Source organism: Streptomyces sp. NPDC017529 (genome assembly GCF_044329785.1).
In the GTDB taxonomy this organism is placed as follows: Bacteria; Actinomycetota; Actinomycetes; order Streptomycetales; family Streptomycetaceae; genus Streptomyces.
Map to the genome: position 1 here is coordinate 269822 of NZ_JBIRJY010000002.1, position 57671 is coordinate 327492.

The 57671-nt window shown below is 70.4% G+C and carries 52 protein-coding genes, 1 tRNA gene and 1 pseudogene (2 of these 54 running past the window's edge); 42 read left to right on the top strand and 12 right to left on the bottom strand.

Features of this window, described 5'->3' with window-relative positions; genetic code table 11:
* The 11 genes from sbnA to ACH4K4_RS04945 all read left to right on the top strand — a co-directional run.
* A protein-coding gene (gene sbnA / locus ACH4K4_RS04895; RefSeq protein ID WP_398164862.1) for a 2,3-diaminopropionate biosynthesis protein SbnA crosses the window boundary here: on the top strand, positions 1-1007 show its 3' portion. Its footprint begins 4 nt before the window's first position; the window shows 1007 of its 1011 coding nt (coding positions 5-1011); the start codon falls outside the window, past its left edge; its stop codon occupies positions 1005-1007.
* Between the two features lies 1 nt (position 1008).
* A complete protein-coding gene (locus ACH4K4_RS04900; RefSeq protein ID WP_398164863.1) occupies positions 1009-2067 on the top strand; it encodes an iron-containing redox enzyme family protein in 1059 nt (352 codons plus the stop codon).
* Positions 2068-2090: 23 nt separating this feature from the next.
* Entirely contained in the window at positions 2091-3104 is a 1014-nt protein-coding gene (locus ACH4K4_RS04905) for an ROK family protein (RefSeq protein ID WP_398164864.1), read from the top strand.
* Positions 3105-3368: 264 nt separating this feature from the next.
* The gene (locus ACH4K4_RS04910; protein WP_398164865.1) at positions 3369-4814 is read left to right on the top strand and encodes a purine-cytosine permease family protein; all 1446 of its coding nucleotides are present in this window, start codon (positions 3369-3371) and stop codon (positions 4812-4814) included.
* 3 nt (positions 4815-4817) lie between these two features.
* Complete coding sequence (locus ACH4K4_RS04915; protein ID WP_398164867.1) at positions 4818-5342, top strand: pyridoxamine 5'-phosphate oxidase family protein; 525 nt, start codon at positions 4818-4820, stop codon at positions 5340-5342.
* 205 nt (positions 5343-5547) lie between these two features.
* Complete coding sequence (locus tag ACH4K4_RS04920; RefSeq protein ID WP_398164869.1) at positions 5548-6321, top strand: AfsA-related hotdog domain-containing protein; 774 nt, start codon at positions 5548-5550, stop codon at positions 6319-6321.
* A gap of 37 nt (positions 6322-6358) precedes the next feature.
* A complete protein-coding gene (locus ACH4K4_RS04925; RefSeq protein WP_398164870.1) occupies positions 6359-7003 on the top strand; it encodes a methyltransferase family protein in 645 nt (214 codons plus the stop codon).
* Positions 7004-7053: 50 nt separating this feature from the next.
* On the top strand, positions 7054-9720 hold the full coding sequence (locus tag ACH4K4_RS04930; protein WP_398164872.1) for a PEP/pyruvate-binding domain-containing protein: 2667 nt from the start codon (positions 7054-7056) through the stop codon (positions 9718-9720).
* The gene (locus ACH4K4_RS04935; protein ID WP_398164873.1) at positions 9717-10697 is read left to right on the top strand and encodes a hypothetical protein; all 981 of its coding nucleotides are present in this window, start codon (positions 9717-9719) and stop codon (positions 10695-10697) included. The genes ACH4K4_RS04930 and ACH4K4_RS04935 overlap by 4 nt, the downstream gene beginning before the upstream one ends.
* Positions 10698-10702: 5 nt before the next feature.
* Positions 10703-11710: an MDR family NADP-dependent oxidoreductase gene (locus ACH4K4_RS04940; protein WP_398164875.1), complete on the top strand. Its 1008-nt coding sequence runs from the start codon at positions 10703-10705 to the stop codon at positions 11708-11710.
* Positions 11711-11744: 34 nt separating this feature from the next.
* The gene (locus ACH4K4_RS04945; protein ID WP_398164876.1) at positions 11745-12302 is read left to right on the top strand and encodes an NUDIX domain-containing protein; all 558 of its coding nucleotides are present in this window, start codon (positions 11745-11747) and stop codon (positions 12300-12302) included.
* Positions 12303-12313: 11 nt separating this feature from the next.
* Here the strand turns inward: ACH4K4_RS04945 and ACH4K4_RS04950 are convergent, their stop codons facing one another.
* Both ACH4K4_RS04950 and ACH4K4_RS04955 read right to left on the bottom strand, forming a co-directional pair.
* Positions 12314-12541: a hypothetical protein gene (locus ACH4K4_RS04950; protein ID WP_398164877.1), complete on the bottom strand. Its 228-nt coding sequence runs from the start codon at positions 12539-12541 to the stop codon at positions 12314-12316.
* A gap of 40 nt (positions 12542-12581) precedes the next feature.
* On the bottom strand, positions 12582-13559 hold the full coding sequence (locus tag ACH4K4_RS04955; RefSeq protein WP_398164879.1) for an aminoglycoside phosphotransferase family protein: 978 nt from the start codon (positions 13557-13559) through the stop codon (positions 12582-12584).
* A gap of 169 nt (positions 13560-13728) precedes the next feature.
* Between ACH4K4_RS04955 and ACH4K4_RS04960 the strand changes: the two genes are divergently transcribed.
* From ACH4K4_RS04960 to ACH4K4_RS04995, 8 genes are all read left to right on the top strand, one after another.
* A complete protein-coding gene (locus ACH4K4_RS04960) occupies positions 13729-14505 on the top strand; it encodes a hypothetical protein (protein WP_398164880.1) in 777 nt (258 codons plus the stop codon).
* Positions 14506-14549: 44 nt separating this feature from the next.
* Positions 14550-15923 (top strand): hypothetical protein, encoded by a 1374-nt coding sequence (locus ACH4K4_RS04965; RefSeq protein WP_398164881.1) that lies wholly within the window; start codon positions 14550-14552, stop codon positions 15921-15923.
* A 91-nt stretch (positions 15924-16014) separates the two neighbouring features.
* A complete protein-coding gene (rpmF, locus tag ACH4K4_RS04970) occupies positions 16015-16185 on the top strand; it encodes a 50S ribosomal protein L32 (RefSeq protein WP_360125038.1) in 171 nt (56 codons plus the stop codon).
* 6 nt (positions 16186-16191) lie between these two features.
* Positions 16192-17355 (top strand): GTP-binding protein, encoded by a 1164-nt coding sequence (locus tag ACH4K4_RS04975; protein WP_398164883.1) that lies wholly within the window; start codon positions 16192-16194, stop codon positions 17353-17355.
* On the top strand, positions 17340-17735 hold the full coding sequence (locus tag ACH4K4_RS04980) for a Fur family transcriptional regulator (RefSeq protein ID WP_398164884.1): 396 nt from the start codon (positions 17340-17342) through the stop codon (positions 17733-17735). Before ACH4K4_RS04975 ends, ACH4K4_RS04980 begins: the two co-directional genes overlap by 16 nt.
* A 111-nt stretch (positions 17736-17846) precedes the next feature.
* Positions 17847-18023 carry a hypothetical protein gene (locus ACH4K4_RS04985; RefSeq protein ID WP_398164886.1) on the top strand — a complete coding sequence of 59 codons (177 nt, stop codon included), beginning with the start codon at positions 17847-17849 and terminating at the stop codon, positions 18021-18023.
* 272 nt (positions 18024-18295) lie between these two features.
* A complete protein-coding gene (locus ACH4K4_RS04990) occupies positions 18296-18592 on the top strand; it encodes a type II toxin-antitoxin system VapB family antitoxin (protein ID WP_003986294.1) in 297 nt (98 codons plus the stop codon).
* Positions 18593-18725: 133 nt separating this feature from the next.
* Positions 18726-19370: a LytR C-terminal domain-containing protein gene (locus ACH4K4_RS04995; RefSeq protein ID WP_398164888.1), complete on the top strand. Its 645-nt coding sequence runs from the start codon at positions 18726-18728 to the stop codon at positions 19368-19370.
* An 81-nt stretch (positions 19371-19451) separates the two neighbouring features.
* Here the strand turns inward: ACH4K4_RS04995 and upp are convergent, their stop codons facing one another.
* The gene (gene upp / locus ACH4K4_RS05000; RefSeq protein ID WP_003986292.1) at positions 19452-20087 is read right to left on the bottom strand and encodes a uracil phosphoribosyltransferase; all 636 of its coding nucleotides are present in this window, start codon (positions 20085-20087) and stop codon (positions 19452-19454) included.
* Between the two features lie 538 nt (positions 20088-20625).
* Here upp and ACH4K4_RS05005 point away from each other — a divergent pair.
* The 4 genes from ACH4K4_RS05005 to ACH4K4_RS05020 all read left to right on the top strand — a co-directional run bounded on the left by ACH4K4_RS05005 (position 20626) and on the right by ACH4K4_RS05020 (position 22239).
* Entirely contained in the window at positions 20626-20817 is a 192-nt protein-coding gene (locus tag ACH4K4_RS05005) for a hypothetical protein (protein WP_398165405.1), read from the top strand.
* Positions 20818-21016: 199 nt separating this feature from the next.
* The gene (locus ACH4K4_RS05010; protein ID WP_398165407.1) at positions 21017-21559 is read left to right on the top strand and encodes a hypothetical protein; all 543 of its coding nucleotides are present in this window, start codon (positions 21017-21019) and stop codon (positions 21557-21559) included.
* 24 nt (positions 21560-21583) lie between these two features.
* Complete coding sequence (tadA, locus tag ACH4K4_RS05015; RefSeq protein ID WP_398164890.1) at positions 21584-22084, top strand: tRNA adenosine(34) deaminase TadA; 501 nt, start codon at positions 21584-21586, stop codon at positions 22082-22084.
* A gap of 68 nt (positions 22085-22152) precedes the next feature.
* Positions 22153-22239, top strand: a tRNA-Ser gene (locus ACH4K4_RS05020).
* Between the two features lie 889 nt (positions 22240-23128).
* Here the strand turns inward: ACH4K4_RS05020 and ACH4K4_RS05025 are convergent.
* Positions 23129-23654 (bottom strand): annotated as a pseudogene (locus ACH4K4_RS05025) (restriction endonuclease); the annotation flags it as partial.
* Positions 23655-23935: 281 nt separating this feature from the next.
* Here ACH4K4_RS05025 and ACH4K4_RS05030 point away from each other — a divergent pair.
* The 6 genes from ACH4K4_RS05030 (at position 23936) to ACH4K4_RS05055 (ending at position 36866) form a co-directional block, all read left to right on the top strand.
* Positions 23936-27382: a helicase-related protein gene (locus ACH4K4_RS05030; protein WP_398164891.1), complete on the top strand. Its 3447-nt coding sequence runs from the start codon at positions 23936-23938 to the stop codon at positions 27380-27382.
* Positions 27379-30120 (top strand): DUF1156 domain-containing protein, encoded by a 2742-nt coding sequence (locus tag ACH4K4_RS05035; RefSeq protein ID WP_398164892.1) that lies wholly within the window; start codon positions 27379-27381, stop codon positions 30118-30120. Before ACH4K4_RS05030 ends, ACH4K4_RS05035 begins: the two co-directional genes overlap by 4 nt.
* A gap of 33 nt (positions 30121-30153) precedes the next feature.
* A complete protein-coding gene (locus ACH4K4_RS05040; RefSeq protein ID WP_398164894.1) occupies positions 30154-33639 on the top strand; it encodes a DUF499 domain-containing protein in 3486 nt (1161 codons plus the stop codon).
* A 132-nt stretch (positions 33640-33771) separates the two neighbouring features.
* Complete coding sequence (locus tag ACH4K4_RS05045) at positions 33772-34737, top strand: hypothetical protein (protein ID WP_398164895.1); 966 nt, start codon at positions 33772-33774, stop codon at positions 34735-34737.
* A 135-nt stretch (positions 34738-34872) separates the two neighbouring features.
* Entirely contained in the window at positions 34873-35331 is a 459-nt protein-coding gene (locus ACH4K4_RS05050; protein ID WP_398164896.1) for a hypothetical protein, read from the top strand.
* A gap of 983 nt (positions 35332-36314) precedes the next feature.
* Positions 36315-36866, top strand: a complete 552-nt coding sequence (locus ACH4K4_RS05055) for a hypothetical protein (RefSeq protein ID WP_398164898.1) — start codon at positions 36315-36317, stop codon at positions 36864-36866.
* Positions 36867-37168: 302 nt separating this feature from the next.
* Here the strand turns inward: ACH4K4_RS05055 and map are convergent, their stop codons facing one another.
* Positions 37169-37942, bottom strand: coding sequence for a type I methionyl aminopeptidase (gene map, locus ACH4K4_RS05060; protein WP_398164900.1), 774 nt, complete (start codon positions 37940-37942; stop codon positions 37169-37171).
* A 63-nt stretch (positions 37943-38005) separates the two neighbouring features.
* Here map and ACH4K4_RS05065 point away from each other — a divergent pair, with 63 nt between their 5' ends.
* Complete coding sequence (locus tag ACH4K4_RS05065) at positions 38006-38335, top strand: helix-turn-helix domain-containing protein (RefSeq protein WP_398164901.1); 330 nt, start codon at positions 38006-38008, stop codon at positions 38333-38335.
* Between the two features lie 142 nt (positions 38336-38477).
* Here ACH4K4_RS05065 and ACH4K4_RS05070 read toward each other — a convergent pair whose 3' ends face one another.
* Positions 38478-39194 (bottom strand): DUF4232 domain-containing protein, encoded by a 717-nt coding sequence (locus ACH4K4_RS05070; protein WP_398164902.1) that lies wholly within the window; start codon positions 39192-39194, stop codon positions 38478-38480.
* A gap of 291 nt (positions 39195-39485) precedes the next feature.
* Between ACH4K4_RS05070 and ACH4K4_RS05075 the strand changes: the two genes are divergently transcribed.
* The 4 genes from ACH4K4_RS05075 (at position 39486) to ACH4K4_RS05090 (ending at position 44002) form a co-directional block, all read left to right on the top strand.
* Complete coding sequence (locus tag ACH4K4_RS05075) at positions 39486-40340, top strand: FG-GAP repeat domain-containing protein (protein WP_398164903.1); 855 nt, start codon at positions 39486-39488, stop codon at positions 40338-40340.
* A 248-nt stretch (positions 40341-40588) separates the two neighbouring features.
* Positions 40589-41293, top strand: a complete 705-nt coding sequence (locus tag ACH4K4_RS05080) for a DUF2470 domain-containing protein (protein WP_398164905.1) — start codon at positions 40589-40591, stop codon at positions 41291-41293.
* A 474-nt stretch (positions 41294-41767) separates the two neighbouring features.
* Positions 41768-42952 carry an acyltransferase family protein gene (locus ACH4K4_RS05085; RefSeq protein WP_398164907.1) on the top strand — a complete coding sequence of 395 codons (1185 nt, stop codon included), beginning with the start codon at positions 41768-41770 and terminating at the stop codon, positions 42950-42952.
* 72 nt (positions 42953-43024) lie between these two features.
* Positions 43025-44002 (top strand): pirin family protein, encoded by a 978-nt coding sequence (locus ACH4K4_RS05090; RefSeq protein ID WP_398164909.1) that lies wholly within the window; start codon positions 43025-43027, stop codon positions 44000-44002.
* Between the two features lie 71 nt (positions 44003-44073).
* Here the strand turns inward: ACH4K4_RS05090 and ACH4K4_RS05095 are convergent, their stop codons facing one another.
* Entirely contained in the window at positions 44074-44487 is a 414-nt protein-coding gene (locus tag ACH4K4_RS05095) for a hypothetical protein (RefSeq protein ID WP_398164911.1), read from the bottom strand.
* 107 nt (positions 44488-44594) lie between these two features.
* Positions 44595-44840 (bottom strand): Sec-independent protein translocase subunit TatA, encoded by a 246-nt coding sequence (tatA, locus tag ACH4K4_RS05100; RefSeq protein WP_398164912.1) that lies wholly within the window; start codon positions 44838-44840, stop codon positions 44595-44597.
* Between the two features lie 90 nt (positions 44841-44930).
* Between tatA and ACH4K4_RS05105 the strand changes: the two genes are divergently transcribed.
* Positions 44931-46484: an LCP family protein gene (locus ACH4K4_RS05105; RefSeq protein WP_398164913.1), complete on the top strand. Its 1554-nt coding sequence runs from the start codon at positions 44931-44933 to the stop codon at positions 46482-46484.
* Here ACH4K4_RS05105 and mgtA read toward each other — a convergent pair.
* Both mgtA and ACH4K4_RS05115 read right to left on the bottom strand, forming a co-directional pair.
* Positions 46475-49429, bottom strand: coding sequence for a magnesium-translocating P-type ATPase (mgtA, locus tag ACH4K4_RS05110; RefSeq protein ID WP_398164914.1), 2955 nt, complete (start codon positions 49427-49429; stop codon positions 46475-46477). The two genes, ACH4K4_RS05105 and mgtA, sit on opposite strands and share 10 nt — an antisense overlap.
* Positions 49413-49772 carry an ArsR/SmtB family transcription factor gene (locus ACH4K4_RS05115; protein WP_398164915.1) on the bottom strand — a complete coding sequence of 120 codons (360 nt, stop codon included), beginning with the start codon at positions 49770-49772 and terminating at the stop codon, positions 49413-49415. Before ACH4K4_RS05115 ends, mgtA begins: the two co-directional genes overlap by 17 nt.
* A 604-nt stretch (positions 49773-50376) precedes the next feature.
* Here ACH4K4_RS05115 and ACH4K4_RS05120 point away from each other — a divergent pair.
* The 6 genes from ACH4K4_RS05120 to ACH4K4_RS05145 all read left to right on the top strand — a co-directional run bounded on the left by ACH4K4_RS05120 (position 50377) and on the right by ACH4K4_RS05145 (position 55195).
* The gene (locus ACH4K4_RS05120) at positions 50377-50541 is read left to right on the top strand and encodes a hypothetical protein (RefSeq protein ID WP_398164916.1); all 165 of its coding nucleotides are present in this window, start codon (positions 50377-50379) and stop codon (positions 50539-50541) included.
* A 97-nt stretch (positions 50542-50638) separates the two neighbouring features.
* On the top strand, positions 50639-50932 hold the full coding sequence (locus tag ACH4K4_RS05125) for a Dabb family protein (protein WP_398164918.1): 294 nt from the start codon (positions 50639-50641) through the stop codon (positions 50930-50932).
* Positions 50933-51202: 270 nt separating this feature from the next.
* Positions 51203-52012: an RNA polymerase sigma factor SigF gene (locus ACH4K4_RS05130; RefSeq protein ID WP_398164919.1), complete on the top strand. Its 810-nt coding sequence runs from the start codon at positions 51203-51205 to the stop codon at positions 52010-52012.
* A 190-nt stretch (positions 52013-52202) separates the two neighbouring features.
* Positions 52203-53039 (top strand): RNA polymerase sigma factor SigF, encoded by an 837-nt coding sequence (locus tag ACH4K4_RS05135; RefSeq protein WP_360125082.1) that lies wholly within the window; start codon positions 52203-52205, stop codon positions 53037-53039.
* Positions 53040-53727: 688 nt separating this feature from the next.
* Positions 53728-53934 carry a hypothetical protein gene (locus tag ACH4K4_RS05140; protein WP_398164920.1) on the top strand — a complete coding sequence of 69 codons (207 nt, stop codon included), beginning with the start codon at positions 53728-53730 and terminating at the stop codon, positions 53932-53934.
* A 34-nt stretch (positions 53935-53968) separates the two neighbouring features.
* Positions 53969-55195: a methyltransferase domain-containing protein gene (locus ACH4K4_RS05145; protein WP_398164921.1), complete on the top strand. Its 1227-nt coding sequence runs from the start codon at positions 53969-53971 to the stop codon at positions 55193-55195.
* Positions 55196-55317: 122 nt separating this feature from the next.
* Here ACH4K4_RS05145 and ACH4K4_RS05150 read toward each other — a convergent pair whose 3' ends face one another.
* Both ACH4K4_RS05150 and ACH4K4_RS05155 read right to left on the bottom strand, forming a co-directional pair.
* On the bottom strand, positions 55318-55965 hold the full coding sequence (locus tag ACH4K4_RS05150) for a CatB-related O-acetyltransferase (protein WP_398164922.1): 648 nt from the start codon (positions 55963-55965) through the stop codon (positions 55318-55320).
* Between the two features lie 445 nt (positions 55966-56410).
* Positions 56411-56815 carry a MerR family transcriptional regulator gene (locus ACH4K4_RS05155; protein WP_398164923.1) on the bottom strand — a complete coding sequence of 135 codons (405 nt, stop codon included), beginning with the start codon at positions 56813-56815 and terminating at the stop codon, positions 56411-56413.
* A gap of 59 nt (positions 56816-56874) precedes the next feature.
* Here ACH4K4_RS05155 and ACH4K4_RS05160 point away from each other — a divergent pair, with 59 nt between their 5' ends.
* A protein-coding gene (locus ACH4K4_RS05160) for an NAD(P)-dependent oxidoreductase (RefSeq protein ID WP_398164924.1) crosses the window boundary here: on the top strand, positions 56875-57671 show its 5' portion. The gene runs 139 nt beyond the window's last position; only the first 797 of its 936 coding nucleotides appear in the window; the start codon lies at positions 56875-56877; the stop codon falls past the right edge of the window.

The window sequence follows — 57671 nt, forward strand, 5'->3', positions numbered from 1 at the left end:
TCGCCGATCACGCCTACGACCTGGTCACCGACGACGTCTTCCTGCGGCTGGACGGCCTGCTGCCGCACGGCGAGCTGTTCCTCAAGCTGGAAGGGCTCAACCCGGCCGGCTCCGTCAAGCTCAAGACCGCCACCGGGCTGGTCGAGGACGCCGAACGCCGCGGCCTGCTGCGCCCCGGCGGCTCCCTGATCGAGTCCTCCTCCGGCAACCTCGGCATCGCCCTGAGCATGGTCTGCGCGGCCAAGGGCTACACCTTCACCTGCGTCACCGACCCGCACGTACCGGCGCAGAGCGTCGCGCTGATGCACGCGTACGGCGCCCACGTCTGCGTCGTGGACACCCCCGACGGCAACGGCGGTTACCTCGGCAGCCGGATCGCCCTGATCCGCAGCGCCCTCGACCTCGACCCCTCGCTGACCTGGCTCAACCAGTACGCCAACGCCGCCAACCCGGCCGTGCACGCGGCCCGCACCGCGGCCGCCGTACTGCGCGAGATCCGCCGTGTCGACTACCTCTTCGTCGGCGCCGGCACCACGGGCACCGTCATGGGCTGCGCCGCCCACTTCCGCCGCCGCTCGCCGCACACCACCGTCGTCGCCGTCGACGCGGAGGGCTCGGTGACCTTCGGCGGGCCGCCGGGGCCCCGGTTCGTGCCCGGCCTGGGCACCAGCAGGGCGCCGGAGATCTGCCGCCCGCGCGACGTGCACCACGTGGTGTCCGTACCCGAACGGGACGCCGTCCTGATGTGCCGCGGGATCGCCCGCAGCCACGGCCTGGCCGTCGGCGGCTCCACGGGTTCCGTGCTCTGCGCCGTGCTGCGGCTGCGGTCCCGCATCCCGGCGGGCGCCCGCGTGGTGGCGCTCTCCGCCGACCTCGGCGACCGCTACCTGGGCACCGTGTACGACGACGCCTGGGTCACCGAGCACTTCGGCACTCCCGCGGCCGGGCCGCCCGGCCGCTCCCGGCTCCCCGGCGCCGCGCCGGCGCCCACCGAGGAGGTGCGTTGAATTGACCCCGCCCGCCGGCGGCCTCCAGGACCTGTACTGGCCGCCCGTCCACCCCTTCGACACCCTGGACCCCGGCCTCGTCCGCTTCCTGGCGGCGCCGCCGCCCGCCCAGGCCACGCTGCTCGCCCGGCTGCGCACCGACCCCGAGGCGCACGGCCGCTTCCTCCACAACCACCTGGCCACCCTCTACGCCCAGTCCTTCGGCTACCGCGACGGCCCGGCCGCGCACGCCACCGACGACGACCTGGAGATCGCCCTGTACGCCGCACGGACGCGGCTGGAGCACGAGTTCCTGACGTACGGGACCTCCCCGGCGCCGGTACCGGACCTGCGCGGGCAGGAGGCGGCGGCCGACCACCTGGAAGCGCTGGCGGCCGACAACCCCGGCGCCTCCCACCCCCTCTTCCGCTTCCTCGCCACCGAGGCCACCCGCGAGCAGATCGAGTACTTCCTGCGCTGCGAACTGATTCGCAACGAAGTCGTGGACGACGAGGTCGCCCTGCTCGTCGTCGGCCTCCAGGGCCGGCAGAAGGCCGTCGCCGCCGCCAACCTCTGGGACGAGTGCGGCCGCGGACGGCTGGAGAACTTCCACACGTACTGGCTGCGCCGCCAGCTCGGCTCGTACGCGGGCTGGGAAGCGCTGGCCCGCTATCGCCGCGACCACCCCTGGTTCGCCAAGCCGACGTCCAACCTGTTCACCGCGCTGCTGCTGCGCCCCGCACGCGTCCAGGCCGCGTACGGCTGCTTCCTCGTCTTCGAAAGCTGGGTCGAACCGCACTTCACCCTCCTCCTGGAGGGCATGACGCGGGCGGGCATCCACGACGACGACATGCGCGTCTACTACACCGCCCACACCCGCATCGACCCCCGCCACAGCCGCGAACTGTGCGAAGGCCTGCGCGACCAGCGCCCCCGGCTGACTCCCCCGCAGGTGCGCGCCGCGCTGTACGGGGCGCACCTCGCGGTCGACACGGGGGTGCGGCAGTACGACCGCATCCGGCGTCACTTGGAGACCATGGGCCCGCGGGGTGTACCCGCCCCGCGGCCCCAGGACCACTGAGGCCGGCCGCGATCGGAGGAACCATGACGGACCTGGACCGGGCAGCGCACCAGCAAGCGGGAGCGGCCGACACCGTACCGACCCTGCGCGACGGGCCCGGCGGCCTGGTCCTCGGGCTCGACATCGGCGGCACCATCGTCAAGTCCGCGCTGGTCGCCCCCGACGGCACGGTCACCTCGGAGAGCCGCTGCGCCACCCGCCCCCAGGACGGCCCGAGCGCCGTGCTGCGCACCGTCCTCGACCACGCGGCGGGCGCCCTGGCCGCGGCCCGCGCCGCGGGCGAGGACGTGCGCGCGGTGGGCGTCGCCTCGTGCGGGCTGGTGGACGAGAACGCGGGCACCGTCGTGTTCTCGTCCAGCATCCAGTGGCGCGACCTGCCGCTGCGGCGGCTGGTCTCCGAGCACCTGGGCCTGCCGGCGGCGCTCGGGCACGACGTGCGCTCCGGCGGCCTCGCCGAAGCACGCCTGGGCGCGGGCCGCGGGCACCGGGTCGTCTTCTTCGTCCCCGTCGGCACGGGCGTGGGCGGTGCGCTGCTGCTGGACGGGAAGCCGTACCCGGGCAGCCACTGGCGCTCCGCGGAGATCGGGCACGTCGTCACACAGGTGGACGGCGAGGCGTGCCCGTGTGGGCAGCGCGGCTGCCTGGACACCATCGCGGGCGGCGCCGCCGTCGCGCGCCGCTACAACGAGCGGTGCGGCGCGCGGCCGCCCGTGCCCGGCGCCGAGGAGGTGGCGCGCCGTGCGGCGGCCGGGGACCCGGTGGCCGTGCGGGTGTGGGACGAGGCGGCCGACGCGATGGCGCAGACGCTCCTGGCGGGCATCACGCTCTTCGATCCGGCCGTCCTGGTGCTGGGCGGCGGCCTCAGCCAGGCGGGCGAGCAGCTGCGCGTACCGCTGCGGCGCGGCCTCGAACGGCGGGCCGCCTTCCAGGCTCTGCCCGACCTCGTCTTCGCCCGGCTGGGCGAGCGGGCCGGGCGGATCGGCGCCGGGCTGCTGGCCTGGGACCTGCTGCATGCCCGAGCGGGCGAGCGGTCATGAGTGCGCACGTACGGGCAGGAACGGTCGCCGACCCGCCCGTACGCGGACACGACCCGCCCCAGCCGCACACCCTGACCGGCTGCCGACCCGGCTCTGACCGGCCGCTCGGCCACCGCTGACCGGGTCTGCCCGCGGAGCGGCGGGGGCGGGGGAAACGGGCATGTACACCGCAGTGGGCGCGGCGGACCGGCTCTGGAGGCCCGTCGTCGGGTTCGCTGTCCAGGAGCCGGGTTCTCCACCCCCCTCCCGAAGGGAGCCCCGACCATGAACCACCCCACCGCGCCCGGAGGCCGAGAGCGGCACCTCGTCGAGGGCCGCACCATCGACGCCGTACCGGAGAGCGAACGCCGTGGCCGCCCCCGCGACCTGTTCGCCGTGTGGTTCGCCGCCAACATCAGCCCGCTGACCATCGTCTCCGGCACCATCGCCCCGCTCGTCTTCGGCCTGGGCCTGTGGCCCGGCATCGCCGCGGTGCTCCTGGGCAACATGCTCGGCGGCTTCCTGATGGCCCTGCACGCGGCGCAGGGCCCCCGGCTGGGCGTCCCCCAGATGATCCAGAGCCGCGGCCAGTTCGGCAGCCACGGCTCGCTGCTCGTCACCCTCGTCGTCGTGTTCATGTACGCGGGCTGGTTCGCGTCCAACCTGGTGATCGCCGGCCAGGCGCTGCACCGGTCGGTGCCCGTCCTCGGCACGTCCGGCTGGCTGGTGCTGTGCGCGCTGGCCGGGCTGGTCGTCGCCACCGTCGGGTACGACCTGATCCACCGGGTGGGCCGCTGGGCCACCGTGATCACCGTCTCGCTGCTGGCGCTGTGCGCGGTACGCGTCTTCACGGCCCCCGGCGTCATCGAACGCGCCACGAACGCCACCGGCTTCACCCTCTCCGGCTTCGTCGGCATGACCGCGCTCGGCATCCTGCTCCAGATCACCTACGCGCCCTACGTCTCCGACTACACCCGCTACATGCCCGCCCACGCCGCGGCCCGCCGCTCCACCCTCTGGTTCACCTACTGGGGCAGCGTCCTCGGCAGCGTGCTGCCGATGTTCCTCGGCATCGTGATGGGCATCGCGGTGGCCGACGACGCGATCGCCGGGCTCGACACGGTCCTGGGCGGCCCCCTCTCCGCCGTGGTCCTGTGCTCCTTCGCCGTCATCGTCGTCCACGTCAACTCGATGAACCTGTACGGCACCTCGCTGTGCCTGGTCACCGCCGCGCAGACCTTCCGCACCACCTGGCTGCCCGGACGCCTGGCCCGTACGGCGCTGATCGCGGGCCCGCTCGCCCTCGGCCTGACCCTCGCCCTGGCCTTCCAGGACACCTTCCTCGCCTCGTACACCGACTTCCTGGCGATCCTCCAGTACGTCCTGATCCCCTGGACCGCCATCAACCTCGTCGACTACTACCTGATCAGGCGCGGGCGCTACGACGTGCCTTCCTTCTTCGCCCCCGGCGGTGGCGTCTACGGCCGCGTCAACGGCCCCGCAGTCCTGGTCTACGCGGTCAGCTTCGCGCTGGAGGTCCCCTTCATGCACACCTCGGCCTACACGGGCCCGGTGGCCGTCGCCCTCGGCGGCATAGACCTCTCCTGGGCCGTCGGCCTCCTCGTCCCCACCGTCGCGTACTGGGCCATCGCCCGCCGCCGCGCCCGGACCCCCCTTCCCGCCACCGCGCCTGCCACCCCGTCCCCCGCCCTCCCCCAGGAAGGCTCCTGACCCATGCCCATATCCGACTTACACGCCCAGGCGGTCCGCCTCCTGCACGCCAACCGCTACCTGACCCTCGGCACCGCATCTCCCGAGGGCGCCCCCTGGGCCGTTCCCGTCACCTTCGCCTGGGACGACGCCGACCACTTCTACTGGTGGTCGGCGCGCGACGCCCGGCACTCCCGCAACATCGCCGCCAACCCCGTCGTATCACTCCTGGTCTACGACTCCCGGGCGACCGACGCCGAGGCCCAGGGCCTCTACGGCGAAGGCACCGCCCAGGCCCTCCCGCCGTCCGACCTGGCGGCGGCCCTCGCGGTCTTCTACGCCCGCCGCTATCCCGACCCCGCCCTCCGCGCGCGCAAGGCCCGCCTCCCCGGCGAATTCCAGGGCGACTCCCCCAAACGCGTCTACCGCGCCACCGTCCGCACCTACTCGATGCTCACCACCGCCCCCCACCCGGTTCACGGCAACGCGGTCCCGCACCGGATCGCCTTTCCCTTCAGCACGGCGTCGGTCAACGGCGACACCCACTGAAAAGGGCCTCTGAACTCCGTAGTTGGGGCTGTTGCAAGCTCCGTTGCAAGCCTGCCGTACAGCGGTTCGCAAGATGGCGTTCCCACAATCGTGGCTCAGCGTTGCGCTGAACAGACCTTCTCCGATCCGGACGGCCCGGGGCGGGCCTGGGCGTACTCATTCAGAGGAGGGCCACTGTGGTACCTCTCGATGAGAGGAGAAAGCCATGTCCGAAGGAGTCGTCTTCGTCGTTGGTGACAATCTGGCGGGCAGTTCTCCCTCCGCACACCTGCTGTCCCTCTCCGAACTTCTCTCCGGCTTGAGGGACGGACTGGTGCGCGAGCCGTGGCCGGTACTGGTGCCGGGGCAGGGAGTCGAACGCTACGAACGCGACCTCGTACGCGACCGATTGCGCCGGCTCGGCCTGCCGGATTCCATCCTGCAGGACCCGCCGATCCCCGAATTGCTGGGCTGCGCCGAGGTGCACAAGCACAATCCCGACAACGTGCTCATCGCCGGGCTGCACAAGGTCGAAGAGGACCTGTTCCACGCGTCCCTGCGGGTCTCCGACCGCCAGGAGATGGTGCTCGACCACGCTTCCAGCGCCCATGTGACCGCCATGGTGATCACCGAGATGGTCCGGCAGATGTCGCTGGCCATCGGCGAGCGGTACCTGCTGGGCACGACGGGAGTTCCCCGCCGCTTCATCATCAACTCCCTGGAGACGTCGTTCAGCAAGTTCCTCCTCCCCCTGCCGGCCCGCATCGAGTACCGCTTGGAAAAGCTGAGCGCGAAAGGCCCGGACCGGATTCGGTTCCAGGGCCGGTGCGACGTGGTGCAGGCAGGCATCACCGCAGCCTCGGGCTCGATGGACATGGTGGTGATGGAGGAGACCCGGTCCGCCCAGATCGAGGAAAAGCAATTCCTGGAGGCACTGCCGCTGCTCGCCGAGGACCGGCAGTGCGAGGACGCGGCCGGCCGGCTGACTTCCCCGCTGTGACGTCGTAGCGGCGGCTCACCATTCTCGGAAGGCGTTCATGCACTGGATTCTGCGCAAGTATCCGCTGTTCATCCTTGCCGTCTGCGTGGCAGCGACCGCGACCGCGGTGCTACGCGGGGCCCTCGACTGGTCCGACCCCTGGCAGCGCGTGGCCGCGGTGCTCGCCGGGCTGCATCTGCTGTGGCTGCTGCTGGAAACCTGGACGACCGTCCGCAGTTCGACGTCCACGGAGAACGCCACCGACCGCGGCACCATCTACGTCTACGCCACCGCCCGCGCGGCCACCGTCGCCACCGCCTGCCTGATCCCCGCCGACCAGCGGACCTATCACCCGTGGATGCTCGCGGTGCCGGTGGTCTTCGCGGCGTCCGTGGCCGTACGGCTGATCGCGATCCGCACCCTCGGACGCTTCTACTCACACCGGGTACGCGCCCTCGACGACCACCGGATCGTCCAGACCGGCCCCTACCGGTGGGTGCGGCATCCGGCCTATCTCGGCATGGCACTGGCCCATGTGGTGTTCGTGCTCTTCTTTATCAATCCCTTCAGCGCCGCGGCTTTGATGATTCTGCTTCCGACGCTCGTGGTCCGCATTCTCGTCGAGGAGCGGATGCTTCTCTCGCTTCCCGGCTATTCCGACTACGCGGCGTCCCACCGCCGCCTCATTCCCTGGGTGTGGTGAAACGCTCCGTGAATTCCCTCCGATTTCGACCCGGCGCACCCGCCCGGCCCGTGGTGCGCGGCCGTGCGCTGCTGAACACGGCGGCCGTCGGCCCCAAGTTCGCGCGGCAGGCACGGATGGCCGAGGCCGGCCTGCCCGTACCCCGCTTCTTCTGCCTGTCGGCCGCGGTGTTCACCCGCGTACTGCGCCCGGTGCGCGCCGAGATCGACGCCCTGCTGCGCCGGCTCGACCCGGCGGACCCCGCATCCGTCGAGGAGAAGGCCGCAGCGATCAGGGAACTGATCCTGCGGGCCCCGGTACCGGCGGACGTGGAGCGCCTCCTGTACCAGGCCTTCGACCAGGAGTTCGGCGACGACGCGGTCGTCTCGGTACGCTCCTCCGTCGTCGGCACGGCCGGCCAGCAGGGCGAGGACTCCGCGGACGACGCGTTCGCCGGCATCAGCGACAGCTTTCTCTACGTGACCCGCGACGAGTTGCTGGACAAGGTGAAGCAGTGCTGGGCCTCGGGCTTCGGCTCGCAGGCCCTGCTGTACCGGTCCGCCCGCGGCAGCACCCAGCACGGTTTCGCGGTGGCCGTCGGCGTACAGCGGATGCGGTTCGGACAGGCGTCCTTCGTGCTGTTCACCTGTGATCCGCTGACCGGCGCCCGCGACCGGGTGCTCGCCGCCGGCCTGGGCATCGGCGAGGGCGTGGTCCAGGAGAAGGTCCCCGTGGACCACTACTTCGTCTCCCGCCGCAACGACACCGTACGCCCGGTGCTCGCCCACAAGGCGGAGCGCATGGTCGAGAACCCCGGCCGGCTCGCCGACGGACCGCAGCTGTCGGCGGTGCCCGAAGAGCTGCGTGACGCGCCGGCGCTCACCGACGAGCAGATCCGGCAGGTGGTGGCAGCGGGAGACCGGATCGAGAAGCTGTTCGGCTGCCCGCAGGACATCGAGGGGACGTTCACCGCCGACGGCGCCCTGCACATCCTCCAGGCCCGGCCTGTGGTGCTGGACCTGGACCGCCAGCGGCTGTGGAGCAACGCCAACATCACCGAGAGCTACCCCGGCGTCACCACCGCGCTGACCTACTCCTTCGCCCAGCGCTTCTACCGCGAGGACTTCCACGACTTCTACCGGAAGCTGGGCGTTCCGCGCGACCTGCTCGACCGGCACGAGAACGAGCTGCGCGGCATGATCGGGCTGCTGCGCGGCCGGGTCTACTACTCGCTCAGCGTCTGGTACGTCCTGCACGGCCTCAGCAGGACCTTCCCGCTGTGGCGCAACAGCTTCGAGCGCATGATGGGCATGTCGCCGTCGGTCTACCACGTCCGGCCCACCCCCCTGCTGAAACCGGCCGACCAGCTGCCCGCCACGGCGGCGGCCCTGCTGCGCCTGACGGCACGCTGGGCCATCCACGTCCCGGCGGCCCGGCACTTCGGGCAGTGGTGGCAGCGGACCGTCACCGAGCACCGGGAAGCGGCCGCCACCGCCGACCCGCTGCAACTGGCCCAGCTGATGCGGTCGTTGTGGCGCGAGGCGGGCAGCCACTGGGGCATCACCCTGGTCAACGACATCCTGCTCCAGATCCACGAGACCATGGCCATGCGCCTGTTCGACCGCTGGCTGCCGGACGCCGACCCCGGCCTCCACAGCGACCTGCTGTGCGGCGGCGAGGAGAACCGCAGCGTGGTGATCCTGATGTCGGTCATCGACATCGCCGAACGGATGCGCACCCTTCCGGCGCTGATGGACGCCCTCGCCACCAAGCCCGTCGAGGAAGTCTGGGACGAGGTCGCCGACGGCGCCTACGGAACCGACATCGCCGACCGGCTGCGCTCGCACGCGGAGCTGCACGGCGACCGCGGGCTCCAGGAACTGAAGCTCGAAGTCCGGGTGCCACGCGACGACCCGGCCCAGCTGCTGCGCATGGCGGCGGAGTACGCACGCGGCGACGTCACCCGGCAGATGCTGCGCGCACGCGAGACCGACACCCGCGACGCCGGCGAAGCCCGGCTGCGCACGCTGCTCGCGGGCCACCCGCTGCGGCGCCGGGTACTGCGCTCCCTGGTCGCGGGGCAGCGCCGGTACGTCAACATCCGCGAGAACACCCGCTACAACCGCAGCGAACTGTTCGGCTTCGCCCGCTCCGTGTACCGCAGGCTCGGCGCCGACCTGGCGGCCCGCGGCCTCCTGGAAACCGCCGACGACGTGGTCCACCTGACCGAGGAGGAGATCCTCGGCACGTACGACGGCACCGCGGTCACCGACGACCTGCGCGGCCTGGTGGCCGTACGCCGGGCCGAGTACGAGGCCAGGGGCGCCGAGCTGCCGATGGACTTCGTCACCATGGGCCCGGTCCGGGACGGCCTGCCGGACCCGACCTCCGGCACGGTCGGCGAGGGCACGCTGTACGGGCTGGGATCCAGCGGCGGAGTCGTACGGGGGACCGCGCGCGTGGTCGTCGACCCGCACGAGATGGGCGAGCCCAGCGACGACATGATCCTCGTGGCCCGGGAGACCGACCCCGGCTGGCTGTTCCTGATGCTCTCGTCCCGCGGCATCGTGGTGGAACGCGGCACCCTGCTGTCCCACACCGCCATCAGCGGCCGCAAGTTCGGCATACCGACCATCGTCGCGCTCCAGCACGCGACAACCCGCATTCCGGACGGCGCCCGCGTCGAGATCGACGGCGCGGCCGGCACCGTGACGATCCTTGAAGAGGACAGCGCATGACCGCCCCCGCGTCCGGGCCGACGCTCCACCCGCCCGCCCACCGGCCCCGCTCCTGGACCCACAGCGTGCCGCGGCTGCGCGCCTTCTTCACCGAGCGGGCGCCGTCCCGGGTCTACGTCACCTACGCGGTGCTGTGGGTGCTGGCCCTCCAGGGCACGCTGGCGGTGCTCAGCCCGGCGGCCGACTGGAGACTCGGGCCCCGGCTCCTCGCGGAGATCGTCAGCGTGTACCTGGCGCTGCTGTTCGTCCGGGTCGTGGACGAGCAGAAGGACCTTGAGTACGACCGGCGGCACAACCCGGACCGCCCGCTGCCCCGGGGCGCGATCGACGTCGCGGAACTGCGCGCCGCCATGGCCCTGATCGTCATCGCGGAACTGGCGCTCAACACCTGGCTCTCCGCGCCGCTGACCGTCGTGATGATGCTGGACCTCGCCTACATCTGCTTCCTCGTCCAGCTGGAGCGCTGGTCGGCGACGGTACGGGACCGTATCTTCGTCAACCTGCTGGTGAGCTACCCGGTGCAGATCCTGCTCAGCGTGCACATCTGGCTGTCCTTCCGGGAGGCCACCGGCACCGGGCCCGCGACCCACCTGCTGCTCGCGGCGGTGCTGTGCGCCTGCACCTTCATGCACTACGAGTTCGCCCGGAAGACCAGCGCACGGAAGGTGCCCGGCGCCACCCTCTACTCGAACACCGTCGGCCTGCGCGGCTCGGTGGGCCTCACCGTCGGCTGCGCGGTGGCGGCCGTCGGCATCACCCTCGCCGTCATCCGGCCCTGGGAGCTGCACGGGCCGGCCACCCTCGCGGGCTGGCTGCCGCTGACCGCGCTGGCCTTCGTCTGGGGCGGCGGCGAACGGTTCACCAGCCAGCGCACACCGACCTGGCCGCCGGGCCCGGCCATGGGATTCCTGGCGTGGTGCTACCTCGGCCTGTTCGTCGCCGCGCTCGCGGTGGTCCGCCCCGGCCTGGGGGGCTGAGACCGGTGCCACCCTCGACGTACCGCGAGGTCAGACTCGCCGCCCGGCCCGGCCGCGACCTGGGTCCGGAACACTTCGAGATCGCGGAGGTGCCGTTACGGGCCCCGGCGGCCGGGGAGGTGCTGGTACGCAACCTGGTGCTGCGCATCGGAGCCGCCACCCGCACCCTGATGGCCGACGCGCACGGGCTGCCGATGGCCTCCTACGAGCCGGGGCGGCCGTTGCGCGGCAGCGCCCTCGGCGAGGTGGTCGCGGCCCCCGGCACCTCCTTGAGCCCCGGCGACCTGGTCCGGCACGATTTCGGCTGGCAGCAGTACGCCACGCTGCCGGCCGCGAACGTCCGGCGGATCGACCCGGCCCGCTGGCCCGACCCCGCGGCCTGCCTCTCCCAGGGGTTCGCCGGCTGGCTGGCGGTGGACCGGGTCGCCCGGATCCGGTGCGGCGACACCGTGCTGGTGACCGGCGCGGCCGGCGGAGTCGGCTGCGTCGCCGCGCAGTTCGCCCGCCTGCGCGGCGCCGGCCGGCTCGTCGGCACCACCGGGTCCCGCCGGAAGGCCGGCTTCCTGCTGCGCGAACTGGGCGTCGACGCCGTACTGGTGCGCGGCGAGGGGCCGATGGAGGAGCAGTTGCGTGCGGCGGCACCGGAGGGGATCGACGTCTTGGTGGACACGGTGGGCGGCGAGCAGTTCCAGTCCGCGCTGGCGCTGGCCCGCAGACGCGCCAGGCTCGTGGTGGTGGGCGCGCTCTCGGGCCAGGCCGCCGGCGGCACCCGGTCCCACGTCGCCCTCGACACCCTGGCGCTCTGCTCCCGCGGCATCACGGTCAGCGGCCTCTCGGCCACCGACCACCGCGCGTCGGCCGAGCGCTGGGAAGAGGAGTTCAGCGCCGGGCTGCGCGAAGGGACGCTCACCTTCCCGCACGTGCGCCTGTCCGGCATCGACCAAGCCCCCGGCGCCCTGCTTGACTTGCTGGCCGGCCGCCACCTCGGCACGGTCCTCGTGGAACCCACCTGAGGCGCGGGCCGCCCACCAGGCGAGGAAAGGGAACATGGAACCAACCGCCGAAGAGATCGTCGCCCTCTACGCCCAGGACGAGGTGCCCGGCCGAGTGGTCGGCACCTCGGCCAGGAGCAGGATGCGAGCGGAGAACCTGCCCCACGCGGCCACCAAGATCCTGCTGCGCGACGCCGCCGGACAGGTGTACGTGCACCGGCGTACCGAGAGCAAGGATCTCTACCCTGGCCTGATAGACGTCTGGGTCGGCGGGGTGATCGCCGCCGGCGAGGAACCGCTCGCGGCCGCCGAGCGCGAGTTGGGCGAGGAGGTGGGCCTGCACGGCTGTGTCCTGGAGCCGGTCATGCGCCGCTGGTACACCGACGCACACACCAACTACCTGGCCTACATGTACGAGACGCGCTACGACCCGGACGCGCACGGGCCGATCGTCCACCAAGCATCCGAGGTCGCCGACGGCTGGTGGCTCCCCTGGGACCGGCTGACGGCCCGACTCGACGACCCTGCCTGGCCGTTCGTGCCCGACGGTCGGTCACACCTGGCCCACTACCGCGCACAGCAGCCACGAACACGCGCGGGCTCACCGCGCTGACCCGCCGTCCGCTAGCGGCACTTCCGCATCCAGGCAATAAGGGCCACGAGCGCGATCGGCGCCCCGACGGCCGCCTTGACGGCCAGCTTCGTGGACAGCCATGCGTAGGCCGGGTTCCACCATTCCATCCACCGGGCCAGCATCAGGGCCGTGAGCGCCACCAGGATGGCGCACACCACGGACACCGCTATGCGAACGCCCCGGTTGCCGAGCTGCTCCGCGTTCTCCCCCTCGCTCATGAGCGCGATGGTACGAAGGGAAGATCAACCGCGGGCGGCGTCAGCTGCCGGTCGCGCCGGGAATGGCCGGTTGGCGACGGCCGTGGCCGGTTTTGCGGGTGCCGGCGCCTGGCCCCGGCCCGTCCATCAGGGCGCCGATCGCGTTCCCGGCCCGCTCCACGGCCTGCCGGTCGCCGTGCCGGACGCCGCGTTCCATCGCTTCGGCGGCGTCCAGCGCGGCGAGCGCCGGCAGCGCGTACCGCTCCGCGTCGGTCAGCTCGCGCCCGTACCCGCGCAGGAAGGCCGTACGCAGCGCCGGGTCCTGCCGCGCCGGGCCGTACGCGACGCGTACGAGGTCCTCGGCCGCGCGGCCGCGGCGCGCCCGTGCGAAGCCGACGAGCGCCAGGCGGCGGCCCGCCGCGTCCCACAGGAAGTGGTGCTCGCGGACGTCGCCGTGCAGGAAGGCGGCGGGCAGCGGCGGCAGGAGGCGGAGCGCCGCGGCGCGCTCGCGGATCATCCGGCACTCCGCCGCGCCCAGTGCGCCCGCCGCCCGCAGCGCGGCCGCCCGTTCCCCGGCTGCCGCGTGGCGGCTGTCCGCCCATGCGTCGTCACCGTCCGCCGGACCCGCCTCGCACGCGTCGTGGAGGCGGCGGAGCAGGCGCCCCGCCTGCCGGTACAGCTCGGTGCGGTCCGCGCTGCCCGGCGCGAGGGCCGCGGCGCTGCCGCCCGGCACGGCGGTGAGCAGCAGCGCGAGCCGCCCGGGGGCGCTGTCGACGAGGACCGGCGCGTGCGCGTGGCCGAGGGCGGGGACGGCATGGCGGTACGCGTGGGTCTCCCGCGTATAGCCCGCCGGCTCCGTCGCGACCTTGAGGAAGAACCGGGCGGCGTCGGCGCGCGTCAGCTCCCATACCCGGGGGCCGCCCGGCCGCCACGCCACGGGCCGGATCGCGGCGATCTCGCCGCCGGCCCGCCGCCGGGCCCAGGCCCGTACGGCGTCGGACGGCTCGTCGGCACCGGCGGTGTTCTGGACGGGGTGCACAGCTCCTCCTCGGGTGGTGCCGGTGGTGCCGGCCCCGGGCTCGCGGTGGGGGCCGAATGGCTGGAAGTCGGCAGCACCGCCACCGTACGACGCCAAGGAGTTATACAGTTGCGCAATCCAGCAAGTTAAGTCAGCACATTGAGCGGTACGCACCGCCAGGGGGACACACATGCCCGACACCGGCTCCCTACGGACCGAGGAGGCCACCGCCTTCGCGCAGGCCCTCGGCCAGGCACTCGACTCCCCGGAGATCAAGGAGGCGCTGCGCAACGGCCCGGGAACCACCGGCACCGAGCGGCTGCGCGTCCAGGCGTTCCGGTCCCGCGCCGCCCTCTGCGCCACCGCGGCGACCGAGTACCGGGCCTACGCCCGGCTGCGCACCGAGGAGGCACGGCTGGCCGCGCCCTCCCCCGAGGACGGCCGGCCCTCCGGCGGCCTGCTGCCCGCGCTGGCCGTCCTCGTGCCGAGCCTGGGCGCGGTGGCCGCCGTCATCTTCCTGGCGATCGGCTTCGGGATGCGGCTCGTCGGCGTACACCGGCAGTTCTCCGACGAACTCCTGTACGCGGGCTGGCTCGCCGCCGGCATCGCGGTGGCGGCGACGGCGGCCGGCCTGGTCTGGCTGCTGGTGACGGCGGCCCGCAACCGCTCGGCGCCGCCCCCGGACGGCGATGCGGCGCCATGCGCCGACGCCGGCTCGGGCTCCGAGGTGGCGCGGGCCCGCGAGGCGTGGCGGCTGGCGCTGCTGGAGCGCGGGATCCTGCCGTTCCTGCTCGGCCGCATCCAGGAGGAGCAGGCGCGCACCACGACGGACCGCGCCCGCCCCGGCTACTCGGCCCCCGAGTACGCCAGCCCCGAGTACGCAAGCCCCGCATACGGCAGCCCCGGGTACGGCAGCCCGGAGTTCGCCGGGCCCACCGCCACGCCGGCCCGCTCCTCCCCCTCGTAACCCGGCACTTGTTGTGAGCCACGCCACACGCGCACTATGGCTGTATGAGAAAGGCCGCCGGTCCGGCGTCACCAGGGCCGCCGCAGCCGTCGCCGCGGCGGCACAACGCGGTGCTCAGGCTGTACGACGCGCCACTGCACCGGGACTGGGCGTTCTGGCTCACCTCCGGCCTCGCCGTCATGACAGCCCTCAGCATCGGCACGAGCGCCGAGCAGTCGAGCGACCTGCCGCGCTGGCTGGACACGCTGCTCGCGGTGATCACCTTCACCCTCCTCTTCGGGGCGCTGCCCGCCTGGATCCGGCTGGTCGCCCGCAGGCGGCAGTGGCGTCACCAGCGCGCCGGACCACCGCCGCCACCGCGCGCCGCCCCGCAGCCCCGTACCGCCCCGCCACCGCCCCGTACGGCACCACCCCCGGCCCCCACGCCCGGCCCGGCCACCGACCCGGCCACCGGCCCCGCCCGCAGCACGAACCACGCACCTCGGCCCGGCCCCCGCCCCGCCCCTTCTCACCACCCCGGCCCGGCGCCCGATCAAGACCCCCTGGCCACCGCCCGCCGCGCCCTCCCCCACCCCGTGGCCCGTACCGTCCACGAGATGCAGCGGGCGCACACCCACAAGGACCGCTACGAGGCGCTGCTCGAAGCGGGCGAGACGCTCGCCGCCACCGTCGCCGTGACGGCGGCCGGACTGCTCCAGGCGCACGGCATCGGCGCGCGCAACCTGTCGGCGCTGCGCTCCGCCCTCGCCTCCGGCGGCGGCGTCACCTTCGGCACCTGGACGGAATGGCTCCGCAACCTGTGCCCGCTCGTACGGGACCGTACGGACGTGGTTCCCGGCCTCGCGGAGGCCCTGCGGAACCAGTCCGACATGGCCGCCAGGCCGGACGACCCCGGCCTCGTCCAGTCCCTCGACCGCCTCAGGGGCGAGCGCAACCGCACCGCCCACGGCGACAAGCCGCGGACCCAGGAGGAGGCCGCCCTGCGCGTCGCCGAACTCCAGCCGGCCTTCGAACGCGCCCTGTGGCACGCCCAGTTCCTCGGCGGCCTGCCCTGGCTGCTCACCGTGTCGTGCGCCTACCAGCGCAGGACGGGCACCTTCGAGGTCGTGGCCCACCACCTGATGGGCGACCACCCGGACTTCGACCGGCTGACCTTCCCCTGCCAGGAACCTGTGGCCGACGACACCGTCTACGTGCTCAGCCCGGCCGGCCCGGTCGCCCTGTCGCCCTTCGCCGCCAGCCGGTACTGCGCGGAGTGCGGGCAGCGCGAGGTCTGTTACGCCGCCCGCGCGGGGCACCGGACCCTGCCGGCGGCCTACAAGAGCTTCGGCCGCGGGCACTCCATCCCGTGCCCCGAACTGGACGAGGAGATCGCCGCGCCGCCCGGCCGCCGGCCACCGCCCCGCACCCCTCGTTAGAAATGGGATCCATTTTCATATAGCCTCTCCCCAGCCCGCGGCGCCACCGCGCCCGGCCCCGCACCGCCGCCCCCCGGAGAGGTTGAGGACCATGGCCGTCCCCAAGCGGAAGACGTCCCGCAGCAACACCCGCCACCGCCGCGCCCAGTGGAAGGCCACCCCGCCCGCCCTGGTCCCGGTCACCGTCGACGGCTCCGTGTACCGGGTACCGCGCCGCCTGGCGAAGGCGTACGAGCGCGGCCTGCTGCGCCCGGAGGACTGACCGCCCATGCCGGCCGTGCTGCCCGTCACCGTGCTCTCCGGCTTCCTCGGCGCCGGCAAGACGACGCTGCTCAACCACGTCCTGCACCACCGCGGGGGCCTGCGCGTCGCCGTGATCGTCAACGACATGAGCGAGATCAACATCGACGCCGCGCTCGTCCGCGGCGGCGCGGCGGCCCTGTCGCGCACCGAGGAACGGCTCGTCGAGATGACCAACGGGTGCATCTGCTGCACCCTGCGCGACGACCTCCTGGAGGAGGTCGGCCGGCTGGCACGCGACGGGCGCTTCGACTACCTGCTCATCGAGTCCAGCGGCATTTCCGAGCCGATGCCGGTGGCCGCGACCTTCGCGTTCCCGCGCGACGACGGCGCGACGCTGGGCGACCTGGCCCGGCTGGACACCATGGTCACCGTGGTGGACGCCGCCGGCTTCCACGCCGGGCTGGCGGGCGGTGACGGCCTGGCCGAGCTCGGCATCGCCCCGTACGAGGACGACGAGCGCACCGTCAGCGACCTGCTCGTGGACCAGGTCGAGTTCGCCGACGTCATCGTCGTCGACAAGCTCGACCTGGTGGACGAGGAGCAGGCGGCGCGCCTCCGGGCCGCCCTGGCCCGCCTGAACCCGGCGGCCCGGGTCGTCCCCGCCCGGCACGGCCGCGTCGCGCCCGCCGAAATCCTCGGCACCGGCCGCTTCGACCTGGAGCGCGCCCAGCAGGCACCCGGCTGGGTCATGGAGCTCAACGGCGACCACGTACCGGAGACCGAGGAGTACGGGATCTCCAGCACCGTCTTCCGCGCGGCGCGCCCCTTCCACCCCGGGCGGCTCTGGGAGTTCGTCACGGAGGGCATGGACAGCGGCGCGTACGGGGACATCCTGCGGTCCAAGGGGTTCTTCCGGCTCGCCGGCCGGCCCCGGGTGACCGGCCTGTGGTCACAGGCGGGCTCCGTCGCGCGCTTCGAACCGTCCGGGGCCCACGGCGCGACCGGGGACGCCCAGGAGCTGGTCTTCATCGGCGTCGGGCTGCGTGCCGCGGCCCTGCGCGAGGCGCTCGAAAACTGCCTGGTCACCGACGCCGAGGCGCCCGGCACCGACCCGTTCCCCGCCTGGGACACGTACGGCGTGGACGACAGCTGCGAGCACGAGGGCGAATCGGCGTGGGCGGCCGGCTGACCCGTCAGCGCTCCTCCGTCCTGCGCGTGCTGGACGCGTGCCAGGACTTCGTCTCGGCCCAGGAGCTGCACGTACGCCTGGTGACCGTGGACATCCCGGTCGGGCTGTCCACCGTCTACCGCACCCTGCGGGACCTGGAGCGGGCCGGGCAGGTCGACGTCGTACGCGACGAGGCGGGCGAGCGCCTGTACCGGCCGCGGCCCGCCGACGGCCACCGCCACTACCTGATCTGCCGCCGCTGCGGACGCAGCCGCCCGCTGGACTCCGACGTGGTGGAGCGCTGGGCGGAACGGGTCGGCGCGGAGAGCGGTTACAGCGCCGTCGAGCACACCGTGGAACTCAGCGGCATCTGCGCGCGCTGCACCACGCTGTACGCGTGACCCCGGCCCGCGGAGAATTCTCCGACCCGTCGGCAACCCGCGCCGCTCCCGCACGTCGTGACGGGTGAGAGCGCCACCCGGCGCCGTCCCGACGAACGTGGAGCAGCCACCGTGAACGACTTCCGCACCTCCGCCTCGCACCGCCCGCACGCCACCGCTTCCCCGACCGCGCCCTCCGGCAGCGCCGGGCGTGGGGCCCGCAGCCGGGTACGCGGCGCCGCGACCGCCGGGCTGCTGGTGGCCGGGCGCCTTCCCCGACACGAGAGGACACGAGAGGACAAGCGGTGACACGTGGTCCCTCGTTCGTGTCGAATCCGCCCGTGCCGGGGCAGGCGCCCGGCCGTACCGGTATGACAAACCCGCCGGGCGCCCATTTCCGGACGTCCTCAGGTTCGCGTTGCGCCACTTTTCCCGGCTTCCCCGCACCGCCGCGGACAGCGCGTCCACCGTCGTCTGCACCCCGTTCCCGCCCCCGCACCTCCGGAATTGCGGGCGTTTGTCGTCTTCGCGCTCCTGCCGCATGGCTGCGCCCGGAGCCGATGGCCCGGTAGGCTTTCCGTGTGATCTTCAAGCGCATCGGAAATGGGCGGCCGTACCCGGACCACGGCCGGGAGAGCACCCGCCAGTGGGCGGATGTCGCCCCCCGTCCGGTACGCCTCGACCAGTTGGTGACGACCAAGCAGCAGCTCGACCTGGAGACGCTGCTCGCCGAGGACTCCACCTTCTACGGCGACCTCTTCGCGCACGTCGTGAAGTGGCAGGGCGACCTCTACCTGGAAGACGGGCTGCACCGCGCCGTGCGCGCGGCGCTCCAGCAGCGGCAGGTGCTGCACGCCCGCGTGCTGGAACTGGGCTGACGGCACCACCCGGACCTGCCGACACGGGCTCAATCCCCCGATAGGCGGATCGTATTGGCCCTTTCGAGTGGGTCTCGCGCCAGGCGTTGATCATTTAGTAGGAATGCGTCCTGACCCGCACTACGCTGCGGACATGAGCATGCTGACGCCCCCTGGCATGGGCGGTAAGAAGTACCGCATCACGGGCGACAGGTATCCGCGGATGCGCCGCCCCCGTCACCGCCGGCGGATCACCTTGCTGATCACCGCCGTCGTCTGCGCCCTCGCCCTGGCCGGGTGGGGCACGTTGCAGCTCATCGACGTCTTCGGCGGCAAGGGCGGCACGGCCCAGGCCGCGCAGGACAAGAAGAAATGCCCCACGGGCGGTACGGAACAGGCCGGCGCCCTGGCCTCCGGCACGGGCAAGCCGCTGCCCAGGCCCGCCGACATCACCGTCAACGTCTTCAACGCGACGGCCCGCTCGGGACTCGCCAAGTCGACGGCGGACGAGCTGAAGAAGCGCGGCTTCAAGGTCGGCAAGGTGGGCAACGCCCCGCCCGCCTACGACAAGAAGGTCAAGGGCACGGGCGTACTGCTGGGCGCCCAGCCGGCCGCCGAGGGGGCCAAGAAGGTCCTGGGCACGCAGCTCGCGGGCGCGGAGCCGAAAGCCGACACCCGCAAGACCGGCGACGTCGACCTGATCATCGGCGACGCGTTCAAGGCCCTGGCCGACCCGGCCGCGGCACAGCGGTCCCTCGCCGCGCTGACGGCACCGTCCAAGACGAAACCGCGCTGCTAGACCGCGTCCCGGACGAGCGGCGGGCGGGGGCAGGCCGTTACTTCCCCGGTCTGCCGCCCGCCCGCCGTCCTTGCGCGCTTCTCAGCCTGCCGTGCCGTACATCCGGTCGCCCGCGTCGCCCAGGCCGGGGACGATGTAGCGGTCGGGGTTCAGGCACTCGTCCACGGCCGCCGTGACGACCGTCACCGGCGCGCCGGCCAGCTCGCGCTCCATGACCTCGACGCCCTCGGGCGCGGCCAGCAGGCAGATCGCGGTGACGTCGTCCGCGCCGCGGTTGATCAGCTCGCGGATCGCCGCGACCAGCGTGCCGCCGGTGGCCAGCATCGGGTCGACCACGTACACCTGGCGGCCCGAGAGGTCGTCCGGCATGCGCGTGGCGTACGTGTGGGCCTCGTAGGTCTCCTCGTTGCGGACCATGCCCATGAAGCCGACCTCGGCCGTGGGCAGCAGCCGGACCATGCCGTCCAGCATGCCCAGCCCGGCGCGCAGGATCGGCACGACCAGCGGGCGGGGGTGGGACAGCCGCACTCCGGTGGTCGCCGTCACCGGGGTGTCGATGTCGACCTGCTCGGTCCGCACATCGCGGGTGGCCTCGTACGCGAGCAGGGTCACCAGCTCGTCGGCGAGGCGCCGGAAGGTCGGGGAATCGGTGCGCTTGTCGCGCAGGGTAGTGAGTTTGTGCGCCACCAGCGGGTGGTCGACGACGTGGATCCGCATGACATCGACAGTAGCCGAGGTCCGGGGCGCCGGTGCCCGCCCGTGTGCGCCGGGCGGTCCGCGAGCGGTTTTGGCCCCGTTGGCATCGAACCACCGGTCCGGGGGAAAGTGGGCACAAACGCCCGGTGTGTCGTACCGGCGCCGGGCATGGACTCGTCCCAAGGCGGTGTGCGGCGTGCCCGACGGGAATGGGAGCAAGAGCGGAAACGGAAGCGCGAGCAGGAACCGGACCGCCAGGGCGGCCGGGAGCAGAACCGCGCGATCGGCCGGCAAGGCGGCAGGGAAGGCCGCGGGCAAGACCACGTCCAGGGCCCAGCGGGGCGGTGCGGCGGGCGGCGAGCACCGGACCGCGAACACGGCGGGCGGCGGCAGCAGCCGCGGCGGTATCGGCGCGCCGGGCAGCCGCCCGGGCGACGCGATGGACGCCAAGGTCGCCGATCTCTTCGGCGCCGGCCCCACTCCGCCGCCGGGCACCGCACGGGCCGTGGGCCGCGGGCGGCCCCCGGCGCCCCTCTCTCCGGAGTCCGCCGCCGATCCCCTGTCCCCCGAGGAGCTCCCCGACGACGGGGGCGCGACCGGCGAGGAGAACGACGCGGCGCGCCGGCGCCGGCGCGCCCAGTTCCTGCGTGACCTCAACGAGGCCAAGGAGCTGCGCGATCGCGTCCAGCCGCGCCGCGCCCGGGCGGCCCGGATGCGGCAGGCCATGAGAATGCGCACGTTCCGCTGGTAGCCGAACGCCTCTCACGCCACATCAGCACCTCTCGTCCCACTAAACGTGAGCCACATCTCTCGGAACGCCCGCACGACGCAACGCCGAAGACCCCGCGCAATCGCGTTGTTTCTGCCACGATTCCGATGGGCGGGGACTTACGGCGCCATGGCGCCGTCCCGTCCGACCCGGCACGCCTATGACCAGTGGGAGAGTCACGGTGTACTTCGCCGCACTGCTCGCGCGCACCGAAGACGGGTGGGAAGCGAGCGACACGGAGCTCGACAATGTGGAGAACCTGACCGATCTGGCCGACCTGGCCCGAGAGGCCTCGGTCGAAGACGACACGGTGGTGGCGTACATCGAGCAGGAAGGCACGTGGTTCGGCGTCGTCCGCGTGGACGGCGAGGACGATCCGCGCATCTTCCTCTCGAACGCCGCCGCCGCTGCCCGCAGCTCGTACGGTGCGATGCTCACCGACGAACTGCTCGGCCGCGACGAGGAGAGCACGGAAGACCTCGACAGCCTCGACCTGGACGGCACGGAGGACGGCGAGCCCGAACCGGCGGACGGCGGAACCGAGGGCGAGGAGACGGCCGCGGCCGACGCCACGCCCGCGCCGCCACCCGGCCCGCTGGGCGACCCGCGCCTGCTGGACGACCTGGGCATCGGCGAGAAGGAGCTGCTGGCTCTCGACACCGACGCGCTGTCCGAGATCGCCGACGCCCTCGGCTGCACGGACGTCCTGGAGGCCGTGAGGTAACGCCCGTCACGGACACTGGGAGGCATGACCGCCTCCATGCCCGACCCCCTCCACACCCCGGCGCCCGACCCGCTGCGCGATCCCTGGACCGCGGCCATGCGAAGGGCGCTGGACGAGGCCGCCCTGGCCCCCGGGACCGGAGACGTCCCGGTGGGCGCCGTCGTGCTGTCCGCCGACGGCACCGTGCTCGGTACCGGCCGCAACGAACGCGAGGCGACCGGCGACCCGACCGCGCACGCGGAGGTGCTCGCCATCAGGGAGGCCGCCCGCGCCGTCGGGGCCTGGCGGCTGACCGGCTGCACGCTCGTCGTCACCCTGGAGCCGTGCACGATGTGCGCGGGCGCCATCGTGCTGTCCCGGCTCGACCGCGTCGTCTACGGCGCCGCCGACGAGAAGGCGGGCGCGGCCGGCTCCCTCTGGGACGTCGTACGCGACCGCCGCCTCAACCACCGCCCCGAGGTGATCACCGACGTCCTCGCCACCCCCTGCGCCGACCTGCTGACCACCTTCTTCCGCTCCCGCTGACCCCCGCACGCCCCCGCCACCGGATACCGATTTCGGCGTACGGCCCCCCGTGGGCTAGAGTTCCTCTCGGTAGCGTGTCCGAGCGGCCGAAGGAGCGCGCCTCGAAAGCGCGTGAGGGGGCAACCTCTCCGTGGGTTCAAATCCCACCGCTACCGCTTGTAACACCCCTCTGATCTGCGGAAACGCGGTCAGGGGGGTGTTTTGCGTGTTGCACGTGCAACACGGCGGTGTTGCACGTGCAACACGCGTACGCCGGATGGACACCGCGTCCCTTGAGAAATCGGGGCCTCGCACCGTGTCCTCCGTGGGATCTGGTCCCACAGATCCCGTAGGAGGCCTCCCGCCCGGCGACCGGCCGCTGACGTCGCCAACCGCTAGTGACGTTTGTCAGAGGGTCAGTCCGGCGAATTGATCTCCGCGTACAGGGGGTTCGGCTCCATGCAGTACAACGCGTAAATGCCGCTGCCATACAGCGGTGGGACATCTGCAAGGGGCAACCGGTGCACAGGTCATGAGCTGTGCCTCCATACTCCGCCCCAGGTTCTTCGGATTCAGCGGGTTGTAGGGCGAGGGACGCTGGGAGGTCACGTCCACGGACGTGGTGTTTGCTGAGGATGTGAGGGTTGCCGGGGCGGCCCCCCGCATGGCTCAGTGTCATCCGGGCTGGACTGATGTGCTGGATAGGCATTCGGTGAGTGGTGCGTGTGATGAGGCGGATGGCACCTGGGATGTGGGGCTTACCTGCCAGACCGTGGTGCGCGCGGTGCCGTTGGTGTCCTGCGAGGCGCACGGCACGGCGCTGTCGACGAGGGCCTTGCGCACCGTCAGCGGGTCGGGACGTTCGCCCTGGGTGAGCTGGAGGCTGAGCAGCAGTGCGGCGATGCCGGCGGTGATGGGGGGATGGAGCAGCTGGCTCCTTTGTAGACAATCACTTGTCCGTCCTCGGGGAGCCAGACGGTGGCCACCTCGACGAGTCCGGAGCCGTCGAAGCAAGGGTGTATGCGGTCCACGCCGCCGTCCACCAGGGCGACCCGCACCTACGGGTCGCCGGTGGTGCGCCGACGGCAGGTAGACCGCATCGGCCAGCACGGCCAAGTCCAGGCCGACGGCGTCGCAGATGGCTGCCTCCAGGGCCGGGGTGAAGTGCTGCTTCAACAACAAGCGGGCGGCCGCCGCGAGCGTGCCCGGGGCGGCGATCAGCCTCTCCGCTTCCCAGCCGCAGCCGACCGTGGGCACCGCGAGCGCGCAGCCAGTTGCCGCGCTCGGGGGCGTCGGGGCCGAGGTCATCCCCTTCTCCGTCCTGGAGGTCCCACAGAGTCCGCTCCAGGTGCACGAACGGCATCGCTGCCCGTCCGCGACCCGCGATGGACTCGTTACCGCGGGCCCGAAGTCATTGATCAAGCGGCTGACGGGCTCCTACGCCTTGTCGTACGTCACCGCGGTGCTGCCCGATGCCCCGAACCGCCCCTGCAGCCAGAGCGCCAGCAGCGGCTTGTGCGGGGCTGCGGCGGTTGCCTATCTGCGCCCGCCGCAGCCCGGACAGCGCCCTTATCAGGTCGTCATGCCTCACGGGGACACCTTGTCACCAAGCGTCTGCCGCCGGGCGGTGCGACCCAGAGATGAGGAGAACCCAACCCTGGCGCATGCAGAGAGGGGTGTACGAGACTGGGGTGCTGTCATGTTCCGTCAGGATTGCGGCATCATGGGGCCTTCGATCAATTGATAAACCATGGGTGCCGCGTTGGCGGAGGCAGGGGGTAGATGATGTGTGGCCGAAACGGCCTTCGTCTCCAGGACCTCGCGCCCGGTAAGGCAGTCTGCGGCATAGTCCCCGGGGCAGATGTGGTCGTCGTGGCCCTCAAGATGTTCGGCGACTCTGCTGCGCAAGTCACCTACCGGCGCCCCAACGGTGGCGTCGAAGAGACGATCCTTTACCAAGAGCACGCTGACCGTCTCTCACTGGCTACAACTGCTGCCGGCCAGCGCGCCTTTGACGCCGATCCTGAGCTGTTCCGTTTGGCCGCTGAGGCATTACGTATCCGCAGGGCTGCGCGGGGCGATGCCATGCTGGCCGTCTCGACCAGCGTGCTCGACCCGCTGCCGCACCAGATCCAGGCCGTCTACAACGAGCTCCTCCCGCGGACGCCGCTGCGTTTTCTCCTGGCTGACGACCCAGGTGCGGGGAAGACAATCATGGCTGGGCTGTACATCAAGGAACTGGCCCTGCGCGGAGACCTGGACCGCTGCCTGATCGTGGCCCCTGGCGGCCTGGTCGAGCAGTGGCAGGACGAGCTCATGGAGAAGTTCGGGCTCGACTTCACGCTGCTCACCAAGCAACTCGTCGACTCCACCATCGACGGCAACGTCTTCGACAAGCACCCACGACTCATCGCTCGCATGGACGCCCTCGCTCGCTCCGAGGAGCTACAAGGCCGCTTGATTGAGTCAGCGTGGGACCTGGCCATCGTTGATGAGGCGCATCGCATGAGCGCTAGCTACTTCGGCGGGGAGCTCAAGACCACGAAGCGGTACGAACTCGGACGTCTACTCGGTCGCATCACTAGGCATCTCCTGCTGATGACCGCTACCCCGCACGCGGGCAAGGAAGAGGACTTCCAGCTATTCATGGCGCTGCTGGACGGCGACCGCTTCGCCGGTAAGTACCGCGTGGGCGTTCACCAGCATGACGCCTCAGGACTGATGCGCCGCATGGTCAAGGAGGACCTGCTCACCTTCGACGGCAGGAAACTCTTCCCGGAGCGGCGCGCCTATACCGTGCCGTATGAGCTTTCGCCGGCCGAACAGCAGCTGTACGAGCGGGTCACGGAGTACGTACGGGAGGAGATGAACCGCGCAGAGCGGCTCGACGGCCGTCGCGGTAATCAGGTCGGTTTCGCTCTGACTGTGCTGCAGCGCCGCCTGGCCTCCAGCCCGGAGGCGATCGGCAAGTCGCTGGAGCGCCGCCGTCGGAGGCTCGAGGCCAGGCGGGAGGAACTGCTCGCCGCGAAACTTGACGCCGACTTAGGAATTGGCCAGGCCGAGCCTGTGCCAGTTGCGCCGATGGATTCCCCTGAACTGACCGGTGAGTTGGACGACCTCTCCGGTGAGGAACTGGAGAACCTGGAGGAGGAAGTCGTCGACTCCGCTTCGGCGGCGCTGACCATAGCCGAGCTGGAACAGGAGATCGACAGTCTGCGGGACCTGGAACGGCTGTCCATCCGTGTCCTGGCTCTCGGTGAGGATCGAAAGTGGTTAGAGCTTTCGGCCCTGCTACGGGACAACGAGCACATGCGCGATGGAGAAGGGCGCCACCGCAAGCTCATTGTGTTCACCGAACACCGCGACACCCTCGATTACCTGTCCCGTCGCATCGGGGGACTGACCGGGCACCCAGAAGCCATCGTGGCCATCCATGGCGGTACGCCGCGCCAGCAGCGCCGTGACATCCGGGACGCCTTCAACCAGAACCCTGACGTCCGCGTGCTGCTCGCCACGGACGCTGCTGGCGAGGGCCTCAACCTCCAGCGCGCGCACCTCATGGTCAACTATGACCTCCCGTGGAACCCCAACCGCATTGAGCAGCGCTTCGGCCGCATTCACCGCATCGGACAGACCGAGGTCTGCCACCTGTGGAACCTCGTCGCCGACAACACCCGTGAAGGCCAGGTCTTCCAGCGCCTCCTGGATAAGATCGAGCTGCAGAGCCGCGCCTACCAGGGCAAGGTCTACAACGTCCTCGGCGAGATCTTCGATGGCGAGCCATTACGTGAGCTGCTGGTCAGGGCCATTCGCTATGGGGATCAGCCCGAGGTGAAAGCCCAGCTTGACCGGGTCATCGACGCACGCGTCGGTGAGCGTGCCGTCGAACTGATCAAGGGGCTCGCCCTCGATGCCCAGGTGATGGGTATCGAAGACGTACACAAGGTGCGGCTGCGCATGGAGGAAGCGCAGGCCAGGCGCCTTCATCCGCACTACATACAGGCGTTCTTCCGGGATGCCTTCGCTCGGCTGGGTGGCCATCTGAAGTCCCGCGAGGGCGGCCGCTTCGAGATCACCCATGTACCGGCGGCACTGCGCGAAACGGGCCGGCACGGGAGCGGTCTTGGCGGCATCGTGCAGCGCAAGTATGAGCGGGTCTGCTTCGACCGCGACCGCATCACGCTGTCCGGCAAACCGCGGGCTGATCTCATCGCGCCAGGGCAACCCCTCTTCGAAGCCGTGCTGAACGAGATCGCCAACCAGCATGGAGATCTACTCAAGAAGGGGGCCGTCCTGGTCGACGCGGCCGATCCTGGCGACCAGCCCCGACTGCTCGTCGCACTGTCCCAAGAGATCGTGGACGGCCACCGGCGTCCCGTGGACCGCGCTTTCGCCTTCACTGAACTGCTGCCCGACGGAACGGCGCGGCACGCGGGGCCAGCTCCGTATCTCGACTATCGGCCGCCGGCCCCGGCGGAGAGGAAGGCAGCGAAAACGCTGCTGGACGAGGATTGGCTGGCTAGTGACGGCGGAAGCACGCGCGGACTGGCTTGGGCAGTGCAGGAGGCAGTGCCCGACCATCTCAACGTGGTCCAGGAGCGGCTATTTCCGGTCGTAGAACGTACGCGGACACAGGTTGAGCAGCGCTTGAAGCAGGAGATTAGCTACTGGCATGCCCAAGCTGGCAAGCTCGAACAGGACCTGGCGGAGGGGAAAAAGGTCCGCCACCGTCCGGAGAAGGCGCGGGCTTGGGCAGAGGAACTCGAAGCGCGGCGCACCCAGCGGCTTGCCGACCTGGACAAGGACGCGTCTCTGCAACCTCGGCCCCCAGTCGTCGCGGGCCATGCCCTCGTGGTACCGGTGGGCTGGCTGGCCAAGGCTCTGGTAGAGGCTCCGGACGACACCGACATTGCGCCGCTGCACGCCACGGACGGCTACGAGACCGATCGCCGCGCCGTCGCCGCGGTGCTCCGCGCGGAGAAGTCTTTGGGGCGCATCCCGGAGGAGATGGCGCACAGCAACCCCGGCTATGACATCCGCTCGCTGACGCTGGACGGCCATCTCATCCATATCGAGGTCAAGGGCCGCCGTCTGGGAGCGGAGGAGTTCTACATCAGCCGCAATGAGGTGCTCGTCGCCAAGAACCGCGGTGCTCAGCACCGACTTGCCCTCGTCGCCGTCCACCCGGACGGGCCGGAACATGACGCGGTGCGGTACGTGGTGGGTGCCTTCGACGACACCGAGTTCGGAGATCTGAAAGCAGAGGGGCTGCTGCTGTCGTGGCAGGACGCCTGGACGAAGGGAGGGGCTCCACTGTGAGTACCGGGACGGACAACGAGCCGACGCGTAGACGGAAGCTCATCGAGGTGGCCCTACCGACGGAGGCCATCAGCAGGGCGAGCAAGGCAGACAAGGACCGCAAGGTCGGCACCATCAAGAACATCCACAAGTGGTTCGCGCCTATGCCGACCCCGGCCTGGCGAGCGCTGCTGTTTGCCGCAGTCGTGGACGACCCAGACGACGACGAGAAGCGGGCCGAGCTGCTCGGCATCATCGAGGGCCTTGTCCCGGAGAAGGGCACCGCGCCGACGGCTGGCGCCTTGAAGAAGGCGAAGGCCGTACTGGCCGAGCAGGAGCAAAAACTCCCCACTGTGCTCGATCCTTTCTGTGGCGGCGGGTCGACCCTGGTTGAGGCCCAACGGCTAGGCTTCCCGACTCTCGCGAGTGACCTGAATCCGGTACCAGCGCTGGTAACCAGGGTTGAGACGCAGTTGATACCTGCCGTCCTCGGTAAGCCCGCGGTCTCCGGCTCCGACGGAGGCTTTGAGGCCACAGGCTTCGATCCCATAGCAGGGCTCCTGACTGACATCAAGCATTACGCGAAGCGCGTCGAGGACAAGGTCAGAAGCAAGGTTGGAAAGCTATACGAGCCGGTGAAGGGCTGCGAGGTCGTCGCATGGCTCTGGGCGAGGACCGTGCCTTGCGTCAATCCCGCCTGCGGCGTGCTCGTTCCTCTGTACAGCTCGCCCTGGCTGAGCAAGCAGAAGGGACGCGAGGCGTGGCTGAAGCCCGTCCTGGAGGACGGGCGTGTGCGCTTCGAAATTGGCAGGGGGCTGAGCACTAAGGTGCCGGAGGCCACTAAGCGATCCGGTCGTGGGAAGTTCATCTGCTTGGCTTGCAGCACTGAGATCAACGAGGCGTATATACGCAAGGCCGGGACCGCCGGGCGTATGAGTATGCAGATGTTGGCGATTGCCGCGGACAACGAATCAGGGCGGCACTTTCTTCCTGAGCCGGAGGGGAGCCGGGCGGCGAGCGCCTCCCTGCCCGATGATGTGCCGGAGCTTGAGTTTGCGGATAACTCGAAGCAGTTCAGTACGAAGCTGTACGGCTTGCGGCGCCAGGCGGACATCTACACTGCTCGACAGCTTCATGTGTTGGGAGCTTTCGCAGATGCGATCGCCGAGGTGCCGGAGTGGGTGCGACAAGATGGTGGTGATCGCCATCAGGCAACGGCCATCGCGTCCGTTCTTGCTATCTGTGTGAGCAAGCTGGCCCAGGCCAACTCTTCTCAAACTCGGTGGCGCCTGGACTCTCGAAACGGTGCAGCGAAGGCTGAACCTGGCTTTGGACGTCAGGCCATCGCAATGACGTGGGACTTTGCCGAGACCAACCCAATCGGTGAGTCGGTTGGAAGCTGGAACGGGCAAGTCGCGAGTGTGATCAGTGGGTTCGGAGCTTTGCCTCGCGAGGCAACCCGCGGCTCGACGGTTCAAGCTGATGCTCGCAGAGCTGGCGCCCTCCTCCCGCGCCATAGCGCCCTAATAGCCACCGATCCGCCCTATTTTGCCCAGATTCCATACGCGGATCTGAGTGACTACTTCTACGTATGGCTTCGACGCGCGGCCAGAGACCTGCACCCCGACCTGTTCGGCACCATGGCCACCCCGAAGACCGACGAACTGATCGCGAACCCCTACCGTCACGGCGGCCCTGACAAGGCACGCCAACACTTCATTGACGGATTCTCGGAGGTCTTCTCCTCTCTCAAGGGGACGTCCAGACCAGACCTTCCGCTCATCGTCATCTACGCCCATCGGCAGGAAGAGATCAGAGACGGGGAGCTGACCTCTTCCGCGTGGGACGCGCTGCTCGAGGCAATGTTGGCGGCCGGCCTGAGCATCGTCGGTACGTGGCCACTGCACGCGACTAACAGCACGCGTCAGATCGGGCAGGGCGCCAACTCCCTCGCCTCGTACGTGGTGATGGTCTGTCGCCCCCGCGTTGCTGAAGCGGGCTCCATCGACCGGCGCGGCTTTCTCTCGGCCCTCCGCCGCGAACTCCCTGGCCGGATCAAACCGCTCCAGCAGAGCTCCATCCCGGCCGTCGACCTGGCTCAGGCCGCGATCGGCCCCGGGATGGAGATCTTCTCCCGGTACGCCAAGGTGACCGAGGCCGATGGTTCGCCTATGCGAGTCCGAGCCGCCTTGTCGGAGATCAATAAGACGTTGGACGAGCTCCTCTCGGAGTACGAGGACGACTTCGACGCGGAGACTCGCTGGTGCATCAAGTGGTTCGAGGACTACCAGTGGGGCACCGCTGATTCCGGTGAGGCCGACAAGCGGGCCAATCGGTACAACACCTCCGTCCCCAGTCTGGTGCACGCAGGCGTGGTCAAGTCGGTTGCCGGACTCACTGAGTTGATCAAGCCTGCTGATCTGCCCGCAAACTTCGACCCTGCCTCCGATGACCAGCTCACTGTCTGGGAAGTGGCGATGCACCTCTCCCGGCTGCTTGAGGGCAAGGGTGCGAACTCCGGCATCGACGGGGCAGGGAGGTTCTTGGCCCGGGCTCGTAGCCAAGCAGTGGTGGAACAAGACTCCGTCAGAGGGCTCGCGTACCTGTTGCACAGCGTCGCCGAGCAACGCGGCTGGACCGAGAGCCAACGGTGGTTCAACAACCTCGTCAGCTCGTGGCCGGATGTGCAGGCTGCCGCCACAGCCGCCGAGAGGCGGGGTATCAACTCCGGAGAGTCCGGAGACGGCAGGCTGTTCTGACCGGAGGCAGCACCGCAGGGCAAGGGGGCGGGCATGCAGGACGACACATCGGCGCATGGCACGGACCAGCCGGACGCCGCGATGACAGACGAACGGACAACGGAGACGATGGCCCTCACCAACCGCAAGCGTATCGAGCACGTGCTCAAGCTGCTGCCGCCCGGCCTGCTGCCCTTGGTGGAACGGGAAATGACCCGCCGACAGGGCGAGACTTGGTTCGACGATGCGGCAGCAGAGGCGCGGGGCAAGGGGCTGAATCTCGAGTCGAAGCTGGATGCTCAGTTTCTCCTGAACCTTGTACAGCGCTACTGGACGCCGTACTTCCGGCACTTGCTGCCAGCCTCGGCCCGGAACTACCTGGGTGAGTTGAGCGACGTACGCGACAAGTCGGTGGACGAGGAGACCTTCAACGACGACGACACGGGCCGGGCCCTGGACACTGCCGAGCGCTTGCTCGTAGTTGTCGGGGCCGACACCGAACTCGTCGATAAGGCCCGTAAGATTCGGCTTGAGCACCAGCGGGTCGTCATAGAGGCAGAGACCAAGCTGGCGACGCGCAAAGCGGCCGCCATGCCCACCGTCTCGGCAGAGGGCCTCAAGCCATGGCGTGAGGTGCTCGTACCCCACCTTGACGTCGCGCAAGGCCATTTCAACGCCTCTGAGTACGCGGCCAACCTTGCGCATGTCGTCAGCGGCGAGGGGGCGCCGGAGTACACGGACCCAGTGGAGTTCTTCCACCGCACCTATCTCACCGAGGGACTGCGGGACTTGCTCAGCAGGTCACTGCTCCGAATATCGGGCGACAATAACGCCTCGCCGACGGTGAACCTGCAGACGAACTTCGGTGGCGGCAAGACGCACTCGATGCTGGCTCTGTACCACCTCTACTCACCTGGCTTGCGGCGTGAGCAGCTGCCGCAGGAAATGCAGGAGCTGCTCGCCGCCGCTCCGCTCGGGTTGCCGAGTCAGGAGGTGCGACGGGCGGTCTTCGTCGGTTCGGCTGCGGCTGCCGGGCAGCCGTCGGAGAAATCCGACGGAACCAAGGTCAATACGATGTGGGGTGAGCTCGCCTGGGCGCTGGGCGGCCGTCGGGCGTACGACGCCATCGCCGAGGCGGACCGGAGCCGGACCAGCCCCGGCTCCGAACTGCTCCAGGAGCTACTGACCGCGTTCTCGCCATGTCTGATCCTCATCGACGAGTGGGTGGTCTACGCCCGGCAGCTGGTCAACAACGACGATCTACCAGCCGGCACCTTTGAAACCCACTTTTCGTTCGCGCAGTCGCTGACCGAGGCGGTGGAGGCGGTGAGCGGTGCACAGCTCGTCCTCTCCATCCCGGCCTCTGACCAAGACAAAGTGAGTGAGGCCGACGACAACGAGATCGGAGGCCCGGCTGGACACGTGGCCCTGGACCGGCTGCAGAGCGTGATTCACCGTAAGGCGGACTCGTGGCGGCCCGCGAGCGCGGACGAGTCCTTCGAGATCGTGCGCCGTCGCCTCTTCGAAGCCCCGAGCGGCACTACGCAGGCGGAGATCAACAAGGTTGCGAAGATCTTCAGCCAGTTCTACGCCTCGCACAAGTCGGATTTCCCGGTGGGTGCCGACAGCACGGAATACGAGGCGCGGATGCGGGCGACGTACCCCATCCATCCTGAGCTGTTTGCACGGCTGTACGAGGACTGGTCGACCCTGGAGAGGTTCCAGCGCACCCGTGGCGTACTGCGGTTGATGAGTGGCGTGATCCATGTGTTGTGGAACAGCCAGAGCCAGAGCCCCGTGATCATGCCGGGGGACATTCCGCTGGACAACCAGCTCGTCACCAGCGAGCTCACCCATTACCTCGAGGACCGCTGGAAGCCGATCATCGACACGGATGTCGACGGGCCGGGCTCGACGCCTGTCGAGGTAGACAAGGAAAAGACGTATCTGGGGCAGCGCGCCGTGAGCCGCCGCATCGCCCGTACGGTCTTCATGGGGTCTGCCGCCACGCTCAAGGCGGCCAAGAAGGGGTTGGCCGAGCCGTACATCCGGCTCGGTATGGCGATGCCTGGCGACACCATGGGCAACTTCCGAACCGCTCTCAACGCTCTGGCTGACCGCTCCACGCACCTGTACAGCGATGTCGACCGCTACTGGTTCGACACCCAGGCGAACATCACCCGAACCGCCAAGGACTGGGCGGACCGTCTCATCGGCCGGGACGAGGAGGTCTGGGCGGAGATCGTCCGCAGGCTCAGCCCGATTCAGTACCGGAGCGGGGATTTCGATGCTGTGCACATCGCCCCGCAGCACACCAAGAACATCCCGGACCGGGATTCCGCCCGACTGGTGCTGCTCCACCCTCAGTACACCCACCGCGGCGGCAGGTCCGGCACGGACACCCCGGCGCAGGAGTTCGCCGCTCAGGCGCTGAGTCAGCACGACACTGCCCAGCGCAAGCACCGCAACATGCTGGTGTTCCTGGCACCGGACAAGAGGGCCGTGAGTGAACTCATGGAGGCAGTACGGGAGTTCCTGGGCTGGCAGCAGGTCCTGGAACGGCACCTTGAACTCGACCTCTCGGAGAGCCAGCGCCGCCAGGCCCAGACCCGGCGTGACCAGGCCGACGAGAAGGTTGTGCTGCGTATCGGCGAGACGTACCAGTGGCTCCTTGTCCCCGAGCAGGGCGAGGAGACCAGCGCCCAGGTCACATGGGAGACCAAGAAGGCCGAAACCGGCCGTGCCGAAGACATGGCGGTCCGTGCGGCCGACCGGCTCAAACGGGACGGGCAGCTGAACCTTCAGCAGGCGCCCGCAGTGCTCCATCAAAAACTCGTCGGTCCGCTGGCGGACCGAATCTGGAATCCGGACGGGCACATCGCCGTAGGCGTCCTCTGGGCGCTGCACGCCGAGTACTCCTACTTGAACCGCCTGGTGAACCGGTCGGTCCTGGTGCAGGGCATCGAAGACGTCCTGAATCTGTGGAACTGGGAAGAGGAGGGCTTCGCCCTGGCCACGGGATGGGATGAAGCCACCGGTCGCTATCAGGGGCTTGTGCTGCCTGGTGGCAACAGCGCCTTCGGGCAGGTCACCGACACCACGCTTCTTGTACGTCCGGACAAGGCGCTCGCTCAACGCCGGCGGGAAGAAGAAGCGGCGTCTCGGAAGCGTGAGGCCGTCGCCGTGCCCGCTCCGCATGACGGCGCAACCACCGTGTCGGTGAACGCGACGGAGACGTCTGAGACTGCCGAGTCAGCAGCGGCCGTCGGCGAATCGTCCAGGACATCCGAGCAACCGGTCATCCCCCACGTACCGACCCGTTTCTACGCGAACGCGCAGCTCACACCAGAGCAGTACAGCAAGAACGCCACCAAGTACGTCTTCGAGATCCTGCAGCACCTCGATCTCATCGGCGCCGAGGTCGAGGTCACCTTCGAGATCCACGCCAAGCGTCCCGGCGGGTTCCCAGAGGACAAGGTAAGGATCCTCAGGGAGAACGCCAACATCCTCAAGCTGCAAGCGGAGTTCGAAGCCGAATAGTAGGCGCTGCTGCGGTGGGGTTCGCCCGGTCATGGTTCCGGCTGGGCCCCGCCTCGGTGCCGTGACGAGCTCCGTCACATGTGCAGTGCACCCGTTACGCTGAGACGCGAACATCGCTACAGGGGGAGCGGTATGACCGCACGGAACCGCGACAGGACGGTCCACTTCTATCAGGTCGCCGATGCCAAGGAGCCGGACGTACCGCCTCTGAACCGTCAGGACTGGGGCGTCCTGCTGGGCCGCTTGCGTGACCTGCCGTTGGGAGAGCGCACGGTGGGTTCGGGTGGTGAGACGCTCATCGGCGCGGTTGACCCGAATCAGCCGGCCCCGCACCTACTACTGGCGAAGGTCCGTAAGGACCACCCCCAGCAGATTAACTTCGATGACGGCTCCTTCAGCCAGCTTCAACTCGCCGCCAATCAAGGCCTGGTCGACGTCACTACTGTCTACTTTCTTTCCTTCGGCAACGTTATGGCGACGATGGGGGGAGGGATCTCGGCACCCCGGGTGAGCGCCATCCAGCGTTGGTTCAACAGCATGCAGTTCGTCCGGGAGGAGGTGCAGTTGCGTCCTGTCGTCGACGGCCGGTCACGGGAGAAGCTCGCCCGCGCCACCGCGGTGGACAAGCTCACCATTCGGCTTCAGCCCGAGCCCCACGACAGCCCGACGGCCCTACGCAGTAGCGCGGACCTGGGCGACGCTCTGGGCAACCTGCACGAGAAGTATCCCGACATGGCAATCACACTGACGCTGGAAGTTCCCAAGAAGCGCAGCCGGTTCTCCCTGCGGCGTCGCTCGCGCGGACAGCAGCGGCTGCTGGACTCGACCACGGCCCTCGCACGGGACATCGGTGACTGGCTCGACAATACCGACGCGGTGCACACGGCCAGGGCCGAGGCGCACATCGACGATTGGAACCAGCAGTCGACGGACGAGAAGATCGACTTTGTCGCCGAGCGCATCACCGCGAAGTGCCTGGTACCGGTGGAAGCGACTGACGGACATTCGGTGAACCTCCATGTGGCATTGACTGAATTGGCGCGTGTGGCGCATGAGCAGGAACGGGTCCTGAGGGCCGCTGTCGGTGCCGACGTCTAGGCTGTTCGGCGACAAGGGGAAGTGCTTCTACTGGTCGCGCAGGGGGGGTTCCCGATGCCGGGGGCAGGGCTGGGGCCACGGTGGCTCTTCAACAGGTGGCTCGCCAGACCGGCTTGTGACTGGCTGATTGCGATCGTGCTCGTCGGGCTGCACTTCAGCTGGGTCCGAGCGACCGGCGGCGGTGACATCCTTGGGAACCCAGGGCGTGAGCAACGCCTGGGGATCTACACCACGGGTGCCACGGTCGTCGCCATCACCGGAAGTTTTTTCACTGCGGCTATCGCCCAATACGCCGCGGCATCCGGGAGACGCATGCGGGTGCTGCGTACGACCGGACACTTGGGCTCCCAGTTCCGCCGGAACTGGGTCAGCATTCTGTCTGCCACACTCTTGATCGCCGGGGCCTGCCTACTCGCGACGGCTCTGGACGTGACGGAGACGGACCCTGGCGGTGTCCACTGGCTGGTGGAGGGAGCGCTGGTGCTCGGTGTGGCGCGTTCGTACCGGCTCTTGTGGCTGCTCAACGCAGTCATCCTGGCGACGGACAAGGACCTGGCCGATCCGACTCCGGAGCCTCAGCGGATACAGACATGATTGTCACAAACGGGGGACTGACCATTTCTTGGCCTTCGGATCCGAAGGAACCGTGTTCGAGTCCAGCGAGGGGATGTCGACGAGGAGGAGGTCGTCGCGGCGGGTGGCCAGGTCGATCAGGTCGGGGTAGAAGCCGTGCAGCGAGGTTCACAACTGTCGCGCTGGCTCGAAGCTCTGCTTCGCCGCCGAGATCCGGAGTGCTCAGCGCGCCTCGGGTCTCGTGTTGCACGTGCAACACGAGACCCATTGAGCAAGACCCGACATCATCCAGCAGCATCGAATCAGCATGCTTCATCCGCTTCTCAGGAAAAACCGCAGGTGAGAAGCGTCATCTTGACGGGTTCAAATCCCACCGCTACCGCTTGTAACACCCCTCTGATCTGCGGAGACGCGATCAGGGGGGTGTTTTGCGTGGGGCTGGCGTGACGTCGCTTCGGGGTGTTCGCGGTGGTCGTGCGGGGCAGTCTGGGGTGTAGATCGTCCGGCGGGGTGGTGTTACGGGTTCCCGCCCGTCGTCGCCGGTGCCGCTTCTACGATCCGGCGCACGACGGGCCCCGAGGTGCTGGAGCGGATCACCGCGCGACGTGCGGGGCTGGACGGACTACACAGCGCACGTGAAGCGCGTGGAAGCGTCCACGAACCCGCCCTCACATACTTACGCGAGCGGAATTGGAGAATAACCGTCTCGACCACCTCTCGGGAATTTTCGCGGAGATGGACGATGAACGCCGTGAAGAATCTCGAAGAGGCTCACGACATGGTTTAGCGTTCCGCCCCATCCGGCTCGGCTTCCGAAGCCTCGCTGGTGCTTCCGGCGGCCGGTACGGGGGTGGCGGGCCAGGGGTAGCCCCGAGGCTTGATCCACAAGGTAGTAACGTAAAGCCGTTTTCGGGCCCTCGGCCCCGGTACCGCATCGTGGGGGAGAAGAATTGCGTTTCGCTGGCAAGGCCGTTACGGCGTCTCTCGTCGCCGCCGTACTCTCCGTGTCTCTGACGGCGTGCGACAGCGCCGACGAGAAGGCAAAGGAGACTGTCGAGCCCGTCGAGTCTTCGTCACATTCCCCGAAGGCGGGGGCCAAGGCGCAGGACAAGGAGCCGCCCAAGCCGAAAAAGGTGGCCGATCCCGAGAAGATCATCGCGTCCATGAAGGCGTTCGACAAGGAAACCTGCTCGATGGACCAGGGGACTGCGTGTGACGAGGACCTCGGCGAAGTCGCTGAACTGGGCCAGCCCGCCACCTACGACCCCCGGAAGTACACCAAGTCGTTCACGTTCGAGGGCGGCGTGCTGAAGGTGAGCACCTCGCTTCCTTCCGGTGCCACGAAGGCGAACATGGAACTGGCCGACATAGCGGGTTTCCACTATGGCTCCGCCTACGAGTGGTCGGCGACGATGCCCAAGGAGCACCGGAAGAACATCAAGGCCGTCGAGGCAGTGGAGATCGTCCTCGACAACGGTCTGACGGGTGATCGGTGTGAGGCCGGTGACGAGGGCGCCGTCCCACGGTGCCGGAAGATCCGTAACGCGTTCCAGTAGGGCACGCTGGATCAGACAGCCAGGTCTCTACCGTTCGTCGTCCTAGGTCAGAGGGCATGGCAACTCGGGATTGGCACGGTTCGGCGAGCAGGTCACCGGGGCCGCCGGCAGGAACAGGGCTTCTCGGAGGTAGAACCAGAGGGCGACATCCTCCGCGAGGCCACCGCCAAAGGTCGTATTCCGGTTCACTCATTTAGAGCCGCTGAACACACCCCCCTGATTGCGGAAACGCGATCAGGGGGATGTTTTGCGTGGGGCATGTGCAGCACGGTGGGCGAGAGCTACCGGGCTCCCGAGGCGCTTCACGGCGAGGGCAGGGTGAGTATTTCGGCTCCGTCGTCGGTGATGGCGATGGTGTGCTCGCTGTGCGCGGTCCGGCAGCCCGTCGCGCTGCGCAGCGTCCAACCGTCGGCGTCGGTGACGAGAGTGGCGGTGTCGGCCATGACCCAGGGCTCCAGGGCGAGCAGCAGTCCGGGGCGCAGCTTGTAACCGCGGCCGGGCCGCCCGGTGTTCGCGACGTGCGGGTCCTGGTGCATGGTCGAGCCGATGCCGTGGCCTCCGAACTCGGTGTTGATGGGGTAGCCCGCCTCGCTGAGGACCGTGCCGATGGCGTGGGAGAGGTCGCCGATGCGGGCCCCGGGCCGGGCGGCGGCGATGCCGGCGGCGAGTGCGCGTTCGGTCGTCTCGATCATCGCGACGCTCTCCGCCGGCCTGGCCTTGCCCACCAGAAAGCTGATCGCGGCGTCCGCGGCCACCCCGCCCTTGGACACGGCGAGGTCGAGAGTCAGCAGATCCCCGTCCGCAAGCGTGTAGTTGTGCGGCCGCCCGTGGAGCACTCCGTCGTTGACGGCCGTGCAGATGTAGTGCCCGAACGGGCCGCGCCCGAAGGAAGGCGCGTAGTCGACGTAGCAGGACTGCGCTCCCGCCTCGGTGATCATCTCCTTGGCCCACTGGTCGATGTCCAGCAGATTCGTCCCGACCGTGCTGCGCTGCTTCAGCGTGTGCAGGATGCCTCCGACCAGGGCACCGGCGGCCCTCGCCCGATCGAGCCGCGCGGAGTTCAAGATCTCAATCATGGGGCCCCTCATGTGCGTCCAATAACTATCCCGGTCAAACTATACCGGTATTAGAATGGGGTCATGGTCAGGTTGCCGCTCACCCCCGCCGAGGTCGAACGCGGAGAGCGCCTCGGCGCCCTGCTCCGCCGAGCCCGGGGCTGCCGCTCGATGCTGGACGTGGCGCTCGCTTCGCACATCTCGCCGGAAACCCTGCGAAAGATCGAATCCGGCCGGGTGGCCACCCCCGCCTTCCCGACCATCGCAGCGATCGCCGACACCCTCGGCCTGTCTCTCGACGCCGTCTGGGCCGAGATGAGCCAGGCGGAGGAGGCCGTCGCGGACCGAGGCCGGGGCCAGGACCAGGACCAGCCGGTCCTGTCTGTCACAGGACGTCCCGCGCTGGTTTCGTGACGCCGGGCCGCCCCTGAGTGGCCCGTACTCAGCGGACGTTCACCGTCGCCGGGCCGGAGGCCCGCTGGCCTACGGGGTGGCGGTCGTCACCTGGTCACGAACTTCCCTCGTCCGTATAGGCCCTTACATAGGTCTTGGGTGGTCAGCCGATGGGGTTGACGTAGGTGGCCGGGTGGGTGGCGCCGCGCTGGTCGACGAGCGGGCCCCAGGGCCAGTTCAGGGTCAGGGAGGTGGTCTCGTTGGGCGGGGTGACGGCCACGGTGGCGGGCTTCCAGGAGCCTTCGTCGTTCTCCTTGGCCGTGCCGAGGTTGAGGGTGAAGTCGGTGGAGTCGCCGGGGCCCAGGGTGATCGAGCCGTGCTGGGCCGAGGAGCGGGCCAGCGACCAGACGGGGCCGCCGGCGTCGGGCTTGAGGTCCACGCCCGCGAAGCCGCCGATCTTGCAGGTGCGGCCGCTCTTGTTGGTCAGCACGATGCTGGTGGTCGTCGAGCCGCCCGCGTTCGGGTCCGGGGTCGCGTCCTCGCCGGTGGCGAAGGCGGCCTTGAGGTCGGAGGTGTGGCAGCGCTGGGAGCCCGAGCCCGCCTTGCCACCCCGGGCGGCGTTCGCGCTGCCGGACTGCTTTCCCACAGGCCCCGTCTTGCCGTCGGCCTTGGCGCCGGCCTCCGCGCCGGAGCCCGCCTGGGGGTCGGCGCCCTGCACCGCGGCGGCCGCGTCCGTGTCCATGTGGGCCGCGGCCTTCGTGCCGGTGGCGGCGTCCGAGCCGGAGCAGGCCGTCAGGGTGAGCCCGGCGACCGCGGTCAGGGCCGCGGCGGCGACGCGGAGGGTACGGCGGCGGGCGGTGCGGGTGATGGTGGCGTTCATTTCGGGCCCCCCCCGGGGCAGTTGGTGGCGTTGCTTCCTCGGTACGTCTCCGATCCTGTCCAAGGCCCTTAGCGAGAGGCTGCCGCTCCGCTAACACCCGGCTAACACCCCCACCCGAAGGCCGTACGGGGGCCTCTTCTAATCTTTGGGCCAAGAGCTGTGGGGGGACCGCATGACTCGTGCCAGAACACTCGTGCCAAAACACTCGTGTCAGAACATTCGCTCCGGCTTGCTGGTTGCCGGCGTGAGGTGCCGCATGACCGGTTCCTCCCCCGACCACCCGGAGTTCCTTTGAAGCGACTCGCTCACCGTCGGCGCGCCATCGCGCGCCTGGCCACCGTGGCCACGGCCGTCACCCTGGCCGCCACGGTCACCGGCACTGCCGTAGCGGCCAACGCCGCGACGTCCGGGCCGACGCCCACCGCGCCGTCTTTCTTCCTGAACGGCATTCTCCCGTCGGGTCAGATGTACACGTACCTCCGGGACGGGAAGGGCGGCCTCGACTCCCGTTCGGGTGCCTACGTCTGGAAGGGCCTCAAGTTCTCGGTGTCGGTCGATCCCGACCTGACCGGGTACCAGGACGGCGACTACCACGTCATGACGAACGGGGTGGTCAACCAGTGGCGTGACGGCAAGCTCAAGCAGGTGGCCACCGGTTGGCAGCAGTACACCAGCGTCCTGTCGCCCGGCACCCTGGCCCGCGCCGCCCACCCGGACCTGCTGGCCCGTGACGGGCAGGGCGTCCTGTGGCGCGTCCAGACCAAGGCGGACGGCACGCTGGCGCCGCGCGTCAGGATCGGCGCGGGCTGGAACCAGTACTCCCAGATCACCGGGGTCGGCGACTACTCCGGCGACGACAAGCCGGACATCGTCGCCCGCGACAAGCAGGGCGTGCTCTGGCTGTACAAGGGCACCGGCGACGGGAGCAAGCCGTTCGCGCCGCGCACCCGGATCGGCGCCGGCTGGAACCAGTTCAACAAGCTGGTGGCCACCGGTGACGTGGACGTCGACCGCCGCAGCGACCTGCTCGCCCGCGACACCAAGGGCGACCTGTGGCTCTACAAGGGCACCGGAAAGGCGTCCGCGCCGTTCAAGCCCCCCGTCAAGATCGGTTACGGCTTCCAGCAGTACCGGGACATCTTCTGACGTCATCCGCTCGAAGTGAGCCGCCTCCGATCCGCGACAGCGGGTCGGAGGCGGTTTTTTGGTGCGCTTCGCGGGTCCGGTGGCCGGTGGGGCGGGTGCGCCGCAAAGGGCAGGTGAGTCGATAGGTGAGGGTGAATCGATGGGGGCGGATGCGCCGCAGGGGGCGGGCTAGCCGCTCGGACATAGGTTAGGTTAGCCTCACCTAAGTGCTTCGCCTTGTGTCTCCCTACCCGCGCCTGGAGAACCGGATGCGCCCTTTCACAGCCCGCGCCACCACACCGACAGCCGCCGAGCGCGTCCGGTCGATCCTGGCCACCGCCCATTCGATGACCGTGGTGAGCGACGGACTCCACACCGAAGTGCGCCGCCTCGACGGCAGCCGGGCGATGAGCCATTTCCACCTGCACGCGCCGTTCGAGGGCACTGACGCCCAGACGGCGACGCGCGTCCCGGTCGGGCTGGAGTTCACCGACATCGCCCCCACCCCCGTACGCGACCGCGTACGGGCCCGCGTCACGGTGACCGGGCTGCTGACCGCCCCGTTCGACACGGAGGCCACGACGAGCACGTGCGTGGAGTTCGGCCAGGCGCTTCTCGAAGACGCCCACGGGCGCGCCTACGTCACCCTCCAGGAGCTGGAGGCAACCGAACTCGACCCGCTCGCGACCAGCGAGGCGGGCATGCTGACCCACCTCGTCGACGACCACGGCGAACTCGTACCCCTGCTCCTGCGCCTCGTCCGCCCCCACCCGGACCACGGCATCCTGCGCGCCCTCCCGGTGGCGATGGACCGCTACGGCGTGACCCTGCGCCTTGAGTACCCGCACACCCACCACGACGTCCGGCTGCCGTTCAAGACTCCGGTGACCGACATCGACCAGGTCGGCACCCAGATCACCGCCCTCACGGCCACGGCGCGCCGCCTCTCGCACACGAGCCACCTGCTGACCTGACCCGCCGACCCGCCGACCGGCCGGCGAGAAGCGCGGCTTGACGGGGCCCCGCCCCGCCGTCATCACTCCCGACACCCCCCTGATGTGCGCAAACGCGATCAGGGGGGTGTTTCGCGTGGTATCTCCGCACCCGCGGCCCCCGCGAGCGCCCCGACCGCCGCGGAGTTGCGGGATACTCCGCCGTCCGTACGGCCGCTTCGCGGCGGGCGGCGGCCGACAGCCGTGCGAGCGTGCGCCGACTTGCCAAAGCCGACGCGGATCGTCAATTTGCCGCGCCGTGACGAACCCCGGACTTTCCCGCCGCGTCCTCTCCGGAGGACGTGGCCCGATGACGCGGCCCGGTTCGGCCCGGCGCCGTCGGCGAGTGTGACGAAAGCGGTATCTCCGACTATTGACAGGTTCTTCGCAACCTGTGTTTATCTTCTCCTTAATATATGGAGTGCCCCCAGACCAGGGCGCTTGGGGGGTAACAGGATGACCGAGCGCCGCTTGGGGAACAGGCTCGCCGCTCTCGACGGGCTGCGGCTGCTCGCCGCTTTGATGGTGGTCTTCTACCACTACGTCGCGCTGGCACGGCCGTGGGGACACGACACCGGCACGATCTTCCCGACCGCCCACAAGGCGGCGCAGTACGGCTGGCTCGGGGTTGAAGTCTTCTTCCTCATCAGCGGCTTCGTCATCTGTATGAGCGTGTGGGGGCGCACGGTGGGCGAGTTCGCCGTCTCCCGGCTCACCCGGCTGTTCCCCGCCTACTGGGCGGGCATCCTGCTCACGGCGCTGGTGGTGAAGGCGTGGCCCGAGGTCGACTCCTTCAGCGGCTGGGACCGGGTGATCACCAACCTGACCATGCTGCAGGCCGGCAACAACACCCCCAACGTCGATCCGGTGTACTGGACGCTCTTCGTGGAGCTCAAGTTCTACCTGATCATGGTCGTGGTGATGCTGTTCGGCGTCACGTACCGCAACTGCCTCATCCTGTGCGGCGTCTGGACGGCGGCGGCCGCCCTCGCGCCCATCATGCAGACGCCGCTGCTGACCGCGTTCGCGATGCCGCAGTACGCGCCGTTCTTCATCACGGGCATCGCCTTCTACCTGATGCGGCGCCACCGGCCCAACGCCATCCTGTGGGCCATAGTCGTCCTGCAACTGCTGCTCTCCCAGCGGTTCATCGACTACCGCATGGCCACCAGCCTGGGCAAGGCCGCAGCCGCCGCACTGCCCACCTGGCCCGCCCGCCTGGTCATCGTCGCCGGCTTCGTCCTCGTCGGCGCGATCGCGCTCGGCGTCTGCGACCGGATCCAGTGGAAGTGGCTCACCACCGCGGGAGCGCTCACCTACCCGCTCTACCTCATCCACATGAACATCGGCATGACCCTCATCCACCACTTCCGCAACCGGGTCTCCGCGCCGGTCCTGGTGGCCTCGGTGACCGTGCTCATGCTGGTCGCCGCCTGGGTCGTCCACCGCCTCGTCGAACGGCCCCTCGGCAAGTGGCTGCGCACCGTCATGCGCCGCGGCATCGACGACGTGCGCAGAAACGTCACTCCACGCCGCAGGCACGCCCGGCGCCCCGCACCGCCGGTACCCACCGTTTCCCGCGCACCGGAGTTCGAAACGGTGCCGCCGCAGCACTCCCGCGTCTTCGAATCGGCCCAGTAGCACCGGCCCGCCGGGACCGGTTCCGCGATAAAGTTGAACTCGCAATCATCTGGCCACGGGAAGGCGACGCGAGTGAGCAACGTCGAAGGGGAGCCCGCCGGGCCGCGCCGCACGCCGGCGAACGACGGCCGGGGGCCGCGCGTCGAGGTCCTCACCCCGCGTGACGTGCCCCTGGGCGGCCCGCGGGCGATGACCGTACGCCGTACGCTGCCGCAGCGCGGCCGTACGCTCATCGGCGCCTGGTGCTTCGCCGACCACTACGGGCCCGACGACGTCGCCGACACCGGCGGCATGGTCGTCGCCCCGCACCCGCACACCGGGCTCCAGACGGTGAGCTGGCTGTTCAGCGGCGAGATCGAGCACCGCGACAGCCTGGGCAGCCACGCCTATGTACGGCCGGGCGAACTGAACCTGATGACGGGCGGCCACGGCATCAGCCACTCGGAGGTGTCCACCGCGCGGACGACCGTCCTGCACGGGGTGCAGCTGTGGGTCGCGCTGCCCGAAGAACACCGCCACACGGAACGGGACTTCCAACACCACGCGCCCGGCTCCGTACGGATCGGCGGGGCCCAGGTCAGCGTGTTCCTGGGCGCGCTCGGCGGCGTCGTCTCACCGGTGCGGACGTTCACCCCGCTCCTCGGCGCCGAGATCGCCCTCGCCCCGGGGGCGACGGCCACCCTCCCCGTGGACCCCGCTTTCGAGCACGGCCTGCTCGTCGACCGCGGGAACGTCCGCGTGGCCGGCACCCTGCTGCGCCCCGCGGAACTCGGCTACGTGGCCACCGGCCCGTACAGTCTGACGCTGGCGAACGAGTCGGACGACACCGCCCGCGCGGTCCTGCTCGGCGGCACGCCGTTCGAGGAAGAGATCGTCATGTGGTGGAACTTCATCGGCCGCAGCCACGAGGACATCGTGCGGGCGCGGGAGGACTGGGATAAGGCCACCGAACGCTACGGAACGGTCGACGGCTACGACGGCGACCGCCTCCCCGCACCCGCCCTGCCGCACGCCGTCATCAAGCCGCGCGGAAACCCCCCGCGCCACTGACGCCTCGGCCCGGAGGGGGCGGGTTGCGGCAGGGACGGGCCTGCGGCGGGGACGGACCCCGCCGCCCCGTGTCAGCTCCTGCGGCGGCGGAACGCCTTGCGGACGAAGTGCACGATCAGCCAGATCACCACGATGATGATGACCAGGAAGATGATCAGCAGCACGATGAGGAAGATGCCGAGCTTCTTGAAGAAGCCCTTTTTCTTCTTCTTGTCCTTCTTCTCGGACTTGTCCTTGTCCTTGGAGCCGAAGGCAGCCTTCGCGTGGTGGTGGAAGGAGGCCGGTGCGGCCGCCGCCGGCGCGCCGCCGTCCTGCTGCTGGACGCTGTGTCCGTAGGCCACCGTGGACGCGGGTGCCGCCGCTGCCGCGGACCCCGCCGCCCCTATCAGGCCGAGCAGCAAAGCCACGACAACTGCGGTGATGCGCCCGCCTTTTGCCCGTACGGCGCGTACGGACGGTATGGAAGGCTTGTGCTCGGTGATCATCCGGTTCTGGTCCCCTCGTCATCGGTGCTGGGCGCGGCACGCGGCTGACGGCGCGCCGCCCCCATTATGGGCGGCGGCCCTTCCCGCCGACGCGCACCGCGGGCACCTCACCTGCCGGCCGCGGGCGTCCGCACGACCTCACCGGTTTTCGGGTCCTCCCCGGGCGCCTCGTCCTTCATCGCCTTGGTCTCGCTCTTGAGGATCCGCAGCGACTTGCCCAGGGCCCGCGCCGTGTCCGGCAGCTTCTTCGAGCCGAACAGCAGGATCACCACGAGCGCCACGATCAGCAGGTGCCAGGGCTCCAGCCCGTTCCGCAGCATCGCCGTCCGCCTTTCTTCCTCGGCGTCACTCACTTGCTAACTTGCTACATTGCGCAACTGTACAACCAATGAGCGGGAACGACCGTCTTCTTCGGCACAAGCCGCGCGGGTGAGGGTGCACACATGACAGCAAGCAGCCACAAGGCGGCCGCCGGGCGGGGCGGCAGGTCGGAGCGGACCGGGCGGGCGGCCGTACGCGGCAGGCGGCGGCCGCTGCGTACGGCCGGTATCGTCGCCGTCTCCCTGCTCGTCCTGGTCACCGCGGGCGCCGGCTGGTACTACTTCAAGCTGACCGGCAACATCACCACGTTCGGCGCCGACGGCGTCAGCCCGCAGCGCCCGGCGCAGGGCTCCGGCGGCCAGAACGTCCTGGTCATCGGCTCGGACTCGCGGTCGGGCGACAACAGCGCGCTGGGCGGCGGCGAGGGCGACGTGGGCCGCTCGGACACCGCGTTCCTGCTGCACATATACAAGGACGGCAAGCACGCGGTCGCGGTCTCCATCCCCAGGGACACCCTGGTGGACATACCCCCGTGCCGGCTGCCGAGCGGCAAGTGGACCGCGCCGCGGCACAACGCCATGTTCAACGCGGCCTTCTCGGTCGGCGAGAGCCCCCAGGGCAACCCCGCCTGCACCCAGAACACGGTGGAGAAGCTGTCCGGCGTACGCGTCGACCACACCGTCGTCGTCGACTTCGAGGGCTTCTCGAAGATGACGTCCGCCGTCGGCGGCGTACCCGTCTGCCTCCCCAAGGACGTCTACGAGGGCGACCTGAACCCGAACCGCCACTCCCGCGGCGAGCGGATCTTCGCCAAGGGCCCGCAGACCGTCTCCGGACAGCAGGCACTCGACTACGTCCGCCTCCGGCACGGCATCGGCGACAACTCGGACATCGGCCGCATCCAGCGCCAGCAGGCCTTCGTCGGCTCGCTCATCAAGAAGGTCAAGGACCAGGGCTTCAACCCGGGCACCCTGCTGCCGCTGGCCGACGCCGCCACCCGGTCCATGACCGTCGACCCGGGCCTGGACTCGGCCGACAAGCTGCTCTCCTTCGCGATGTCCCTGAAGGACATCGACCTGCACAACACCAAGTTCATCACGCTGCCGTGGCGCTACCAGGGCGAACGCGTCGCGGTCGTCCACCCGGCGGCGGACACGCTCTGGGCGGACATCAAGGCGGACCGCACCCTCGACGGCGAGCACGCCGGCGGCCCGTCCGACGGGACCGCGCCCCGGGCCCCCGCCGGCGGTACGGCCACCGACGCGGGCGCCGGGACCGGTACGGGCATCAGTGTCGCCGTCTACAACGGCACCACCACGACCGGGCTGGCCGCCCGCGCCGCCGGGCAGCTGAAGGCCGCCGGGTTCACCGTCACCGGCACGGCGACCGCGCGGTCCCAGGACCACGCGGCCACCACCGTCGAGTACGGCGCCGGCAAGGAGGCCCAGGCCCGCACCGTCGCGGCCCGCTTCCGCGACGCCCGGCTGGTGCCGACGGCCGCCACGGGCATCAAGGTCGTCCTCGGCGCCACGTACGCGGCCGACCCGGCCGCCGAGGGCCCCACCGCTGCCTCCGCCGGACCCGCCCCCTCGCCCTCGCCCTCCTCGTCCTCGTCGATCGCCGGCCAGGCACGCTCCGCCGACGACGACATCTGTTCGGGGCTGTCCTACGGCTGAGGCACCGGCCCGGGAGCGGTCTCCGGCGCCGTCCGCCGGTCGTACCGCGCCTTGGCCCACGCCAGCCCGGCCCCGTACAGCACCAGCACCGCCGCCAGCAGCCCGTAATAGAGGGGAGGCAGCGCCGCCATCCCCAGCAGCGGCCCCAGCGGCGACGGCGGCAGCAGCAACCCGACGACGGCGAGCGCGCACACGGCGGCACAGACCGGGCCCGGCGCCCGGCCCTCCGCCGAACGCCGCCCGGTGCGCAGCAGATACATCACCAGCGCCTGCGTCAGCAGGTTCTCCGTGAACCACCCGGCGTGGAAAGCGTCCTGCCCGCCCGGGTGCCCCGAGCCCTGCACCGCGAGCACCAGTACCCCGAACGTGGCCAGGTCGGCGGCCGCGTTGAGCAGGCCGAACCCGGTGATGTAGCGCAGCAGGTCGGCGGGGCGCAGGACCGCCGGCCTGCGCAGCGCGGCGGGCCCCGGCCGGTCGAAGGCGAAGGCGAGCTGGACCGCGTCGAAGCACAGGTTCTGGACCAGGACCTGCGCCGGAAGCATCGGCAGAAAGGGCAGCAGCAGCCCGGCGCCGAGCATCGCGATGACGTTGCCGAGGTTGGAGGAGAGGGTGATGCGCAGGTACGTGGCGATGTTGGCGGTGCTGCGGCGGCCCGCGAGGACCGCGTCGTCGATGGCGTTCAGGTCCTTCGAGGCGAGGACGACGTCGGCCGCCTCGCGCGTCACGTCGACGGCGTCGCGCGGGGCGACCCCCACATCACAGGCGTGCAGGGCGGGCAGGTCGTTGACGCCGTCACCGAGGAAGCCGACGGTGCGGGGCGGCGCCGGTACGTCCGTTTCCGTGCGGGCCGCCGCCTTACGGGCCGCACGCCCCTTGCGCGTACCGGTGCCGTCGCCCGCCCGCAGCGCCCCCACGATCCGCGCCTTGTGCTCCGGCGTGCACCGCGCGAACGCCGTCGTCCGGGCGGCCAGCCGCGCCAGCTCGGCATCCGTGAGCCCGTCGATCCGGTCGGCGGTGAGCACCGCGCCGGGGCCGGTGTCGAGCCCCAGTTCGCGGCAGACGTGGGCGACGGTGCCCGGGTGGTCGCCGGTGAGAACCTTGACGGCGACGCCGCGCCGCGCGAGCGCGGCGCAGGCAGCGGCGGCGGTCGGCGCGAGCGCGTCGCGCAGCCCGACGAAGCCGACGAGGGTCAGGCCGCGCTCGTCAGAGGGCGTGTACGGGCCGGACCTGGCGGGCCGCTCGGCGACCGCGACGGCCAGCAGCCGCAGCCCGTCCGCCGTCCGCTCCGCCACGAGCCGGGCCAGCCCCTCCCGGGCCGCGCCGTCCAGCTCGGTGTCCGCTCCCCCGGCCCGGGCGCGGGCGCAGCGCTCCAGTACGTCTTCGGGCGCGCCCTTGACCACCAGCGTGTGCGTGCCGAGCCGGGGCCCGGCCGCCGCAGCTTCCGTACGGACCACCGCGCACGAGGTGCGGCGGACCGGGTCGAACGGCAGGGCGGCGATGCCCTCGTACGCGAGCAGCTCCTCGAAGGCGTCCTCGGCCGCCTCCAGGACCGCTTCGTCGAGGGCGTCCGGGGTGGGCAGCTCGGCGAGCTGGAGTGTCCACAGGCTGTTGACGGCGGCCCAGTGCAGCGGCTCGGGCGCGGGCCGGCCGTCGGGTCCGAAGGAGCAGTCGAGGACCGGCCGGTCCTGGGTGAGGGTGCCGGTCTTGTCCGTGCACAGCACGTCGATCGCGCCGAGGTCGTGCAGCGCGGGCAGCCGCTTGACGATCACCTCGCCGCCGCGCGCGAGCAGCGCGGCGCCCCGGGCGAGCGCGGTGGTGACGATGACCGGCAGCATCTCGGGGGTGAGCCCGACCGCCACCGCCACGGCGAACGGCAGCGTTTCCAGGCCGCGCCCGCGCAGCGCGGCGTTGGCCATCAGCACCAGCGGCGGGGTGAGGAGCATGAAGCGGATGAGCGTCCAGGAGATCCCGTTCACCGAGCGGTCGAAGGCGCTCTCCCGCGACCGCCGCGACCGCCGCGGCGGCTTGCGCGGACCGGCCGGCCGCCCGGTGTCCGTACCCGACGGCTGCCGGTACGTACCGGCGAACACGGTGTCGGCGCCGGTCGCCAGCACCACCGCGGTCGCGCTGCCGGACGCGACACTGCTGCCCTGGAAGCACAGCTCGGGGCGTTCGAAGAGGCCCGCGCCACGGTCGGCCGTACGGCCCGCTCCGTCTCCCGGCACCTCGACCGGGTACTTCGCCACCGGCGCCGACTCGCCCGTCAGCGGCGCCTGGCGCACCGTCAGGCCGCTCGCCCGCAGCAGCCGCAGGTCCGCCGGCACCAGGTCCCCCGGCCCCAGCCGGATCACATCGCCGGGCACCAGCTGATCGACCGGGATCTCCCGGGCGGCCGCGCCCTGCGCAGTGCCCCGGGCTCGCGCGGGCGCCCCGGCGCGCGCGACCGGACCGGCGGCGCCGGCCCCCGCCCTGCGCTGCACCGTCGCCGTCGTGGCGATCAGCTCGCGCAGCGCCGCCGTGGACCGCTCCGCCCGGTACTCGCCGCTGGTCCGCAGCACCGCGCTGACCACCACCAGGACGGCGATCACACAGGCCGCCCCCCAGGACGCGACGGCGGCCGACACCAGGGCCAGGCACAGCAGTACGGTCGTGAACGGGTCGCGCAGGCTGCGGACGAAACGCCACGGGCGCCCCGACGGCCGCCGCTCGGGCACCGCGTTCTCGCCGTACCGCAGCAGCCGCGCCTCGGCCTGCGCCTCGGTCAGGCCGCGCGGCCCGCTCTCCAGGAGGCGCAGTACTTCCAGTGCCGTCAGCCCGGGCGCGTCCCGCAGGGCGGCGCCGCTCCCCGCGCGCCCTCCCGCCGGTACGGCCGGCGAGCCCGGCTCCGGCTTCCCCTCCGTACGAGCGGTTCCGGAGCCCGCGACCTGCTCAGGCGCCCAGACCACGGACGTGTCCCGGCACCGCCGGGCCGCCGGCCCGGTCGGTCAGCTGCCCCACCAGCCACCGCACCATCGACACCACATCGGGGTCGTCCACCAGATACACCACGCGTCGCCCCTCGCGCCGCGACCGCACCAGCCCCGCCAGCTTCAGCTTCGCCAGGTGCTGGCTCACCGCGGGCAGCGCGCCGCCCACCCGCTCCGCGAGCCCGCTGACGTCGCACTCGCCGTCCGCCAGCGCCCAGACGATGTGCAGACGCGCGGGCGACGCCAGCAGTCCGAACGTCGCCGCGGCCTCCGTCAGTACCTCGGCCGACGGATCCGCCACGTCCTCGACGCCACTCGTCACAGCCGTTCTCCATCCGCCCAGGGCCCCCGTGGGGTGGGCCCGTGCCCCCGAAAGGACCCAGTCTAGGCGCCGGGCACCGGACGCTTGCGTACAAAATGGAGGCCCCCTGCACACAAAAGGAGCCCCGGCTCCGGACCCGTGGGCCCGGAGCCGGGGCTCCACCGTGTGGTCGGGGGAAGCGGCAATCGGGGGGACACGCCGCCTCCCCCGTTGGTGGACCTGGCCTCAAAGCCCGCGCCGCTGTCAGGGGGGAAGCTCGCGGTGCGGGCCCCGCAGTGAGGCCGGGGTCCCTGCGCCCCGCGAATTCCTGCCAGGTCCGCCGGGCGCTCCACCATCCTGCTTCGCGGGTACGGCCGGCGACGCGGGCAAAGGGCCCCGCTCCAGAGGTCTTTGGTCCTTAAAGTCCCCGTCAGCAGCGCCGGCACCGGCGGCACCGAAGGGTGGCTACGCCTCACCGCCCTCGTCCGCTCCCCGGTTCCCGCCCGTATCGCCCCCTGGGTCACTCGGCCCGGCTCCACCCCTGGGGCGGGAGTGGTTAGACTCACCCGACCTGCACTGGGGAAGGGCAGGCGGGAGCTGCCGTAGGGGAGACGGGGACAGTCAGATGGCGCATGCGAAGAAGATCGCGCTGTACGTGGTCGTCATCTTCGTCCTGTACACGATCATCACGTCCCCGGCGCGCGCCGCCGATCTCGTCCAGATAGGGTTCGAGGGCATCTCGTCCGCCGCCCACGGCGTCGGCGAGTTCATGACCCAGCTGGTCTCGTAGGGCGGTCCGGCCACCGCGGGCTCCCGGCGGCACCCGGCGCGCCCGCCGGCCCCTGCCCGCCCGCGCGGACCCGCATGCACGCACGGAGGGCAGCCCAGTGATACGCCACCTGGTCCTTTTCAAGCTCAACGAGGGCGTCGCACGCGACGAGCCGCGGGTCGTGGCCGGCGTCAAGGCGTTCCGGGAGCTGGCCGACCAGATTCCCGAGCTGGAGTTCTGGGAGTGCGCCTGGAACATCACCGACCGGCCGATCGCGTACGACTTCGCCGTGAACTCCGCCGTGGCCGACCAGGACGCCCTCAAGCGCTATATCGAACACCCGGCCCATCAGGCCGCCGCGGGCCAGTGGCGCGAGTTCGCCACCTGGGTGATCGCCGACTACGAGTTCTGAGCCGCGGCCCCGCCCGCGCGCGAAGCCCCTCGCCCTTCCGGGGACGGGGGGCTTTCCCATGCCGGTACGCGCACGCGCCGCCACCACCCCGGCCACCGGCTCCCCGGGCGGCCCCGCACCGCGCTCGCCACCGGCCGCACGCCCCGCGCCGCGCCCCGCGCCGCGTTCAACTCCGCCATCAACACGGCATTATGCGGTGCTTGCACACAGTGCACATGTCTTGTGATGCTATGACCGCTTTTGCCGGATGAATGGACAGAGAAGGGTGGCGTGACCTTGACGGCACGAACTGCGCCCAAGGCGCCATCCCGCGAGAGCCGGAGCGCGGACACGCGTGCCCTCACGCAGGTGCTGTTCGCCGAGCTCGCCAGCCTGGAGCCGGGCACCCCGGAGCACACCCGGGTGCGCGCCGCCCTGATCGAGGCCAACCTGCCGCTGGTCCGCTACGCGGCGGCACGTTTCCGCAGCCGCAACGAGCCCATGGAAGACGTCGTCCAGGTCGGCACGATCGGTCTGATCAACGCCATCGACCGCTTCGACCCCGGGCGCGGCGTCCAGTTCCCCACCTTCGCGATGCCGACCGTCGTCGGCGAGATCAAGCGCTACTTCCGGGACAACGTCCGCACCGTCCACGTACCGCGCCGCCTCCACGAGCTGTGGGTCCAGGTCAACGGGGCCACCGAGGACCTGACCGTGCTGCACGGCCGCTCGCCGACCACCGCGGAGATCGCCGAACGGCTCAAGATCGGCGAGGACGAGGTGCTGGCCTGCCTGGAGGCGGGCCGCTCGTACCACGCGACGTCCCTGGAGGCCGCACAGGAGGGTGACGGGCTGCCGGGCCTGCTGGACCGCCTGGGCTACGAGGACCCGGAACTGGCCGGCGTCGAGCACCGCGACCTCGTACGGCATCTGCTCGTCCAGCTCCCCGAGCGCGAGCAGCGCATCCTGCTGCTCCGTTACTACAGCAACTTGACGCAATCTCAGATCAGCGCCGAGCTGGGGGTGTCGCAGATGCACGTGTCGCGGCTACTGTCGCGGAGCTTCGCACGACTGCGGTCCGCAAACAGGATCGAAGCCTAACCGGGACGGGCGACCCGCTCCTGCGCAGATATGTCGACTTGGCGCTACAGCGCGTTGCCGACATGTGACATTCTGCAGGAACCGTGTTTGCCGTGGCGTCGCCTCCGGTATTCAGGTGGAGGCATAAGTTCTCGGCCCGCCTGCGGGCCGAGGCGCCGCAGCGACCCGACCGCGACCTCAAGGGGGTGGCATGTCCGTAGAACTGGGCAGCTCGAAGGTGCTTCCCGCGATTCCCGCGCCGGCACCACATGTGCACGACGACGACGCTCTCAACACCCGTACGCTCTCCCGCTCCCTCTTCCTGCGGCTGGCCACGCTCGACAGGGACAGCGCGGAACGCACCTACGTCCGCGACACCCTCATCGAGCTGAACCTGCCGCTGGTGCGCTACGCGGCGGCACGTTTCCGCAGCCGCAACGAGCCGATGGAGGACATCGTCCAGGTCGGCACGATCGGTCTGATCAAGGCCATCGACCGTTTCGATTGCGAACGCGGCGTCGAATTCCCGACGTTCGCGATGCCGACGGTCGTCGGCGAGATCAAGCGTTTCTTCCGTGACACCTCGTGGTCGGTACGCGTCCCGCGCCGCCTCCAGGAGCTGCGCCTCGCCCTGACGAAGGCCAGCGACGAACTGGCCCAGAAGCTCGACCGCTCCCCCACCGTCACCGAACTGGCCCAGTGCCTCGGCGTATCGGAAGAGGACGTCGTCGACGGGCTCGCGGTGGGCAACGCCTACACCGCGTCCTCCCTCGACTCCCCCTCCCCCGAGGACGACGGCGGCGAGGGGTCCCTCGCGGACCGCCTGGGCTACGAGGACAGTGCCCTGGAGGGCGTCGAGTACCGCGAGTCCCTCAAGCCCCTCCTGGCCAAACTCCCGCCCCGGGAGCGCCAGATCATCATGCTGCGCTTCTTCGCCAACATGACACAGTCCCAGATCGGCGAGGAGGTCGGCATCTCCCAGATGCACGTCTCACGCCTGCTCACCCGCACCCTGGCCACCCTGCGCGAGGGCCTGATCTCCGACTGACCACCGCCCGACCCGCCCGACCCTGCCCCTGAGCCTCCGGCCGCTCGCCGTCACCGGCCGGACGCCTCCCTGATGCTCACCGATCCGCCGCCGTACGCGCGAAAACCCTGCCGTACCGGGCCTATGCAACTGACACCCCGTCAGCAACACTGGCCCGATGCGACGGACCACCCGCGCCCTCCGCACCGTGCGCGTCCCCCGCGCCCTTCTCCCCGCTGCCGCCCTGTGCCTGGCCGCGCTGCTCACCGCCTGCGGCGACGACAGCGGACGGGGTTACGCCGCGACAGGCGCCGCCGGCCCCGCAGACGGCCGAGCCCCCACCCGCCCGGTCCCCCCGGAGGACGGCATAGCGCTGACTCCCTTGGACGGCGCCGACTCTCCGGCAGCAGACCGCGGCACCACACCGCGTACGCCCTCGCCGTCGGCCCGCGACGTCACGCCCGCTCCCCGCCATGCCACCGAGCCGGACCGCCCCGCCCCGGGACCATCCGCCGCACACCAGGGCCCCCGCCCGGAGGCCCCCAGCGTTCCCCGGCCCCCCGTCGCCCACCCCGGGACTCCCACCCCCACTACCCCCACTCCGCGCACTCCGCCTCGCCTCACCCTCGGCCCCCTCCACCGCGCCGATGCGGACACCCGATGGTGCGAAAACGTATCCCTGAACCTCCACAACGCCGGTGACCTCCCGGTGACTTCGGGGACCATCACCTTCGGCACCCACATCATCGGTCCCCTAGGCGTCGACTGGTCCACCCGAACAACGACCCACGCCCTCCCCACCCCCCTCACCGGCCACTCCCGCCGCACCGCCACCTGGCGCATCTGCCTGCCGGCCTGGCGCGTCCCCCTGGGCATGCACATCGACACACGCGACGTGAAGGTGGACTGGCGGTAAGGCCACTCGCTGAGAGTGAGAAGACGGAAGTCACATGGGTTCGCGCAGAAAGCCGCCTCCCGCCCCGCAGCCGGTGACCGGAGTAATTCGGCATCGGGAGCGGGCCATCCGCCTGCTCGACGGGCTGGGTGCGTTCGAACGTCCCTGGATGCGTGAGGCGTTCCGTACGGTTCCCCGGGAGGCGTTCGTGCCGGACACCGTGTGGGTATGGCACGCCGACGACGACCGGTACCACCCGGTCGCCCGCGCCGACGACGAGGAGCGGTGGGCCGGGATGGTCCACCACCCCACCGGGTCCGTCGTCACGCAAGTGGACGACGGCCACCCCGTACACCCCGATGGCACGGGCGCGCTGCCGACCAGCTCGATCAGCGCCGCGAACGCCGTGATGACGACGCTCGCCGCAGCGGACCCGGACGCCGGAAGCCGGGTCCTGCACATCGGTACCGGCACCGGCTACGACTCCGCGCTGCTCTGCGAGCGGGTCGGCGCGGCCCGTCTCACCACCGTCGAGGTCGACCGGTCCCTGGCCGACGCGGCCCGCGGCCGTCTGCATCGCCTCGGCTACCGGCCCCGCGTGATCTGTGCGGACGGCGAGTCCGGGTGGCCGCAGCACGCGCCGTACGACCGTGTCCTGTGTACGGCGTCGCTCTCGCGCGTCCCCCACGCCTGGCTCGCGCAGTGCGCGCCCGGCGCGCGCATCGTCACGCCGTGGAAGTCCACCCTCCAGCCCGCCGGCCTGGCCGTCCTGACCGTCGCCGCCGACGGCCGCAGCGCCTCGGGCCGCTTCGGCGTGCCGCTGACCTTCATGGACCTGCGCGGCCAGCGACGTACCGACAACCCGCTGTCCCGCGTCTACACGCCGCAGCGATGGGCGGACAGCCGGTACGGCACGACCGCCCTCCCCCCGGACTTCCTCGACGACTTCCACGCCCGTTTCGCCCTCGGCCTCCGACTGCCCGGCGTCCACGCCACCCGCACGCCGGCACCGGACGGCGTCCCCGCCTGGTGGCTGTCCACGGGCGGCGCCTGGGCCTACCTCCACGCCGGTGAGACGTACCAGTGGGGCGACCGTGACCTGGCCACGGAAGCCGAGCGGGCCTACGGCTGGTGGCTGGAGGCGGGCAAGCCGCAGGTTTTCGCGTTCGGTATGACAGTGGACGGTGACGTCCAACGGACGTGGTTCGGTGACGTCGACGGGCCGAGCTGGCCGGCGGGGCCGCTTCCGAGGCCGTGTCGGGGTCGTCAACCCGCGGGCTGACCGCGGACGCGGCCGAAGGCTGGTTACTCCCGTCCCCCGCCGACGGCGGCCTTCGCGGACGTACCGGCGCTGCTGCCGCAGTTGCGCGCCGGCGCGCGGCCGGGTGGTCGCGGTCCGCTCGGCTAACCCTTCGGCGGCGCGACCGCCGCCAGTTCCTCCACCGTCCCGGACATGATCGTCCGGACGTGTTCGGTGATGTGCTCGGCGGGCCAGTCCCACCAGGCCAGTTCGAGCAGCCGCGCGACGTCCGCGTCGTCGTACCGGCGGCGGATGAGCTTGGCGGGGTTGCCGCCGACGATGCCGTAATCGGGTACGTCGTCCACGACGACCGCGCCCGAGGCGATGACCGCGCCGTGGCCGATCCGTACGCCGGGCATGGCCATCGACCGGTATCCGAACCACACGTCGTTGCCGACCACCGTGTCCCCCTTGCCCGGCAGCCCGCTGATCAGGTCGAAGTGATCGGCCCAGGAGCCGCCCATGATGGGGAACGGGAACGTCGAGGGCCCGTCCATGCGGTGGTTGGCGCCGTTCATGATGAACCGCACGCCCTCGCCGAGCGCGCAGTACTTGCCGATGACCAGCCGCTCCGGCCCGTAGTGGTACAGCACGTTGCGCGTCTCGAACGCGGTCGGGTCGTCCGGGTCGTCGTAGTACGAGAAATCACCGACCTCGATCAACGGCGAGGTGACCAGCGGCTTCAGCAGCACCACCCGCGGCTGGCCCGGCATCGGGTGCACGACGTTCGGGTCGGCGGGAACACGTGGCATCGCGTGGCGGCCTTTCGTACGGGAACGGGTCCGGATGACGGCCCCGCGGCATGATCCCAAACGGCACCGCCCCCGGCGATCGATTAACGGACGGGCCAATAGGCCGACGCCACTCCTCTATTGCCGTAACGGCAAAGGAACTTTCTGGCCTCCCCACCCCGGCGGCAGCCTGATGCGACCACAAGCCACCGAACACATCAGGGGGAAACACGATGTCCGTCTACGGCAGCAACGAGACCGCGCTCAGCACCGGTGACAACGCACCGCGCGGCAACCGCGTCCACCGCATCAGGAAAACCCCGACCCGGAAGTGCCCGTGGTCGTCGTCATCGCTCGCACCACACAGGAGCCGATCAAGGTGCCCGTACCGGAGCTGTACCGGCACGAGGAGGCCGGGTAGGCCGGGTAGGCCGAGGAGACCCGGCAGGCGCGCCGGGCCCTGGCGTCAGTCTCCTGCCTGCCGCGGGATGGGGCACGCCTCCGGATCGTCATCTCCGATGAGGGCTGTGGCGGCGATGACGGCGTCCAGCGCCTCTCGTGCGGCCAGCAGGCCGGCCACGGCCTCGTTGATGCGTTCACGTTCCCGGTTCAGGTCGGGCAGCATGCCGGAACAGGCCGGCGCCAGGGTTTGCCCGTCGTCGGCCATGCAGGGCATCAGTTCGGCGATCGTGGCGGTGCCGAGGCCGGCGCCGAGCAACATGCGGATGCCCCGGACGGTGGCCATGTCCTCTTCGGTGAACTCGCGGTACCCGCTCGGCCGCCGCGACGGCTTGAGCAGCCCCTGCTCCTCGTAGTAACGCAGCAGGCGTTGGCTGACCCCGGTCCGCCGGGAGAACTCCCCCATGCGCATGTGACGACCACCACGTTCAGTTGACTCTCACACCGATGAGAGACAGCAGTCTATGCCGCATGACGAACCAGCAACCGGCAAGTCCGCAGCACGCACCCGTCACCGTCATCGGCCTCGGACCCATGGGCCTCGCCCTCGCCGATACCCTTCTGGAACACGGCCACCCCACGACCGTCTGGAACCGCACCCCGGAAAAGGCCAACGGCATCGCCACCAAGGGGGCCCACCGCGCGGGAACCGTTGCCGAGGCGGTGGCCGCGAGCCCCGTCACGGTCATATGCCTCCAGGACTACGCAGCCATGTACGGGGTTCTCGGCTCCGCTGGTGACGCCTTGAAGGGCCGTGTACTGGTAAACCTCAACTCCGGTACGCCGAAGGAGGCGCACGCGGCGGCCAGCTGGGCGACCGAGCGTGGCGTCGCCTATCTGGACGGCGCGATCATGGTGCCGCCACCACTCGTCGGGCACCCCGAATCCGTCTTCCTTTACAGTGGCCCACAGCATGTCTTCGACGAGCACCGGGCGACGCTGGCAAGCATGGGCGGCCCCCGGTACCTCGGCCCCGACCCCGGCCTGGCAGTGCTGTACAACGCGGCGCTGCTCGACATGATGTACGCGACGATGAACGGCTTTCTGCACGCCACAGCGCTGGTCGGGTCGGCGAACGTCCCGGCGGTCACGTTCGCCGATCTCGCACTCAACTGGTTCATGCCCTCTGTGGTGACCTCGACCCTCACCGAGCAGGCTCCTGACCTGGACAAGGGCCATTACCCCGGCGACGCGGGCACCATGGAGATGAACCACCACGCGCTTGAGCACATCACCCGCACCTGCGTGGAGCAGGGCGTTCACTCCGA

Coding starts and splice junctions, on each gene's coding strand:
- ACH4K4_RS04905 (WP_398164864.1), top strand. CDS start 2,091: ATGACGGACCTGGACCGGGCAGCGCACCAGCAAGCGGGAGCGGCCGAC.
- ACH4K4_RS04910 (WP_398164865.1), top strand. CDS start 3,369: ATGAACCACCCCACCGCGCCCGGAGGCCGAGAGCGGCACCTCGTCGAG.
- ACH4K4_RS04915 (WP_398164867.1), top strand. CDS start 4,818: ATGCCCATATCCGACTTACACGCCCAGGCGGTCCGCCTCCTGCACGCC.
- ACH4K4_RS04920 (WP_398164869.1), top strand. CDS start 5,548: ATGTCCGAAGGAGTCGTCTTCGTCGTTGGTGACAATCTGGCGGGCAGT.
- ACH4K4_RS04925 (WP_398164870.1), top strand. CDS start 6,359: ATGCACTGGATTCTGCGCAAGTATCCGCTGTTCATCCTTGCCGTCTGC.
- ACH4K4_RS04935 (WP_398164873.1), top strand. CDS start 9,717: ATGACCGCCCCCGCGTCCGGGCCGACGCTCCACCCGCCCGCCCACCGG.
- ACH4K4_RS04945 (WP_398164876.1), top strand. CDS start 11,745: ATGGAACCAACCGCCGAAGAGATCGTCGCCCTCTACGCCCAGGACGAG.
- ACH4K4_RS04950 (WP_398164877.1), bottom strand. CDS start 12,541: ATGAGCGAGGGGGAGAACGCGGAGCAGCTCGGCAACCGGGGCGTTCGC.
- ACH4K4_RS04960 (WP_398164880.1), top strand. CDS start 13,729: ATGCCCGACACCGGCTCCCTACGGACCGAGGAGGCCACCGCCTTCGCG.
- ACH4K4_RS04965 (WP_398164881.1), top strand. CDS start 14,550: ATGAGAAAGGCCGCCGGTCCGGCGTCACCAGGGCCGCCGCAGCCGTCG.
- rpmF (WP_360125038.1), top strand. CDS start 16,015: ATGGCCGTCCCCAAGCGGAAGACGTCCCGCAGCAACACCCGCCACCGC.
- ACH4K4_RS04975 (WP_398164883.1), top strand. CDS start 16,192: ATGCCGGCCGTGCTGCCCGTCACCGTGCTCTCCGGCTTCCTCGGCGCC.
- ACH4K4_RS04995 (WP_398164888.1), top strand. CDS start 18,726: ATGAGCATGCTGACGCCCCCTGGCATGGGCGGTAAGAAGTACCGCATC.
- upp (WP_003986292.1), bottom strand. CDS start 20,087: ATGCGGATCCACGTCGTCGACCACCCGCTGGTGGCGCACAAACTCACT.
- tadA (WP_398164890.1), top strand. CDS start 21,584: ATGACCGCCTCCATGCCCGACCCCCTCCACACCCCGGCGCCCGACCCG.
- ACH4K4_RS05040 (WP_398164894.1), top strand. CDS start 30,154: ATGCAGGACGACACATCGGCGCATGGCACGGACCAGCCGGACGCCGCG.
- ACH4K4_RS05045 (WP_398164895.1), top strand. CDS start 33,772: ATGACCGCACGGAACCGCGACAGGACGGTCCACTTCTATCAGGTCGCC.
- map (WP_398164900.1), bottom strand. CDS start 37,942: ATGATTGAGATCTTGAACTCCGCGCGGCTCGATCGGGCGAGGGCCGCC.
- ACH4K4_RS05065 (WP_398164901.1), top strand. CDS start 38,006: ATGGTCAGGTTGCCGCTCACCCCCGCCGAGGTCGAACGCGGAGAGCGC.
- ACH4K4_RS05070 (WP_398164902.1), bottom strand. CDS start 39,194: ATGAACGCCACCATCACCCGCACCGCCCGCCGCCGTACCCTCCGCGTC.
- ACH4K4_RS05080 (WP_398164905.1), top strand. CDS start 40,589: ATGCGCCCTTTCACAGCCCGCGCCACCACACCGACAGCCGCCGAGCGC.
- ACH4K4_RS05085 (WP_398164907.1), top strand. CDS start 41,768: ATGACCGAGCGCCGCTTGGGGAACAGGCTCGCCGCTCTCGACGGGCTG.
- ACH4K4_RS05095 (WP_398164911.1), bottom strand. CDS start 44,487: ATGATCACCGAGCACAAGCCTTCCATACCGTCCGTACGCGCCGTACGG.
- ACH4K4_RS05105 (WP_398164913.1), top strand. CDS start 44,931: ATGACAGCAAGCAGCCACAAGGCGGCCGCCGGGCGGGGCGGCAGGTCG.
- ACH4K4_RS05120 (WP_398164916.1), top strand. CDS start 50,377: ATGGCGCATGCGAAGAAGATCGCGCTGTACGTGGTCGTCATCTTCGTC.
- ACH4K4_RS05135 (WP_360125082.1), top strand. CDS start 52,203: ATGTCCGTAGAACTGGGCAGCTCGAAGGTGCTTCCCGCGATTCCCGCG.
- ACH4K4_RS05145 (WP_398164921.1), top strand. CDS start 53,969: ATGGGTTCGCGCAGAAAGCCGCCTCCCGCCCCGCAGCCGGTGACCGGA.
- ACH4K4_RS05150 (WP_398164922.1), bottom strand. CDS start 55,965: ATGCCACGTGTTCCCGCCGACCCGAACGTCGTGCACCCGATGCCGGGC.
- ACH4K4_RS05155 (WP_398164923.1), bottom strand. CDS start 56,815: ATGCGCATGGGGGAGTTCTCCCGGCGGACCGGGGTCAGCCAACGCCTG.